This window comes from Tardibacter chloracetimidivorans, from assembly GCF_001890385.1.
GTDB classification, from domain to species: domain Bacteria; phylum Pseudomonadota; class Alphaproteobacteria; order Sphingomonadales; family Sphingomonadaceae; genus Tardibacter; species Tardibacter chloracetimidivorans.
This window is the reverse complement of record NZ_CP018221.1, coordinates 1,385,542-1,440,674: the sequence shown is the minus strand read 5'-3', so window position 1 is coordinate 1,440,674 and position 55,133 is coordinate 1,385,542. Positions and strand designations below refer to the sequence as shown.

Annotated in this window: 58 protein-coding genes and 1 tRNA gene (2 of these 59 only partly in view); 36 read left to right on the top strand and 23 right to left on the bottom strand. The window is 64.5% G+C overall.

The window, feature by feature from the left end; translation table 11 throughout:
* Positions 1-25, bottom strand: partial view of an SDR family NAD(P)-dependent oxidoreductase gene (locus BSL82_RS07510; RefSeq protein WP_072596719.1) — the 5' portion only. The gene continues 782 nt to the left of window position 1, outside the view; the window shows 25 of its 807 coding nt (coding positions 1-25); it begins with the start codon at positions 23-25; its stop codon lies beyond the left edge, outside the window.
* A gap of 131 nt (positions 26-156) precedes the next feature.
* Here BSL82_RS07510 and BSL82_RS07505 point away from each other — a divergent pair, with 131 nt between their 5' ends.
* On the top strand, positions 157-924 hold the full coding sequence (locus tag BSL82_RS07505) for an SDR family NAD(P)-dependent oxidoreductase (RefSeq protein WP_226998664.1): 768 nt from the start codon (positions 157-159) through the stop codon (positions 922-924).
* Between the two features lie 17 nt (positions 925-941).
* Complete coding sequence (locus tag BSL82_RS07500; RefSeq protein WP_072596717.1) at positions 942-1,436, top strand: VOC family protein; 495 nt, start codon at positions 942-944, stop codon at positions 1,434-1,436.
* Positions 1,437-1,470: 34 nt separating this feature from the next.
* Here the strand turns inward: BSL82_RS07500 and BSL82_RS07495 are convergent, their stop codons facing one another.
* Positions 1,471-2,484, bottom strand: a complete 1,014-nt coding sequence (locus tag BSL82_RS07495) for an NADP-dependent oxidoreductase (protein WP_072596716.1) — start codon at positions 2,482-2,484, stop codon at positions 1,471-1,473.
* A 149-nt stretch (positions 2,485-2,633) separates the two neighbouring features.
* Here BSL82_RS07495 and BSL82_RS07490 point away from each other — a divergent pair, with 149 nt between their 5' ends.
* Both BSL82_RS07490 and BSL82_RS07485 read left to right on the top strand, forming a co-directional pair.
* Positions 2,634-4,976, top strand: coding sequence for a TonB-dependent receptor (locus BSL82_RS07490; RefSeq protein ID WP_072596715.1), 2,343 nt, complete (start codon positions 2,634-2,636; stop codon positions 4,974-4,976).
* Positions 4,977-5,050: 74 nt separating this feature from the next.
* Complete coding sequence (locus BSL82_RS07485) at positions 5,051-5,815, top strand: SDR family NAD(P)-dependent oxidoreductase (protein WP_072596714.1); 765 nt, start codon at positions 5,051-5,053, stop codon at positions 5,813-5,815.
* On the opposite strand, the gene BSL82_RS07480 is transcribed toward BSL82_RS07485, so the two are convergent.
* Together BSL82_RS07480 and BSL82_RS07475 are read right to left on the bottom strand one after the other, a co-directional pair.
* Positions 5,805-6,608 carry a ThuA domain-containing protein gene (locus BSL82_RS07480; protein WP_072596713.1) on the bottom strand — a complete coding sequence of 268 codons (804 nt, stop codon included), beginning with the start codon at positions 6,606-6,608 and terminating at the stop codon, positions 5,805-5,807. The two genes, BSL82_RS07485 and BSL82_RS07480, sit on opposite strands and share 11 nt — an antisense overlap.
* Entirely contained in the window at positions 6,608-7,618 is a 1,011-nt protein-coding gene (locus BSL82_RS07475) for an NADP-dependent oxidoreductase (protein ID WP_072596712.1), read from the bottom strand. The genes BSL82_RS07480 and BSL82_RS07475 overlap by 1 nt, the downstream gene beginning before the upstream one ends.
* Before the next feature lie 165 nt (positions 7,619-7,783).
* Here BSL82_RS07475 and BSL82_RS19935 point away from each other — a divergent pair.
* Positions 7,784-8,730, top strand: a protein-coding gene (locus BSL82_RS19935) for an IS630 family transposase (RefSeq protein WP_158010658.1) whose coding sequence is annotated in 2 segments (ribosomal slippage) — positions 7,784-8,132 and positions 8,132-8,730 — 948 coding nt in all. Because the reading frame shifts where the segments join, the coding sequence is not laid out codon by codon here.
* Positions 8,731-8,828: 98 nt separating this feature from the next.
* Positions 8,829-10,355, top strand: a complete 1,527-nt coding sequence (locus BSL82_RS07460) for a TonB-dependent receptor (RefSeq protein ID WP_072596711.1) — start codon at positions 8,829-8,831, stop codon at positions 10,353-10,355.
* Here BSL82_RS07460 and BSL82_RS07455 read toward each other — a convergent pair.
* On the bottom strand, positions 10,336-11,358 hold the full coding sequence (locus BSL82_RS07455) for an IS1595 family transposase (RefSeq protein WP_048575010.1): 1,023 nt from the start codon (positions 11,356-11,358) through the stop codon (positions 10,336-10,338). The two genes, BSL82_RS07460 and BSL82_RS07455, sit on opposite strands and share 20 nt — an antisense overlap.
* Positions 11,359-11,381: 23 nt before the next feature.
* On the opposite strand from BSL82_RS07455, the gene BSL82_RS07450 reads away from it, so the two are divergent.
* The gene (locus tag BSL82_RS07450; RefSeq protein WP_226998663.1) at positions 11,382-12,428 is read left to right on the top strand and encodes a TonB-dependent receptor; all 1,047 of its coding nucleotides are present in this window, start codon (positions 11,382-11,384) and stop codon (positions 12,426-12,428) included.
* 75 nt (positions 12,429-12,503) lie between these two features.
* Here the strand turns inward: BSL82_RS07450 and BSL82_RS07445 are convergent, their stop codons facing one another.
* From BSL82_RS07445 to BSL82_RS07435, 3 genes are all read right to left on the bottom strand, one after another.
* Complete coding sequence (locus BSL82_RS07445) at positions 12,504-12,932, bottom strand: nuclear transport factor 2 family protein (RefSeq protein ID WP_072596710.1); 429 nt, start codon at positions 12,930-12,932, stop codon at positions 12,504-12,506.
* Between the two features lie 85 nt (positions 12,933-13,017).
* Positions 13,018-13,371 carry a Rieske (2Fe-2S) protein gene (locus BSL82_RS07440; protein ID WP_072596709.1) on the bottom strand — a complete coding sequence of 118 codons (354 nt, stop codon included), beginning with the start codon at positions 13,369-13,371 and terminating at the stop codon, positions 13,018-13,020.
* Between the two features lie 7 nt (positions 13,372-13,378).
* A complete protein-coding gene (locus BSL82_RS07435) occupies positions 13,379-13,906 on the bottom strand; it encodes a VOC family protein (RefSeq protein ID WP_072596708.1) in 528 nt (175 codons plus the stop codon).
* A 104-nt stretch (positions 13,907-14,010) separates the two neighbouring features.
* Between BSL82_RS07435 and BSL82_RS07430 the strand changes: the two genes are divergently transcribed.
* Entirely contained in the window at positions 14,011-14,424 is a 414-nt protein-coding gene (locus BSL82_RS07430; RefSeq protein WP_335743904.1) for a nuclear transport factor 2 family protein, read from the top strand.
* A gap of 242 nt (positions 14,425-14,666) precedes the next feature.
* Here the strand turns inward: BSL82_RS07430 and BSL82_RS07425 are convergent.
* The 7 genes from BSL82_RS07425 to BSL82_RS07395 form a co-directional block, all read right to left on the bottom strand.
* A tRNA-Cys gene (locus BSL82_RS07425) sits at positions 14,667-14,740 on the bottom strand.
* A 187-nt stretch (positions 14,741-14,927) separates the two neighbouring features.
* Positions 14,928-15,752: a formate dehydrogenase accessory sulfurtransferase FdhD gene (fdhD, locus tag BSL82_RS07420; protein WP_083579098.1), complete on the bottom strand. Its 825-nt coding sequence runs from the start codon at positions 15,750-15,752 to the stop codon at positions 14,928-14,930.
* Positions 15,749-15,982 (bottom strand): formate dehydrogenase subunit delta, encoded by a 234-nt coding sequence (locus tag BSL82_RS07415; RefSeq protein WP_072596707.1) that lies wholly within the window; start codon positions 15,980-15,982, stop codon positions 15,749-15,751. Before BSL82_RS07415 ends, fdhD begins: the two co-directional genes overlap by 4 nt.
* A 10-nt stretch (positions 15,983-15,992) precedes the next feature.
* Positions 15,993-18,839, bottom strand: a complete 2,847-nt coding sequence (gene fdhF, locus BSL82_RS07410; RefSeq protein ID WP_072596706.1) for a formate dehydrogenase subunit alpha — start codon at positions 18,837-18,839, stop codon at positions 15,993-15,995.
* Positions 18,836-20,422: an NADH-ubiquinone oxidoreductase-F iron-sulfur binding region domain-containing protein gene (locus BSL82_RS07405; protein ID WP_072596705.1), complete on the bottom strand. Its 1,587-nt coding sequence runs from the start codon at positions 20,420-20,422 to the stop codon at positions 18,836-18,838. Before BSL82_RS07405 ends, fdhF begins: the two co-directional genes overlap by 4 nt.
* Positions 20,419-20,871, bottom strand: coding sequence for a formate dehydrogenase subunit gamma (locus BSL82_RS07400; RefSeq protein ID WP_072596704.1), 453 nt, complete (start codon positions 20,869-20,871; stop codon positions 20,419-20,421). Before BSL82_RS07400 ends, BSL82_RS07405 begins: the two co-directional genes overlap by 4 nt.
* Positions 20,872-20,968: 97 nt before the next feature.
* Complete coding sequence (locus tag BSL82_RS07395) at positions 20,969-21,871, bottom strand: LysR family transcriptional regulator (RefSeq protein ID WP_072596703.1); 903 nt, start codon at positions 21,869-21,871, stop codon at positions 20,969-20,971.
* Positions 21,872-22,113: 242 nt separating this feature from the next.
* On the opposite strand from BSL82_RS07395, the gene BSL82_RS07390 reads away from it, so the two are divergent.
* The 14 genes from BSL82_RS07390 (at position 22,114) to BSL82_RS07325 (ending at position 36,384) form a co-directional block, all read left to right on the top strand.
* Positions 22,114-22,731, top strand: coding sequence for a protein-L-isoaspartate O-methyltransferase family protein (locus BSL82_RS07390; protein ID WP_158010740.1), 618 nt, complete (start codon positions 22,114-22,116; stop codon positions 22,729-22,731).
* A gap of 3 nt (positions 22,732-22,734) precedes the next feature.
* Positions 22,735-24,174, top strand: coding sequence for a TolC family outer membrane protein (locus BSL82_RS07385; RefSeq protein WP_226998662.1), 1,440 nt, complete (start codon positions 22,735-22,737; stop codon positions 24,172-24,174).
* Between the two features lie 25 nt (positions 24,175-24,199).
* Positions 24,200-24,748 carry a DUF2497 domain-containing protein gene (locus BSL82_RS07380; RefSeq protein WP_083579096.1) on the top strand — a complete coding sequence of 183 codons (549 nt, stop codon included), beginning with the start codon at positions 24,200-24,202 and terminating at the stop codon, positions 24,746-24,748.
* Between the two features lie 51 nt (positions 24,749-24,799).
* Positions 24,800-25,009 (top strand): hypothetical protein, encoded by a 210-nt coding sequence (locus BSL82_RS07375; protein ID WP_158010739.1) that lies wholly within the window; start codon positions 24,800-24,802, stop codon positions 25,007-25,009.
* Entirely contained in the window at positions 25,009-25,617 is a 609-nt protein-coding gene (locus BSL82_RS07370) for an ATPase (RefSeq protein WP_158010738.1), read from the top strand. The genes BSL82_RS07375 and BSL82_RS07370 overlap by 1 nt, the downstream gene beginning before the upstream one ends.
* A gap of 44 nt (positions 25,618-25,661) precedes the next feature.
* Complete coding sequence (locus tag BSL82_RS07365) at positions 25,662-28,361, top strand: valine--tRNA ligase (protein WP_072596699.1); 2,700 nt, start codon at positions 25,662-25,664, stop codon at positions 28,359-28,361.
* Positions 28,362-28,509: 148 nt separating this feature from the next.
* A complete protein-coding gene (locus BSL82_RS07360) occupies positions 28,510-30,519 on the top strand; it encodes an elongation factor G (protein ID WP_237267737.1) in 2,010 nt (669 codons plus the stop codon).
* Positions 30,520-30,802: 283 nt separating this feature from the next.
* Complete coding sequence (locus BSL82_RS07355) at positions 30,803-31,675, top strand: cytochrome c oxidase subunit II (protein WP_072596697.1); 873 nt, start codon at positions 30,803-30,805, stop codon at positions 31,673-31,675.
* Positions 31,675-33,420: a cytochrome c oxidase subunit I gene (locus BSL82_RS07350; protein WP_072596696.1), complete on the top strand. Its 1,746-nt coding sequence runs from the start codon at positions 31,675-31,677 to the stop codon at positions 33,418-33,420. Before BSL82_RS07355 ends, BSL82_RS07350 begins: the two co-directional genes overlap by 1 nt.
* Positions 33,417-34,058, top strand: a complete 642-nt coding sequence (locus BSL82_RS07345) for a cytochrome c oxidase subunit 3 (protein ID WP_072596695.1) — start codon at positions 33,417-33,419, stop codon at positions 34,056-34,058. Before BSL82_RS07350 ends, BSL82_RS07345 begins: the two co-directional genes overlap by 4 nt.
* A gap of 42 nt (positions 34,059-34,100) precedes the next feature.
* Positions 34,101-34,793 (top strand): heme-copper oxidase subunit III family protein, encoded by a 693-nt coding sequence (locus BSL82_RS07340; RefSeq protein ID WP_083579095.1) that lies wholly within the window; start codon positions 34,101-34,103, stop codon positions 34,791-34,793.
* Between the two features lie 11 nt (positions 34,794-34,804).
* Entirely contained in the window at positions 34,805-35,164 is a 360-nt protein-coding gene (locus tag BSL82_RS07335; RefSeq protein ID WP_072596694.1) for a cytochrome C oxidase subunit IV family protein, read from the top strand.
* A gap of 16 nt (positions 35,165-35,180) precedes the next feature.
* Positions 35,181-35,876 (top strand): c-type cytochrome, encoded by a 696-nt coding sequence (locus BSL82_RS07330; protein ID WP_072596693.1) that lies wholly within the window; start codon positions 35,181-35,183, stop codon positions 35,874-35,876.
* 55 nt (positions 35,877-35,931) lie between these two features.
* Entirely contained in the window at positions 35,932-36,384 is a 453-nt protein-coding gene (locus BSL82_RS07325; protein WP_072596692.1) for a COG3650 family protein, read from the top strand.
* A 6-nt stretch (positions 36,385-36,390) separates the two neighbouring features.
* Here the strand turns inward: BSL82_RS07325 and BSL82_RS07320 are convergent, their stop codons facing one another.
* Both BSL82_RS07320 and BSL82_RS07315 read right to left on the bottom strand, forming a co-directional pair.
* Entirely contained in the window at positions 36,391-40,584 is a 4,194-nt protein-coding gene (locus BSL82_RS07320) for a translocation/assembly module TamB domain-containing protein (RefSeq protein ID WP_083579094.1), read from the bottom strand.
* Positions 40,584-42,566 (bottom strand): autotransporter assembly complex protein TamA, encoded by a 1,983-nt coding sequence (locus BSL82_RS07315; protein ID WP_083579093.1) that lies wholly within the window; start codon positions 42,564-42,566, stop codon positions 40,584-40,586. The genes BSL82_RS07320 and BSL82_RS07315 overlap by 1 nt, the downstream gene beginning before the upstream one ends.
* Before the next feature lie 69 nt (positions 42,567-42,635).
* Between BSL82_RS07315 and BSL82_RS07310 the strand changes: the two genes are divergently transcribed.
* Entirely contained in the window at positions 42,636-42,860 is a 225-nt protein-coding gene (locus BSL82_RS07310) for a hypothetical protein (RefSeq protein ID WP_072596691.1), read from the top strand.
* Between the two features lie 9 nt (positions 42,861-42,869).
* On the opposite strand, the gene BSL82_RS07305 is transcribed toward BSL82_RS07310, so the two are convergent.
* On the bottom strand, positions 42,870-43,526 hold the full coding sequence (locus BSL82_RS07305; protein WP_083579092.1) for a S24 family peptidase: 657 nt from the start codon (positions 43,524-43,526) through the stop codon (positions 42,870-42,872).
* Positions 43,527-43,624: 98 nt separating this feature from the next.
* Here BSL82_RS07305 and BSL82_RS07300 point away from each other — a divergent pair, with 98 nt between their 5' ends.
* The 4 genes from BSL82_RS07300 (at position 43,625) to BSL82_RS07285 (ending at position 46,395) form a co-directional block, all read left to right on the top strand.
* Positions 43,625-43,822, top strand: coding sequence for a hypothetical protein (locus tag BSL82_RS07300; protein WP_072596689.1), 198 nt, complete (start codon positions 43,625-43,627; stop codon positions 43,820-43,822).
* Entirely contained in the window at positions 43,810-44,154 is a 345-nt protein-coding gene (locus BSL82_RS07295; RefSeq protein ID WP_072596688.1) for a hypothetical protein, read from the top strand. Before BSL82_RS07300 ends, BSL82_RS07295 begins: the two co-directional genes overlap by 13 nt.
* 69 nt (positions 44,155-44,223) lie before the next feature.
* Complete coding sequence (locus BSL82_RS07290) at positions 44,224-45,225, top strand: DNA topoisomerase IB (RefSeq protein WP_072598660.1); 1,002 nt, start codon at positions 44,224-44,226, stop codon at positions 45,223-45,225.
* An 18-nt stretch (positions 45,226-45,243) separates the two neighbouring features.
* Complete coding sequence (locus BSL82_RS07285) at positions 45,244-46,395, top strand: mechanosensitive ion channel family protein (protein ID WP_072596687.1); 1,152 nt, start codon at positions 45,244-45,246, stop codon at positions 46,393-46,395.
* Here the strand turns inward: BSL82_RS07285 and dgcA are convergent.
* Positions 46,392-47,390, bottom strand: coding sequence for an N-acetyl-D-Glu racemase DgcA (gene dgcA, locus BSL82_RS07280; RefSeq protein ID WP_072596686.1), 999 nt, complete (start codon positions 47,388-47,390; stop codon positions 46,392-46,394). The two genes, BSL82_RS07285 and dgcA, sit on opposite strands and share 4 nt — an antisense overlap.
* Positions 47,391-47,433: 43 nt before the next feature.
* Here dgcA and BSL82_RS07275 point away from each other — a divergent pair, with 43 nt between their 5' ends.
* Genes BSL82_RS07275 through BSL82_RS07265 form a run of 3 tightly spaced genes read left to right on the top strand, consistent with a single transcriptional unit; the run spans position 47,434 to position 49,774 of the window.
* Positions 47,434-47,808, top strand: a complete 375-nt coding sequence (locus BSL82_RS07275) for a YkvA family protein (RefSeq protein WP_072596685.1) — start codon at positions 47,434-47,436, stop codon at positions 47,806-47,808.
* Positions 47,809-47,831: 23 nt separating this feature from the next.
* Complete coding sequence (gene bioB / locus BSL82_RS07270; protein WP_072596684.1) at positions 47,832-48,818, top strand: biotin synthase BioB; 987 nt, start codon at positions 47,832-47,834, stop codon at positions 48,816-48,818.
* Positions 48,819-48,844: 26 nt separating this feature from the next.
* Positions 48,845-49,774: a cation diffusion facilitator family transporter gene (locus tag BSL82_RS07265; RefSeq protein ID WP_072596683.1), complete on the top strand. Its 930-nt coding sequence runs from the start codon at positions 48,845-48,847 to the stop codon at positions 49,772-49,774.
* A gap of 83 nt (positions 49,775-49,857) precedes the next feature.
* Here BSL82_RS07265 and BSL82_RS07260 read toward each other — a convergent pair whose 3' ends face one another.
* On the bottom strand, positions 49,858-50,364 hold the full coding sequence (locus BSL82_RS07260; RefSeq protein ID WP_072596682.1) for a hypothetical protein: 507 nt from the start codon (positions 50,362-50,364) through the stop codon (positions 49,858-49,860).
* Positions 50,365-50,649: 285 nt separating this feature from the next.
* Here BSL82_RS07260 and dksA point away from each other — a divergent pair, with 285 nt between their 5' ends.
* The gene (gene dksA / locus BSL82_RS07255; protein ID WP_072596681.1) at positions 50,650-51,123 is read left to right on the top strand and encodes an RNA polymerase-binding protein DksA; all 474 of its coding nucleotides are present in this window, start codon (positions 50,650-50,652) and stop codon (positions 51,121-51,123) included.
* Between the two features lie 56 nt (positions 51,124-51,179).
* Here dksA and BSL82_RS07250 read toward each other — a convergent pair whose 3' ends face one another.
* The gene (locus tag BSL82_RS07250) at positions 51,180-51,335 is read right to left on the bottom strand and encodes a YdcH family protein (RefSeq protein ID WP_072596680.1); all 156 of its coding nucleotides are present in this window, start codon (positions 51,333-51,335) and stop codon (positions 51,180-51,182) included.
* A 167-nt stretch (positions 51,336-51,502) separates the two neighbouring features.
* Between BSL82_RS07250 and BSL82_RS07245 the strand changes: the two genes are divergently transcribed.
* A complete protein-coding gene (locus tag BSL82_RS07245) occupies positions 51,503-51,700 on the top strand; it encodes a YdcH family protein (RefSeq protein ID WP_072596679.1) in 198 nt (65 codons plus the stop codon).
* A 69-nt stretch (positions 51,701-51,769) separates the two neighbouring features.
* Here the strand turns inward: BSL82_RS07245 and BSL82_RS07240 are convergent, their stop codons facing one another.
* The gene (locus BSL82_RS07240; protein WP_072596678.1) at positions 51,770-52,243 is read right to left on the bottom strand and encodes an Hsp20 family protein; all 474 of its coding nucleotides are present in this window, start codon (positions 52,241-52,243) and stop codon (positions 51,770-51,772) included.
* Between the two features lie 244 nt (positions 52,244-52,487).
* Here BSL82_RS07240 and BSL82_RS07235 point away from each other — a divergent pair, with 244 nt between their 5' ends.
* Positions 52,488-52,910 (top strand): DUF1465 family protein, encoded by a 423-nt coding sequence (locus tag BSL82_RS07235; protein ID WP_237267736.1) that lies wholly within the window; start codon positions 52,488-52,490, stop codon positions 52,908-52,910.
* Between the two features lie 14 nt (positions 52,911-52,924).
* On the opposite strand, the gene BSL82_RS07230 is transcribed toward BSL82_RS07235, so the two are convergent.
* A complete protein-coding gene (locus BSL82_RS07230; RefSeq protein ID WP_072596676.1) occupies positions 52,925-53,488 on the bottom strand; it encodes a helix-turn-helix domain-containing protein in 564 nt (187 codons plus the stop codon).
* Between the two features lie 87 nt (positions 53,489-53,575).
* Between BSL82_RS07230 and BSL82_RS07225 the strand changes: the two genes are divergently transcribed.
* From BSL82_RS07225 to BSL82_RS07215, 3 genes are all read left to right on the top strand, one after another.
* Entirely contained in the window at positions 53,576-54,067 is a 492-nt protein-coding gene (locus BSL82_RS07225) for a DUF6456 domain-containing protein (RefSeq protein ID WP_226998661.1), read from the top strand.
* A gap of 89 nt (positions 54,068-54,156) precedes the next feature.
* On the top strand, positions 54,157-54,666 hold the full coding sequence (locus tag BSL82_RS07220; protein ID WP_072596675.1) for a hypothetical protein: 510 nt from the start codon (positions 54,157-54,159) through the stop codon (positions 54,664-54,666).
* Positions 54,663-55,133, top strand: partial view of a DNA-packaging protein gene (locus BSL82_RS07215; protein ID WP_226998660.1) — the 5' portion only. The gene runs 837 nt beyond the window's last position; the window shows 471 of its 1,308 coding nt (coding positions 1-471); it begins with the start codon at positions 54,663-54,665; its stop codon lies off the right edge, out of view. The genes BSL82_RS07220 and BSL82_RS07215 overlap by 4 nt, the downstream gene beginning before the upstream one ends.

Sequence of the window (55,133 nt, the reverse complement as noted above, 5' to 3'; positions counted from 1 at the left end):
CGGACTTTCCTTGCAAGCGGCCCATGATGTATTCTCCCTTGTGCAGGCCATCAGGGCTATCATGTCCGACACCGCTCCTGTTCCTGACCAAAAGAGGAGTGGCTGCATCCGTCCCGCGCCTTCAGACAGGAGCGTGAGAAGCCATACCCGGAGAGCATGACCATGGATTTGGGACTGAAAGGCAAGAAAGTCATTCTGACGGGCGGGAGCCGCGGCATCGGCCGGGCGACCGCGGAACTGTTCGCGGCCGAAGGCGCCGACATCGCCTTCTGCTCGCGCAACGCCGATCAGGTGGCCGAGGCGGCGGATGCCATGTCGGTGCATGGCGGCAAGGTGATCGGCGAGCCCTTCGACATGGAGGCGGGCCACGATGCCTATCGCGCCTGGCTAAGCGCGGCGGCGGAGAAGCTCGGCGGCTGCGACATCTTCGTGCCGATGATCTCGACCTCGGGCGCGGGCGCGACCGGTGACTGGCATAAGACGCTGGACTTCGACATCATGGGCGCGGTGATCGGCGTCGAGGTGCTGGAGCCGTATCTGGAGAAGTCCGATGCTGCCTCGGTCGTCATCATCGCGTCGACCGCGGGGCTTGAAACCTTCCTCGTGCCGCAGGGCTATAATGCACTGAAGGGCGCGCTCATCGTCTATGCCGGACAGCTGAGCCAGGCGCTCGGCCCGAAGGGCGTCCGCGTGAACAGCGTGTCGCCCGGCCCGATCAAGTTCCCCGGCGGCAACTGGGAAGCGATCAAGGGCGCCATGCCCGAGCTTTACAACGCAACGGAAGCACAGTTCGCGCTGGGCCGCTGGGGCGGGCCGGAGGAGGTCGCCAAGACGATCGTGTTTCTCGCCAGCCCGGCATCGTCCTACACCACCGGCACCAACGTCGTGGTCGACGGCGGCTATACCAAGCGGGTCCAGTTCTGACGATCCAGGAGGACGCGATGGGCTTGGGCGTTCAAGGCATTCACCACATCGGCATTTCCGTGCCCGATCTCGCGCGGGCGCGGGTCTTCTTCATCGACCTGCTCGGCGGAGTGGAGGAGGTTCCGCCGCTCAGCTGGCGCGACGATGCCTTCATCGATGCCGTCGTCGGCCTGCCGGGCAGCGCGGCGGATCAATTCATGTGCCGCCTTGGCAACACGCATATCGAGGTGTTCGAATATCATCAGCCGCGGTCGGAGCCGCAGGACCCGGACAGGGGCGTCAACCGCTTTGGTTACACCCATTTCGCGCTTCAGGTGGACGACATCGCCGCCTGTCACGAACGGCTGGTGGGGGCGGGTGTCCGCGTTCATACGCCGCCCGACCTTTCGACGATCACGGTGAACGCCGACGGCAGCAAGTCCGGCTATTGCGCCACCTATTGCCGCGACTGGTTCGGCAATGTCTTCGAGATCATGGAAATCCACGACTCGCCTGAAATAAAGCGGGTCTGACAGCCGACCACCGGCTCCAGCCTGGCGTCGCGCATTACACGATCTTCAGCACCAGCTTGCCCGTATTCGCGCCGCTGAACAGCCGCATGAACGCATCATAGGCGTTTTCCAGGCCGACTTGGACGTCCTCGTCGACGCGCAGCCGCCCCTCGGCCATCCAGCGCGCGATCTCGGCGCCGCCTTCGGCAAATCGCGGCACATAATCTGCGATCAGCATGCCGGTCATGGTGGCGCGCTTCACCAGTACTTGCCAGAGGTTGCGGGCGCCGTGCTTTTCCGGCGCGTTATATTCGCTGATGAGGCCGCACAGCACGATGCGCGCCCGCATCGCCAGGTTCATCAGCTCGGCGTCCAGCACGTCTCCGCCGACATTCTCGAACACGATGTCGGCGCCCTGCGGCGCTTCCTGGGCGATTGACGCCGCCAACTCGGTCACGCTCCTGCCATGATAATCGATAGCTGCGTCGAAACCATAGTGCTCGATCAGCCGCCGGCATTTGTCGGCGCCGCCGGCGATGCCGACGACGCGGCAGCCCTTGATCTTGCCGATCTGGCCGACCATCGATCCCACCGCCCCGGCAGCACCCGAGACGAGCAGAGTCTCGCCCGGCTGCGGCTTGCCGACCTCGAGCAGCCCGAAATAGGCCGTCAGCCCAACCGCGCCCATCGCCGACAGAAAACGCGACGGAGAGTCGACATGGGCCACATCTATGACGCTGGTGAAACCGCCCGGCATTGCCACCGAGTAGTCCTCCAGCGCGTTGAGCCCGAGCACCCACTGACCGGGCGCGAAGTCGGGATTGTCCGAATTGTGCACCACGCCAACGGTCGTCGCGCGCACCGGGTCGCCCAAAGGGATCGGCGGCATGTAGCTGGGAACGTCGTCCATCCACCCACGTTGCGCCGGATCGAGCGAGGCAAAATGGTTGCGGATCACGAAACCGCCGGCGGGCGCCGCCGGAACGGGCTCCTCGACCAGCCGGAAGTCGTCGGGAACGGGCGCGCCCTGTGGCCGGCGACATAATAGAAAGCGACGGTTAACAGTCAATTTCGTGTCCTCGCTGCAACAGTTGCACAGTGAACTGACGATTATGATGCCGCACCTGTAACTAAGTGCAGTTTGGCAGTGATCATCCGTCTCTCATACTGATCTCACAAAAAGAAGTCGGGCCGACGGCCTGTGTGGGAGAGAAGGACATGGCACTTGCTCGTGCGAAATTGATCGCTGTTTGTCTTGCATCGACCGCGCTCGGCGGCGTCGCGATGCCGGCCCTGGCACAGGATGAAACGGCGGGCGCCGACGCAGCACCGTTGAATGACGGCGACATTATCGTGACGGCCCGCCGCCGGTCGGAAACGCTGCAGACGACACCCGTCGCGATCACGGCGGTCAACACCGCGATGCTCGAAGCCAAGGCCGCCGTCAACATCGGCGATTTGCAGGGTGCCGCGCCCGGCCTTCTCATCACGCAGCAGAATTCCGGGGCGCAGGCCGCCAATATATCGATCCGCGGCCTGACCTACGCCGATATTGAAAAGTCGCAGACCCCGACCGTCGGCGTCGTCGTGGACGGCGTCACCATCGGCACCAACACCGGGCAGCTGCAGGATGTGTTCGATATCGAGCAGATCGAGGTGCTGCGCGGGCCGCAGGGCACGCTGTTCGGCGCCAACACGATCGGCGGCGTCATCAGCATCACGCGCACCAAACCCACCATGGAGCCGGGGGCAAAGGCCGAGTTCAGCTATGGCCGCTGGAACACCTGGAGCGGAAAGGCGGTCGTCAACTATGGCGACGGCGACACATGGGGCGTGAAGCTCTTCTATTTCCACAACGAGACCGACGGCTTCTACGACAACGTCATCCGCAACGTCAACGCCGGCTGGAGCAAGGGCGACACCTATGGCGGAAGCGTGCTGTTCAAGCCAGCGGGATCGAATTTCGACGCTCAGTTCACGATTGAAAATGTCGTGCAGAGTTTCGACCCGGTGGTCAGCAACCTCGCCAACAGCAGCGAGGTGTTCTGCGCATTCGAGCCGGCGAACGAGTGCAACCGCAATAACACGACTGATCTCTATACGACGTTCGGCGATGACGCGGAAAGCCACTATCGTGCACCCGATGCCACCTTGCAGATGAATTACGATGCCGGCCTTGTGAATTTCACCTCCATTACAGGATGGCGCCACAGCCGCGAGAAGCAGACCCAGGACTTTGACGGATCATCTACCGACCTTTACTATGTCGATAGGCGCCAGAACTACACCCAGTGGAGCCAGGAGCTACGCGCATCGGGGAATCTCTTCCAAGGGTTCGACTATGTGGTCGGCGCCTATTATTTTCATTCCAAGTATGACCTTACTCAATGGTCGCGTGTGTTCGGTTTCGATCCCACCACGCCGCCCACGCTGTTCGACACCAACGCGCAGCATGTCGAGGGCCGCACGGAAAGCTATGCGTTCTTCGGCGACTTCAACTGGGAGTTTGCCGACAAATTCCGGCTGTCCTTCGGCGGTCGCTGGAGCCACGACAACAAGAAATTGAGCAACGGCTTCGCGGGCGGGCGGCTGATCGATCCCAGCAACGTCAGCGCCGATCAGTTCGTGCCGGTGGGATCGGGTGACGCCAGCTTCAGCAAGTTCACGCCGAAGGTGGGCATCGACTACCGGCCCAACAGCGATATGATGTTCTACGCGAGCTGGTCGCGCGGTTATCGCTCCGGCGGGTTCAGCCCGCGCGCGGCCACGGCCGAGACGGCGAGCACGCCGTTCCAGCCGGAAACGGTGGACGCTTATGAGATCGGCGCGAAGCTGGCGCTGTTCGACCGCAGGCTGGACATCAACCTCGCAGGGTATGTGTCCGACTACAAGAACATGCAGCAGAATCTGACTGTCCCCGGCGGTCCGACGGGCAACCAGACGATCACCGGCAATGTTGCGGGCGGCGCGCTCATCAAGGGTATCGAGATGGATGCCTCGCTCAGGGTCACGCCGGAGCTCAGGATCACCGCCTCGGCCGCCTATATGGACTCGCATTTCCGCGACTTTGTGACCTGCGGCGCCTATGCGGGCGGTCCGGTTGCCTCCAACAGCTGCGGCGTGGGTCTGGTGCCGTTCGACTATTCGGCCAATAATCTCATCTATGCGCCGGAATTCACAAGTTCGCTCAACGCCGACTACTCATTGCCGACGAGCTTCGGCAGGGTCAGCTTGAATGTCGGCTGGAGGCATATCAGCCCCTATGACGAGCAGCTCTCCGCAGCGTCACTCACCCCAGTGACGGACGGTTCGGGCAACGCCACGGCGGTCATCGTCAACGGCAACGATTCGCGCGTGCGCACCACCACGCAGGATCTCGTCGACGTCAGCCTGACGGTAGACTTCACGCTCGACAACGTCGACGCCTATGTCCGCGTGTTCGGCCGCAACCTTACCGATGAGCGCACGACCACCCACGCCTTCACCGTGGCCGGGCTATGGTCTTTCGGCATGGCGCTGGAACCGCGCACCTACGGCGGGACGATCGGCTTCCGTTTCTGAGTTCTCCTGCTGGGAGCGCATTGAGGGCGTCCCGCAATCGGGACGCCCTCACCAATCTGGACAAGGAGTATCGCATGGGAAGGCTGTCGGGGAAGATTGCATTGGTGACGGGAGGCGCGTCGGTGCCCGGCCTTGGCAGCGCGACGGCTATACGCTTCGCGGAAGAAGGTGCGACCGTCCTCATCACCGACATTGACGGCGAAGGCGTCGAACGGATCGCGGCGGACATCCGGGCGAAGGGCGGGAACGCGAGCGCAATGCGCCACGACGTCACCAGCACCGCCGACTGGGATGCGGTGTTCGCATGGATCGCGGGTGATCACGGCCGGCTCGACGTCATCGTCAACAATGCAGGCATCGCCATCCTGCGGGCGATCGCGGACTTCACCGATGCGGAATGGATCAGGCAGAACGACGTCAATCTGAACAGCGTCTATTACGGCACGCAGCGCGCGGTGAAGCTGATGCGCGAGGTGGGGCAGGGCGGTTCCATCATCAACATCTCATCGGTCGCGGGGCTGATCGGCGTGCAGGGCTGCGCGGCCTATGCGGCGGCAAAGGGCGGCGTGCGCTCCTTCTCGAAAGCGGTCGCGCTGGAATGCGCCCGTGACAGGATCCGGGTCAACAGCGTCCATCCGGGCATGATCATGACCAACATCCAGAAGGTCGCGATGGACGACAATCCGGAAATCTTCGAGCAGATTTCGGCGAGCATACCGATGGGCTATTTCGGTGAGCCGATCGACGTCGCGAACATGAACCTGTTCCTCGCGTCGGACGAGAGCCGCTATTGTACGGGAACCGAATTCGTCGTCGACGGCGGCCTCATCACGCAGTAGCCCGCGCAACCCAGCGGATCGCGTTTTCCACCAGCCGGCGGTAGTGCGGATTGTCGTAAGCCGCTGGACCGTCGCCCGGCTGGAGATAGACAAGGCGGCTGTTGATCGCCTGCCGCGTCCAGCCGACAAGGCTCGACCCCATCGGATGGTCCCAGCCGCTGCGGTCGTGCATGCGGCCCGCCACGGCAAGCTCCGCCGACCAGAAATGGTCGCGCGTGAACGTCGCCGACGATCGCAGCAGGGGCGCCACCTCCGCCTCGAACACGGGGCAGAGATACAGCTCGTCGGTGAGTGTGAAGCGCGGCGGCAGCCCGGCGGTCACCGGATGATCGACCAGCACCTCCACATCGTGTGTCACATCATGCGCATAGCCGCTGTCGGGCCAGTCGCGCTCCCGTACCTGCCCGGGATGATAGAGGAAACGACCGCCCAGCCATTCGCCATATTCGGGCCAACTCGGCCAGCCGGCGATCGAATGGTGAAGCGCGACAATGCCCGTGCCCTGCTCCAGCAGCTGGCGAAAGCCCGTGCGCAGCGCATCGGGCGGGTCGACATAGGCCGGCGCATCGTCGGCCGCCTCGAAATCGAGGCCGGGCATGTCGTACAGCACCAGCGCGTCGAAGCCGCGCATCCCTTCAGGGTTCATCAGCCGCGCGGCGGCTGGCTGGTCAACCATCGTCGCGGCGATCCCGTCCATCGCCTGGAAGACCGCGTCGAAGGCGGTGCGGTCGAACGGATGACCGCGCACCGCCACCAGGCAGTTGATCGGCGCATGATGGCGGATGATCGGCATCAGGGGGCCAGCCTGACGATCACCTTGCCGATGTTGCCGCCGCTCAGCATCCGCCCATAGGCGTCAAGGACATTCTCCAGACCCACAGTCTCGTCGAACCGCATCGCCAGGCGGCCCGCGTCCAGCCAGGCGCGGAGCTGCTCGCTCAGTTCAGGGCCGCGATGCAGGAAATCGGGAATGAAGAAGCCCTCGACGCGCAGCCGCCGCATCAGGATCTGGTCGAAGCGGGCAGGGCCGGGCAGCGGCTTGTCTGCAGCATAGCCCGCGACCAGGCCGCAGATCGCGACACGGCCGTAATGCGCCATGTTGGGCAGCATTGCGTCGAGCAGCGGGCCGCCGACATTGTCGAAATAGGCGTTCACGCCTCCGTCGATCCCGGCGAGGACCGCCGCGACATCCTCGTTGCGATAATCGATCGCGACGTCGCAGCCGAGTTCGTCCAGCAGCCACTGCCGTTTTTCAGGGCCACCGGCGATGCCGATCACGCGTGCGCCGAGGTTGTGACCGATCTGGCAGGCAAGGCTGCCGGTCGCACCCGCCGCCGCCGACACGGCGAGCCATTCGCCCGGCTTCACCGCCGCGACCTCGCGCACGCCCACCAGCGCGGTCCAGCCGTTCATGCCGAGCGCGCCGATATGTTCGCGCGGGTCGGCGACGCTTTCGTCCAGCGCTACCATTCCCGCCGTATCCGGCAGCATGGTCGAGTAGGTCGCCCATTGGCCGAAGCCGCGCACCAGCGTCCCATCTTCGAAACGCGGATCGCGGCTCTCGACCACGCGACCGAGCGCGAGGCCGACCATCTTGGACCCAAGCGGCAGGGGCGGCTGATAACCGTCGGTGCGCGGGCTCATCCACATGCGGGTGCCTGAATCCATCGACAGCCAGTCGGCGCGAATGCGCACCTCGCCCGGCCGCAGCGGGGCCAGCGTTTCGGTGCGCAGGCTCAGCGCGTCGACAAAGGCATGGCCGACCGGATGCCTGTCGAGTTGCCAGAAGTAATTAATCGTCATGATCTCTCCTGAGGGGCGCTCGCAGCGTGCGGTCCCGGATGCAGTCGCCGCACCTATTATTTTGGAGAGGGCTAGAGCGGTTTCCGAGCTGATTGAATCGCGAGGGATTCCCAAGCGGCATATTTTCTGATTCATCCGATTTGCCGGTGAGGAGGTCGGCATGGGATGGGTCGAGCCTTGTCTGTGGATTTGCGCGAGCGTGTTTTGGCGGCGGTCGAAGACGGCTTGTCGTGCCGTGCTGCGGCGGCGCGGTTCGGGATCAGCGTGTCGAGCGCAATCCGGTGGCGGCAAAGGCTGCTTGCCAAGGGCTCGGTAGCACCGCGCCCGCAGGGCGGCGACCGCCGTTCGGCGCGGATCGAGGCGCACGGCGATCTCATCCGGGCCGCCATTGCCGAGACGCCCGACATGACGCTCGAAGAGTTGATGGCGATGCTGCGCGGGCACGGTGTGTCGGTGGGGATCGGTACCTTGTGGCGGTTCTTCGACCGGCACGGGATCACGCGTAAAAAAAGACCGCGCACGCCACCGAACAGGACCGGCCCGACATCCTCGCCCGCCGCTGGGACTGGTTCGAGAGCCAGGTCGATCTCGACCCCGACCGACTGATCTTCATCGACGAGACCTGGGCCAGCACGAACATGGCGCGCCGCCACGGTCGCTGCCGCAAGGGCGAGCGGCTGCGCGCGGGCGTTCCGCACGGACACTGGAAGACGACGACGTTCGTGGCAGGCCTCAGGAACACGGGCATGGTCGCGCCGATGGTGCTCGACGGGCCAATTAACCGCGACGCCTTCACCGCTTATATCACCCAGGTGCTCGTCCCCGAGATCGTCCCCGGCGACATCGTCGTCATGGACAATCTGTCGAGCCATAAGGGCGCCGAGGTGCGCGAGGCCATCGAGGCGGCGGGCGCAACGCTCCTGTTCCTCCCGCCCTACAGCCCCGACTTCAATCCGATCGAAAAAGCATTCTCGAAGCTCAAAGCGCACCTGCGCAAAGCCGCCGAACGCACTATCCACGGCCTCTGGACCGCTATCGGCCGCATCCTCGACCTCTACACCCCGCAAGAATGCGCCAACTATTTCACCGCCTGCGGATACGATGCAGCATGATCGGAAACCGCTCTAGACCTTTGGTGAGGGCGGCAGGGCAGTTGTTCCGCGCTATCAAGGGCATCTAACAAAACGACAATTTCAGGAGAGGATGGAATATGCTTCGATCAAAAGCGTTTCTGCTGGCTACCAGTGCGGTAGGCCTGTCGCTGCTGTGCGACCCTGCGTTCGCTCAGGCGCCTGAACCCGTCGGCGGGCTTGAGGACATCCTCGTCACCGCTCGTAAGCGCGAGGAAAGCCTTCAGGACGTGCCCGTCGCCGTGACGGCGCTATCCGAAGCGGTGATCCAGCAGCGCGACATCACCAGCATCGAGAAGATCGCCGCCGCGACTCCCAACCTCAATGTCGGTCGCGCCTCCAACGGCTCGGCCGCGCAGATCACGCTGCGCGGCGTCGGCTCGTCCTCCACGTCGATCGGCATCGAGCAATCGGTCGCGGTGATTGTCGATGGCGCCTATTACGGGCAGGGCCGCGTCATCCAGGAAGGCTTCTTCGACCTCGAGCGCGTCGAAGTGCTGAAGGGCCCGCAGGCGCTGTTCTTCGGAAAGAACGCGACGGCCGGCGTGATCTCGCTCAGCACCAACGATCCGACGCCCGAATGGGAAGGCCGCGCGACTGCCGGATACGAGTTCAAGGCCGAGCAATATCAGATCGAGGGCATCGTCTCCGGTCCGCTGTCCGACCAGCTGGGCCTGCGTCTCGCCGTCCGTTACTCGAAGATGGATGGCGGCTATTACGACAACGTCTCGGTGAATCGCGGCTACACCACGATCGACGTGGCAACGGGCGGCGATCCGGAAACTCTCGTGTCGACGCCGGTCGCAAGCCCGATGCCGCAGGAGGAGGAGATCCTCGCGCGGATGACGCTGCAGTGGAAGCCGCAGGATCGGCTGACCGCCACGATCAAGACGACCTATGACTGGAACGACACGCTCAACAACAGCTGGAACTATGTCGCCTTCGCGTGCGGGCGCGCGGACGGGATCAGCCAGCTCACCGGATTTCCTTGTGCCAAGGACTTCGTCACGCACCAGAACAACTTCCCGGTGGAACTGGCGCAGGCGTCGCTGTTCGCCCGCCCGAACGGCGAGCCCTACAATCGCTACAAGTCCTGGGCGGTCAATGGCGAAGTCGAATATGATCTGGATACGCTCGTCCTGTCGAGCGTCACCAACTACCAGTGGAACCGCAACCAGTGGGCCTGCGTGTGCGATTTCCAGACGAGCGATGCAACGCCGACCTGGGCGACGGAAAACGCGAGTTGGGAAGCCTATTCGCAGGAGCTTCGCCTGCGATCGGCGTTTGATGGCCCGTTCAACTTCATGATCGGTGGCCTTTACCAGCACACCAGGCGCGACTTTGAGCAATATGGTTATTATGGTGGTGTTCGCAACTCGGCCGCACCCGCCGGTCTGATCTATGCCGCATCATCCAAGATCAGCGACACCACTGGCGAAACCTTGGCTATATTCGGTCAGCTGAACTATGAGATCATCCCTGGCCTCGAGCTTTCCGCCGGTGGTCGGTACACGCATGAGACGAAGGACAGCAGCTTCTCGCAGCCCTATGTGAATCCCGCGCTTACCTTCATCCGTGCCTATCCGCTTAAGGCATACACCCACTAGATATGGTATGGTGGGTCCATTGGCCTGAGTAGAGTTCGGCAAAGGTCGGCGCCTCGATATCACTGGCGATCCCGAGGAGGGATCGGAAGGCGTTGAACGGGTAGAAGCGGCGATTGAAGCGGAAAGTGAACTCGTTGAGGTAGGCTTGCAGATGCTTGGTGCTGACGCCGTGGTGGATGCCGTTGAGCCACGCTTTGAGGTTTGAGAACACCAGATGGACGATGGGCAGGAACTCTTCGGACACCTCCGGGTCGCCACACTGGGCGATGGCGTGATGGTCGTAACCGCCGCCCTGCAACCCGCTATAGCCGCTCCAATCATCGGTGATGACCAGCGTTCCCGGCTCGACCGCGCTCTGTACAAAGCCACCAAGGGCACCGGCACTGCGGTCTGCACCGATGGCCAATCGAACCCTTCCGGCATAGCGTCCGTTCCGGCGGCGGTCCTGGCCAGTGCCAGGCTCCCGGTGACGAACTTCGACGGCGGCGACCACCAGCGTTTTGTGGTGGGTTCCCCGGCCTTCGCCGCGCGTTCGCCCGCCGATCCAGGTCTCATCGACCTCGACATGCTGACCGCTCTGCCCGCCGATCCGATCCTGATCGGGGCGCACCATCGCGGCGCGCAGTTTATGGAGCAGGCCAAAGGCCGTCTCGTACCGGGTCAGGCCAAGCTGGCGCTGCAACTGGACGGCAGATATGCCGGTCGTCTGACTCGCAACCAGGTAAGCGGCCCAGAACCACACGCTGAGCGGGATGTGGCTTCGTTCCATGGCCGTGCCGACCATCAGGCCGGTCTGACGGCGACACGAGCGGCACATCAGGATGACAGGCCGAGTGGTGAAACGAAACGGATCGCCGACGACGCCACAGCGTGGGCACGCAAATCCATCAGGCCAGCGAGCTTTTTCAAGCCAGGACGCGCAAGCGCCATCATCCGGGAAAAGCCGCTGGAACTCGGGGAGGGATTTCGGGAACGGCAGCTTGTCGCGGTCAAGAACGTCCACAATCCCCACCCTTTACAACCGCTTTGGGTGGCACCAAGCCGCAGGAAAAGTCAGGCGCGCGCCACAAGGCAGCCACTAGATGTAGTGGGTGTATGCGTCAAGCGGATAGGCACGCCTTCATCTTCCGTCCGGCCAATGCCGCCGACGGGCTGGGCGTCATCACCGCCGACCAGACGTTCAAGGATTTCTCGCCCGAAGCGACGCTGACGTGGAAGCCGGCCGACGACCTGATGCTGTTCGGGTCGTACAAGACGGCGTACAAGTCGGGCGGTTTCTCGAACGGCGGCATCAACTCCGCCTTTTCAAGCGACCCCTTCAACGACCTGACCTTCAATCCCGAGACCGCCGAGGGGTTCGAGGCCGGTGTCAAGGCGACACTGCTCGAAAACCAGTTGCGTGCCAACCTTGTCCTCTTCACCTATGACTATAAGGACTTCCAGGTCGACTTCTTCAACGCGCCGATCTTTGCCTTCCAGACGTTGACGGCGGACGCCAACACCAAGGGTGTGGAGCTTGAGTTCGAATTCGCGCCACGCGGCGTGCCCGGGCTGAACATCACCGGATCCCTCAACTACACCGACGCGAAGTATGATAGCTTCCCGCAGGGACCGTGCTACGCGGGCCAGACCCCGGCGCAGGGTTGCAACATCACCCTCTCGGCCATCGACTCGCGGCAGGATCTTTCGGGCGCGCCCTTGTCGGTGGCGCCGGAATGGACAGGCGCGATCGGTGTGTTCTACGAAACGCCGGTCAGCGACCGCTTCAAGATCGGCCTCAACGCCAATGTCCGCTACAGCGACTCGTATCTGGCCTCGGGTTTCGGTAATCCGCTGTCCCGGCAGGACAGCTACACGACGCTCGATGCCGGCATCCGCTTCGGTGCCGAGGACGACAATTGGCAGATCGCCCTGATCGGCAAGAACCTGACCAATGAGTTCTATGTGACGGGCGTCGTCGATGGGCCCGGCACGGGCTCCGGAACCGGCACGCCGGCCGGCGTCCGGGCGGATCAGCTGGGCTTCGGCACGCTGCCGCGTACCGTGAAGGTCGAGTTCACCAAGCGCTTCTGACCTTCGGGCCAGATGCGAAAAAGGCGGGGAGCGATCCCCGCCTTTTTTAATGCCCGCTTCTGTCGAAGCAGCGGTTCAGACGCCGCTGGGGCCTTGCTGGCGATGGATGTTGCGGAAGGTCCGGCGCTTGAAGAGCCAGCGCCCGTCCACCTTCACGCATTCATCGTCATAGACGCCCCGGTCGCGCTTGGTGACGCCGTCCTGATCGTACACTTCCGACGAATAGCTGCGCACGGTCGCGCGCTCGCCCTCGATCTCGATCGAACCCGGCCAGGCCTCGAACATGATGCCGGGATATTGCTTCATCGCCTCGACCCACATGGCGATGATCGCCTCGCGACCCCTGGTGGTGCCGATCTCCGGATAGTCGGGCAGCGACCACTCGGCATCCTCCGCCCAGGTCGCGCCCCAGTTGTTCACGTCGCAGCGCGTCACCGCGTCGGCATAGGCGTCGAGCAGGTCGCGAATGGCGAGGCGATCCTCGGCGGGTCCGGTAAAGGGCATGGCATCATCTCCTCAGTGTTTGGTCGTGGAAGCCGAGACTAGCCGCATCGTCCGGCCGGCCAACTATGGCTTGGGAGAGGGGCCTTCAGAGCGTGACCGGAAGCTCGTCCATTCCGGGCGGGGCATCGGGCACCGCGACCTCGATCATGCCGTCGCCGTTCACGCGCACGGGAAAGGTGCGAAGGTCGGGATAGGCCGCGCCGATGCAGCGGCCGGTCGCGACCTCGAACCGCGCGCCGTGCAACGGGCACATGATCGCGCCGCGCCGGATACGCCCGCCCGACAGCAGCGCCGCCTGATGCGTGCAGCGGTCGTTGACGGCGTGGAAGCCGTCGTCGGTTCGCGCCGCCAGAACGAACCAGCCGCCGACCCGCGTCGCCAGCTTGCCGTCTTCAGGAAATTCCGCCTCGGGAACCAGCGGGTGCCATGTCTCGCTCACGATCGTCCTATGTCATCGTTATGGTGGTGAGTACATCACCGCCCTGATAGCGGTCCGCCGCCTGCCTGACCATTGCGTAGAAGCCGGTCAGTGCCGGGACCGGGGCATAGAGTTCCAGCATATGGCCATAGGCGGCGGCGGTGTCGACGAAGGCGAAGACGAAGCCGTCGGTCATCTCCGCCCGCTGCGCCAGGGGGAAGCCCTCGCCGGCGAGACGCGCCGCTTCGGCGTCGACGTCCTCGACCCAGATGGCGGTGTGGTGCAGCCCCCAGCGCCCCGATCCTTCGGGATACATGTCGCGAAAGGCAGAGGGTCCGGCGTTGTTCTGCTGCACGAACTCAATCATCACGTCGCCCCACTGGCCATAGGCCGAGCTGTGATCGAACGGGCGTTCCTGCCCGCGATGCACCGATCGGGCGAGGGGGATGTTGTCGGCGACGAAATAGGGGCCGGAGCCGAAGCGGCGGTGATGGGCGACCGCGGCGTCGCGCACATCGGCGCAGAAATAGGCGATCTGACGAACCACTGACCTCATCGTGCCTGCATAGCGCAGTCGCGATCGCAGGGTCGCTAGCCATTGCACTAGGTCCACAACGCGCGTGTTTGCGCGAGAACGGGCCAAGCAAAGGGAGGATCATGATGGGCATGACTGCAAGCGAGATCGAAGCGTTTGTCGACGACCTCTACGCCGCGACGGGCGCGGGGGACTGGGATCGCATCGAAACCATGCTGACCGACGACTTCGTGGTGAGCGAGGCGGACTCGCTGCCGATGGCGGGCGTCTATCGCGGCAAGGGTGCGCTGAAGGAGCTTTACACCAAGGTCTTCACGATAATGGACGCGGCGGGTCTGGACCGTGTGCAGACGACGGTGGGTGGCGACTATGCGGTCACGATCCTGTCGATCCGTTTTGCCGATCCGTCGCTTGCGCCGGCCGAAATCTGCGAGATGTTCCGTTTCCGCGATGGCAAGCTTTGCGAGATCAAGCCATTCTATTACGATCCCGCGCCGGTCGTGGCGGCGTGCGCGGCAAAGCAGACGACCGCCGGCTGAACGACGCACCCAGCAGTCAATCCAGCCGATCGATCGTGACGCCGCCGTCGGCGTCCGGAACCAGACCCTCGAAGCCAGAGCCGTGGATGAAGAGCGGCGGAGCTGCCCGCCATGTGCGGGTTGACCCAGCGACTGTCCCTATGAACTGGTCTCGCTAACTGATGAGGGATGCAGTGAGGGAACGGTGGCTTGGGTGTGGTACAAATATAATAGATTGAACAATAATTTAAGTTGAAGTTAGGTGGAGGCCCGAGCCGGAATCGAACCGGCGTGCAAGGATTTGCAGTCCTCTGCGTAACCACTCCGCCATCGGGCCATCCCGTTGAAACCATGTGGTCTTTCAGTTTCAACCTGCCGAGTTTGCACTCGAAATCCTCTGAGTTTGCGCATTGGCGTTCAAAGGACGATGCCGCTTAGCCGCCGGAGGGTGTTTCATCAAGCCCATTAAACACCTCTGCCGCCGATGGGCGAGGCGGAGGGGCATTCGGACGCGGCTCACAGCCTCAAGTCTCGACGGACGTGTCTTCTTCCCAGCCCTGGCTCAGCAGCGCGTCTGGGCGGGCGAGGACGACGAGCGGCAACGCCACGGCCTTGGCGCGCTCGGCGGCCAACCGCGTCGGCGCTGATATGGTGACGAGCAGCGGGCAGTTCGACAGCGCCGCCTTTTCCACCAGTTCATAGGAGCAGCGCGAAGACAACAGCGCAAAGCCGCCGCTCCAGTCCGCGCCCGCCCGCCGCATCGCGCCGATCAGCTTGTCGAACGCATTGTGCCGGCCGACATCCTCGCGCACCAGCCGGATCGCGCCGTCGGCCCCCGCCCAGCCGGCGGCATGGGCTGCACCGGTCGCGGCGTTGAGCGGCTGGTAATCGCCCAGCATGGCCAGCGCACGGAAGACGGCCGTGCGGTCCGCGCGCGATCGTGCAGTGACAGGCGGCAGCGGCCGGCTCGCCTGTTCCAGATTCTCGATGCCGCACAGGCCGCAGGAGGAGTCGGTCGCCCGGTGGCGCACCCGCTCCAGAAGCGCGCCCGTCCGCTCGGGGGGCAGATTCGCCCGTGCGACCATTCCTTGCGGGGTGCGATGGATGTCGACGTCGAAGGGCGTATCCTCCGGCCCTGACAGCCGCTCCGACAAGGCAAAGCCCAGCACCAGATCGTCGAGGTTCTGCGGGGTCGCCATCAGCACGGCATAGCCGATGCCGTTGAACTCGATCGCGACCGGCACCTCCTCGGCCAGTTCACGGTCGATCGGCCGGCTCGCGCCGTCAGGGGTCAGCCGGGTGAAGGGCAGTGGCGCAAGCGCCGCTTCCTGCCTGGCTGAATCGTTCAAGGGGTGATCCGGCGGACCGCGGCGGCGGCGATGGGCGAAAACGCAGCCGGCTTTTCAACGATCAGGCCGGCGATCCGCGCGCGCATGCGGGGATCCCAGAAGCTGGCGATATGCCGCGCGGTCGCGGCCACCGCCTCGGCCTCGCCCTCAGCCGCCAGATTACGCGCAATCTGGTTCGCCATGTAGATCAACCGGTCGCCGGTCGACATGACTTCATTCTCGTCGCTCATGGCAGCGATCCTATTCGGCTGCTTCCAGAGGCGCAATGCGGCGGCTCCGGCGCGCCTGCTCGGCATAATCCTGCTGCCAGTCGCTGGGGCCGTTGGAGAGGCTTACCTGCACCGCGGTCACCTTGTACTCGGGGCAGTTGGTGGCCCAGTCCGAATAGTCGGTCGTGATGACGTTCGCCTGCGTCTCGGGATGGTGGAATGTGGTGTAGACCACACCCGGCGCGACCCGCTCGGTGATGAGCGCGCGCAGCGTCGTCTCGCCCGCGCGACTGCGCAGGCATATCCAGTCGTTGTCCTTGATTCCCCGGTTTTCAGCATCGGCGGGGTGGATCTCCAGCCGGTCCTCCGGGTGCCATGCGGTGTTGGCGGTGCGGCGGGTCTGCGCGCCGACATTATAGTGGCTGAGGATGCGTCCCGTGGTGAGCAGCAGCGGGAAGCGCGGTCCGGTCTTTTCGTCGGTCGGCACATAATCGGTGACGACGAACTTGCCCTTACCGCGCACGAAGCCGTCGACATGCATTGTCGGCGTGCCGTCCGGAGCCGCCTCGTTCGCCGGCCACTGGAGCGAGCCTTCCTCCTCCAGCCGGTCGTAATGGACACCGGCAAAGGTCGGCGTCAGCGCCGCGATCTCGTCCATGATCTGCGACGGATGCGTGTAGCTCCAGTCGAGGCCCAGCGCATTGGCCACCAGTTGCACCACCTCCCAGTCTGCATAGCCGTTCAGCGGCGACATCACCTTGCGCACGCGCTGTATGCGCCGCTCGGCATTGGTGAAGGTGCCGTCCTTTTCCAGGAAGGTGGAGCCGGGAAGGAAGACATGCGCGTAATTGGCGGTTTCGTTCAGGAACAGGTCCTGCACCACCACGCATTCCATCGCCTCCAGCCCCGCGGCGACGTGATGGGTGTTGGGATCGGACTGGAGGATATCCTCGCCCTGAATGAAGATGCCCTTGAACGTGCCTTCGGTCGCGGCGTCCAGCATGTTGGGGATACGAAGGCCCGGTTCATGGTCGAGCTTCACGCCCCAGGCGCTTTCGAACATCGCCCGCGCGCCATCGTCGGAGACGTGGCGATAGCCTGAAAGCTCGTGGGGGAAACTTCCCATGTCGCAAGCGCCCTGGACATTGTTCTGGCCGCGCAACGGGTTCACGCCCACACCTTCGCGACCGATATTGCCCGTCGCCATCGCAAGGTTGGCGATGGCCATGACGGTGGATGAGCCCTGGCTGTGCTCGGTGACTCCAAGTCCATAATAGATGGCCCCATTGCCGCCGGTCGCATAGAGCTGCGCAGCGGCGCGCACGTCCTCAGGGGCGAGGCCGGTCAGCGGTTCGACCGCTTCGGGCGAACGCGCCGGTTCGGAGACGAAATCCGCCCAATCCTGAAACTCGTCCCAGTCGCAGCGCTCGCGGATGAAGGCTTCATCATACAGCCGCTCGGTGACGATCACATGCGCCATTGCGGTCAGCACCGCGACGTTGGTGCCCGGCCGAAGCGGCAAATGATGTTCCGCCCCGACATGCGGCGATTTCACCAGGTCGATGCGTCGCGGATCGATGACGATCAGCTTCGCGCCCTCGCGCAGACGCCTTTTCATCCTGCTTGCGAAGACCGGATGGCCATCGGTGGGGTTTGCGCCGATGACAAGGATAACGTCCGCCTGGCTGACGCTGTCGAAATCCTGCGTGCCGGCCGACGTTCCGAAGGTGGTCTTCAGCCCATAGCCGGTGGGCGAGTGGCAGACGCGCGCGCAGGTATCGACATTATTGTTGCCGAAGCCCTGGCGTATCAGCTTCTGAACCAGAAAAGTCTCTTCATTCGTGCAGCGGCTGGAGGTGATGCCGCCGACCGCGCGCGTGCCGTATTTCGCCTGGATGCGGCGGAACTCGCTGGCGGTGTGGGCGATCGCTTCCTCCCATGACACCTCGCGCCAGGGTTCCGTCACGCTCGCCCGGATCATCGGGTTCAGGATGCGATCCTGATGCTGGGCATAGCCCCAGGCGAAGCGGCCCTTGACGCAGCTATGCCCGCGATTGGCCTTGCCTTCCTTCCACGGCACCATGCGCACCAGTTCCTCGCCCCGCATCTCCGCGCGGAAGGTGCAGCCGACGCCGCAATAGGCGCAGGTGGTGACGACGGCGCGGTCGGGCGTGCCGGTCTCCACCACCTTCTTCTCGATCAGGCTGGCGGTGGGGCAGGCCTGAACACAGGCCCCACAGGACACGCATTCGGACGAGAGGAAGTCCTGCCCCTGCGAGGCGGACACCTTGGACTCGAAGCCCTTGTTCTCGATCGTGAGGGCGAACGTTCCCTGCACTTCCTCGCACGCGCGCACGCAGCGCGAACAGACGATGCACTTGGACGGATCGAAGTCGAAATAGGGGTTCGACTGGTCCTTCGCCTGCCCCATGTTGGTCGCGCCGTCATAGCCGTAGCGCACGTCGCGCAGGCCCACCGCCCCCGCCTGATCCTGCAATTCGCAATCGCCATTGGCCGCGCAGGTCAGGCAGTCGAGTGGATGGTCGGAAATATAAAGTTCCATCACGCCGCGCCGCAACTTCTTGAGCCGCTCCGTCTGTGTGCGGACGACCATGCCTTCGGCGACCGGCGTGGTGCAGGATGCGGGGTAGCCGTTGCGCCCTTCCACCTCGACCAGGCAGAGACGGCAGGAACCGAAGCTCTCGACGCTGTCGGTGGCGCACAGCTTGGGGATCGAACCGCCCAGCAGCGAGGCGGCGCGCATGATGCTGGTCCCCTCCGGCAGGGTGACGTTCTGGCCGTCGATCGTCAGGCTCACGGTCTTGCCGCCGGCAATGACGGGAGGGGTGCCGTGATCGGTTTCGCGCGTGAAGGTCATGCGTCCTGCTCCGCCGCTTGTCTGACCGGCGCCGGCGCACCGAAATCCTCGGGAAAATGGTCGAGCGCGCTCAGCACCGGATAGGGCGTGAAGCCGCCCAAAGCGCACAGCGAGCCGTGTTTCATCGTATCGCAAAGGTCGCGCAACAGCGCCGTCTGCCCCTCGATCGAGATATCGATGCGCGATGGCGCGCGGGAATAGAGCGCCTCGCCCAGATATCCGGAGCCGGCCTGCTCCATCCCGACGGGCGTGACGTGGCGCGCTGCCACGATCCGGTCCATGATCTCCACGCCGCGTGTCGATCCGATACGGCATGGCGTGCATTTGCCGCAGCTTTCGACCGCGCAGAACTCCATGGCGAAGCGCGCCATCTGCGCCATGTCGACGCTGTCGTCGAACACGGTGATCCCGGCATGGCCGATCAGCCCGCCCGCCTGCGCGAAGGCCTCATAATCGAACGGCAGATGGAACATGGAGGGCGGGAAATATGCGCCCAGCGGCCCGCCGACCTGGACCGCGCGCACCGGGCGGCCGCTCGCCGCACCGCCGCCGATGTCGTTCACCAGTGCGCCAAGCGTAATGCCGAAGCCGATCTCATAAAGGCCGCCGTGCTTTACATTGCCCGCAAGCTGCACCGGCATGGTGCCGCGGGAACGCCCGAAGCCGACGGCGGCATAGGCATCCGCCCCCTCGGCAAGGATGAAGGGCACGGCCGCGAGGCTCAGCACATTGTTGATGACGGTCGGCTTGCCGAACAGTCCCTGCAATGCGGGAAGCGGCGGCTTGGCGCGCACCTGTCCGCGTTTGCCCTCGATGCTGTCGAGCAGCGCGGTTTCCTCTCCGCAGACATAAGCGCCCGCGCCGACGCGCACCTCCAGCGTGAAGGGCACGATGCGCTCGGCCGACAGCCCGATGGCTTCTCGCATCGTATCTATCGCAAAGGGATATTCGCTGCGGATGTAGATATAGCCATGCGTCGCGCCGACGGCATGGGCCGCGATCGCCATCCCCTCGATCAGGCAGAAAGGATCGCCCTCCATCAGCATGCGATCCGCAAAGGTGCCGCTGTCGCCCTCATCGGCATTGCAGACGATATATTTGGGGCTGCCCGGCGCATCGAGCACGGTCTGCCACTTGATCCCGGTCGGAAAGCCTGCGCCGCCGCGCCCGCGCAGCCCGCTCGCCTTGACCGCGTCGACGACCTGCTGCGGCGATTGCGCGCGCGCCGCCTCCAGTCCCTTCCAGCCGTCATGCGCGGCATAGTCCGCCATGCTCAGCGGATCGACGATTCCGCAACGCGCGAAGGTGAACCGTTGCTGCCCGGCAAAGAAGGGCAGTGCCTCGACCCGCCCCAGCCGGTTCGGGTGCGTGCCGTCCAGCACCGCGGCCACGTCTTCCGGCTGAACCGGACCATAGCCGATGCGGCCGTCCTCGGACTCCACCTCAACGAGCGGTTCTACGGAAAACAAGCCGCGCGACCCGGTGCGCACAACCTCGCATCCCATGTCGGACAAGGCCCGCGCAAGCGCATCGGCTCCAAGTGCGACCGAGGCCATGTCGCGGCTGACAAACACGCGCGTCATGCCGCCACCTGCGATGCGATGCGCTCCAGCGCCGCGTCGTCAATCCGCGCGACAGGGCGGCCGTCGACAAGCGCATTGGGACCGATCGCGCAGAGGCCCAGGCAATAGACGGGCTCAAGGCTGATCTGTCCGTCACCGCGCGTCTCGCCCATTCGAACCCCCAGCCGTTCAGCCGCCGCTTCCTCCATCGCAGCGCCGCCGCGCGCCTGACAGCTTTCCGCGCGGCACAGCTTCACGACATGGCGGCCTGCCGGTTGGCGGCGGAAATCATGATAGAAGGTGATGACCCCGTGCACATCCGCACGCGATAGATTGAGGCTTTCGGCGATTGCCGGAACAAGGGTGTCATCGACATGGCCGACTTCCTCCTGCAGCGCATGAAGAAGGGGCAGCAGTTTGTCGCGCGTGGCGCCATGGCGCGCAACCCAGGTGCTGATAAACTCGTGCATTCAACCCGCCATCGTCGGCCAATGTCAGCGAAACATGGTGCAGGCGTGTGCTCTTGCGGTCAAATCGAAGCTGGCAATGCTTGATAGAGAAAATCTATCAGGCAGCGCAAAAGCCGGGCGGCAGGCGCAGTTCGCGCGCGACGCCAAGCACCGCCTGCGCCAGCGGACCCATGGGTGTGCTGTCGGACACGATGATGCCCACGCGGCTTCCTTCTCCCATTTCGGGCAGGGATCGGGTCGCTGCCCAGCTGAGGCCGTTCAGCAGGGTCGCATGGCTGTCGGGTATGATCGAGCAGAGACGCCCCTGCTGCACCAGCCCGAGCAGGGCGAGATAGCTGTCGGCCGTGACGCGCGGCCGGAGCGCCAGCCCGCGCTCGGCCAGCCGTGCATCGAGGATACGGCGGTTCTGCATCCCCTGATGCAGCAGGCAAAGCGGCAACCGGGCAAGATCGGCCCAGTCGAGCAGCTCCGGTATGGGGACGCCGTCCACCGCGCTTATCAGCATGGAGCGCTCTACATATAAGGGAACGGACAAGGCGTGGGCGGGCGGCTCGAAGTCCAGATAGGTGAGGCCGGCGTCCAGCTCGAATGCCGCGAGTTCGCGTTCGATCTGGCGAGAGGTCAGCGCGCGCACCGAGACGTTCAGTCCCGCATGGCGCGCCAGCATCGCTTCGGCAAGACGGCCGATCACGGGCATGGCGGCGGGGATCGCTCCCAGCCGCAGTTCGCCCTTCAACGGCCCGCGCGCGGTTTCGGCGGCCTGCCCCAGCGCCTCGGCCGCAGCGATCAGCTGCCGCGCCCAGGGCAGTATCGCCACGCCCTCGTCCGTCAGCCCGGCATATTTGGGGTCGCGCCGGATCAGCCGCTTGCCAAGCTGCGCCTCCAGCGTGGCGATGCCTGCCGAAAGCGTGGGTTGCGACACGTTGCAGCGCGCCGCGGCCCGCGCGAAATGACCTTCGCGTTCTAGGGACAGGAAATATTCGACGAGGCGTGTCTGCATCACAACATCTTATGGCAAGAGCTTGTGGTGTAAATGACGCATCATCCGACCTGGGCGATGAGGAGTTCGGTGGCGAGCCCGTGCGGCCTTGCAAGTCTCTGGTCAACCGCAAGTTTGGACGATAAAGCCGGTGCGGACGTGGCGGGCGGCTGTTCAGCGCCGCACGGCGCGTTCCTCGTCAGTGGTCGCGGCCAGAAAGTGTTGTTGTGGACAATCCGAGCTTTGAAGCGATGCGGGCGGCTATGATCGTGAGCCAGCTTCGCACGTCGGGAGTGAACGCGCCCGAGGTCCTTTCCGCCATCGATTCAGTCGCGCGGGAGGATTTCGTCGATCCCGGTTGCCGGCCCGTCGCCTATGCCGACCGGACGACGTCGGCGGGCAAGGGCAGGGCGCTGCTGCCGCCGGACGTGCTTGGCAAGCTGCTGGAAAAGGCCGGGCTTTCCGGAGGCGGGAAGGCGCTAGTGATCGGCGGGACAACCGGCTATTCGGCAGCGGTTCTCGCGGCCATGGGGCTGGATGTGACGATGCTGGAATCAGATGCCGATCTCGCTTCGCGTGCGCGCGCGCTGCTGGGGAAGAGCGCGCAGGTTGTAGAGGGTGAGCTTGAGGGCGGCGTCAAGAAACATGCGCCGTTCGACTTCATCCTCATCGACGGAGCGGTCGAGGAAATCCCGCAAGCGATCGTCAGGCAGCTGCGCGAGGGCGGAAAGCTGGCGACGGTCCATATCGACGCGATGGGTGTCGGACGCGCCGCCGTTGGCGTGCGTTCGGGCGACGCCTTCGGCTTGACGGAGTTCGCGGATGCGCCGGCGGCCGAACGGTTGCCCGGCTTTGCCCGCGCCCGGGCCTTCCAGTTCTGAGCCATGCAGCGCATGCGAACGAAACTGAAAATGCTCGCCGGTGCGGCCCTGCTGGCAGCTGCATTCACCCCGGCCGCGTCAGCCGACACCCTCAGGGAGGCGCTGGACCAGGCCTATCGCAGCAATCCGTCGCTTACCGGCGCGCGCGCGGGGCTGAGGGCGCTGGACGAGGGCGTCCCGCAGGCCAAGGCGCTGGGCCGGCCCACCTTTTCGGTGACGACGGGCCTGACGCAAAGCTTCCGGGGACTGGGGCGGCTCGATTCCGGCGGCCGGTCGCTGACGGTGAACGGCGACATCGACATTCCGCTTTTTCAGGGCGGTCGCGTGGGATCGGCAATCCGTTCCGCTGAAAGCCGCGTCGAGGCCGGGCGGGCGGACCTGCGCGCGATCGAGGCGGAAACCTTCGTCGACGTCGTCTCGGCCTATCTGGAAGTCATAAGGGCGGAACAGGTCGTCGAGCTGAACGAAAATCAGGTGAAGGTGCTCGGCACCAACCTTCAGGCGACGCGGGACCGGTTCGAGGTGGGCGATCTCACCCGCACCGATGTGGCCCAGTCCGAAGCGCGGCTAGCGGGCGCGCAAAGCTCGCTAACCGCGGCGCAGGGCGATTTGATCGTCGCGCGCGAGAATTATCTGCGCGTCGTCGGGACGCTTCCGCAGGAGCTGGAGCCACCGCCGCCGCTGCCGGCCCTGCCGCCCACGGCCACCCAGGCCGTCGATGTCGCGCTTGAAAACAACCCGGACATTCTTGCGGCGAAGGCGACCGAACGCGCGGCCTTCTATACGGTGCACACGTCCAAGGCCGATCGGCTGCCCACGGTGTCCGGCACAGTGGGCGCCAGCTATGACAATTATCTCAACACGTTGGACGATGCGGTGGGCCTGCCCGGCGCGCCCGTCGACAATGTGCAGAAGAGCAGCCGGGCCGGGCTGACGGCGCGCATTCCGCTTTACCAGGGCGGGGCCGTGGCGTCGCGCGTCCGCCAGGCCCAGGCGCAACAGTCGCAGGCGCTGGAAAATATGGTGCTGACCGAGCGGTTCGTGGTCAATCAGGCCCGCGCCTCCTTCGCCAATCTGCAGACCGCGCGCGCGGTGAAGGAATCGTCCGAGGCCGCCGTTTCGGCGAACACGCTGGCGCTGGAAGGCGTGCGGGCGGAAAATTCCGTGGGCACGCGGGACGTTCTGGACGTGCTCAACGCCGAGCAGGAACTGCTCAACAGCCAGGTTGCCTTGGTGACCGCAAAGCGCGATGAATATGTGGCGGGTTTTGCCTTGCTCGCGGCGATCGGAAAGGCGGAGGCGCGGGACCTGGGGTTGGAAGGCGGGGCGCTTTATGATCCCGACGCCAACTACCGTCGGGTGAGAAACAGCATTTCCGATTGGCGGACGGGCGAGCCCCCGAAGCCGCAGGCGACGAGGACGGTTGGCCCGACCGCTGAATAGGATCTGGGCCGGAAGAGGGAGCGTTATGGCGGATTCGCGCGGTGAACCGACGATGGAGGAGATACTCGCATCGATCCGCCGGATCATTGCGGACGATCCCGCTCCGGCTGGACGTCTGACGCCGCGCAAGACAGGCGGCCGTAACAGCGAAGCGCCGGACTCAGGGTCCGAATCTCCCACGCCCGATGGTGCCGACGCTGCCGGGACCGCCAGCTTCGAGGCGCATTTCGAAGCCGCGCGGCAGGAAATCGACATTCCTCCCGTCCCTGAGGAAACGGCGGAGCCGGGCGCGCCCGAGGAAGAGGTGCTGGAGCTTACCGACGTGGCCGGAGGCGAAGCCCCGGCGGAGGACCCGGCAATAGTATCCGATGCGACGGCCTCGGCCACGGCCGAGCGGCTCAAGGCGCTGTCCAGCGCGATGGCCGGTCCGGAATCGGGTTCGGTAACGCTGGAGGGGCTGGTCCGCGAGATGCTTCGGCCGATGCTGAAGGACTGGCTGGACAGGAACCTGCCCGATATCGTCGACGAGGTCGTCTCGCGAGAGATCGCCCGGCTGACCGGCAAGGGGCGCTAGGCCTTCCCTAACCGGCGCATGTCCATTATCTTGGCGTCAGAGGTGAATTGGATGGCCAAGTTACGAATTGCGAAGATCAGGGACAGTGGCTCGTCGGAAGTGACGACGCGCACGGTTCGCGATTCGTCGGGCAAGGCGCACCGCGTCCGCGTGATCGACGTCAACAGCAAGACGTTCAGCAGCGACCTTCTTTCGGTTTTCAAATCCAATGTGTCGCGTGAGCGGCGCAAGGAAAAGCAACTCGCCATCGCTGCGGAATAGTGTCGAACCATTTTGACCGGCCCACGCTCTGGATTTTCGCGGGGCCGAACGGCAGCGGCAAGAGCACCGTTTATTCCGACGCATTTCTCCAGGATTTTGATGGGTCGATCTGGATCATAAATCCCGATCTTCTCACCACCGAAATCAAGGAGATGGAGGGGCTTGAACAGCAGGCCGCCAATTTGGCCGCAGTCCAGCGAATAGAAGCATGGCTTCATGCCTCGCTCGGCGTGCGGCGAAGCGTGGGCGTGGAGACGGTGTTGTCGACGCCGAAATACCGTAAGCTGGTGGAGAAGGCGCGCAACCTCGGCTTTTCGGTGCGGCTGGTCTATGTGGTTCTGAAAAGCGCCGAACTCCAGATGGAACGTATCCGCATAAGGGTTGCAAAAGGCGGCCATGACGTGCCCGAAGACAAGGTGTTTGGACGGCGGAAGCGATCGTTCGAGCAGTTGCAATGGTTTCTGGACCAAGCCGACCGCGTGGACATGTTCGACAACAGTGGCGCCGCGCCCCGGCGTATTGGCGAAAAGCAGGACGACGGCACCATTATCGTCGATCCTTCCGCCCCGGGCGACCTGATCGAGGCGCTGCAAGCCGGCACCGACTGAACGGCTTTCCCCGACGGACAGGTGCGGCTAAGAGCGGCGGCATCATGACCGACACCACTGGCCAGCTCGACAAGACCTTCAACCCCGCCGCCATCGAGGCGCGCTGGTATCCGCATTGGGAAAGCTCCGGCGCGTTCCGGCCCGAACGGCCCGATGCGGAGCCTTTCACCATCGTAATTCCGCCGCCCAATGTGACGGGCTCGCTCCACATCGGCCATGCGCTCGACAATACGTTGCAGGACATTTTGATCCGCCACGCGCGGCTGAAGGGCAAGGATGCGCTCTGGGTCGTCGGCACAGACCATGCGGGTATCGCGACGCAGATGGTGGTGGAGCGGCTGCTGGAAAGCCAGGGGCAGAAGCGCGCGGAGATGGGCCGCGAGGCCTTTCTCGAGCATGTCTGGGAATGGAAGGCTCAATCGGGCGGCCAGATCACCCGGCAGCTCCGCCGCCTGGGCGCGTCGTGCGACTGGGCGAACGAGCGCTTCACGATGGACGAGGGCTTTTCCGCCGCCGTCATCAAGGTGTTCGTCGAGCTTTACAACCAGGGCCTGCTCTATCGCGACAAGCGCCTCGTCAACTGGGACCCGAAGTTCCGCACCGCGATTTCGGACCTGGAGGTGGAGACGAAGGAAGTGCAGGGGCATTTCTGGCATGTCCGCTATCCGTTGGAGGAAGGCTCCGGCCATATCGTCGTCGCGACCACCCGGCCCGAGACGATGCTGGCGGACATGGCGGTGGCCGTTCATCCGGACGACCCGCGCTACAAGGCGTGGATCGGCAAGAATGTGAAGCTGCCGATCACCGGCCGGCTGGTGCCGATCGTCGGCGATGAACATGCCGATCCGGAGCTTGGCTCGGGTGCGGTGAAGATCACCCCGGGGCATGACTTCAACGATTTCGAGGTGGGCAAGCGTGCCGGTTTCAGGCCCGCCGAAATGCTCAACATGCTGGATGCCGAGGCGCGGGTGATACAGTGCGGCGGCATTCCCGATGACCTGCTCGGCCTGGACCGCTTCGAGGCACGCAGGCTTGTGGTCGAAAGGCTGGAGGCGCTGGGCCTGCTGGAACAGGTCGAGGATCGCGTCATCCAGACGCCCTATGGCGATCGCTCCGGCGTGGTGATCGAGCCCTGGCTGACCGACCAATGGTATGTCGATGCGGCGACGCTGGCGAAACCGGCGATCGAGGCGGTGCGCAGCGGCGAAACCCGCTTTGTGCCGGAAACCTGGGCCAAGACCTATTTCAACTGGATGGAGAATATCCAGCCCTGGTGCGTCAGCCGTCAGCTTTGGTGGGGGCACCAGATTCCGGCGTGGTACGACGGCGACGGCAATGTCTTCGTCGCCGAGAATGAGGAGCAGGCGCGGGCGCAGGCTGGCCCCGATGCGACGCTGACGCGCGACACCGACGTGCTCGATACGTGGTTCTCATCGGCGCTCTGGCCGTTCGGCACGCTTGGCTGGCCGGATGAAGCGGAAAAGGAGCCGTTCGTGTCGAGCGCAGTCGAGACACGTCCCTCGACTTCGCTCGGGATGAACGGGTCTCCTCTGGAAAGATATTACCCCAATTCGGTGCTGGTCACCGGCTTTGACATCATCTTCTTCTGGGTCGCCCGGATGATGATGCAGGGCATTCACTTCATGGGCGAAGCGCCGTTCAAGACGGTCTACTGCCACGGCCTGGTGCGCGACGCCAAGGGCCAGAAGATGTCCAAATCCAAGGGCAATACCGTCGATCCGCTGGAGCTGATCGAGAAATATGGCGCGGACGCGGTGCGCTTCACGCTGGCGGCGATGGAAAGCCAGGGCCGCGACATCAAGCTCAACGAAAAGCGGGTGGAGGGCTATCGCAACTTCGCCACCAAGCTGTGGAACGCGGCGCGATTCTGCCAGTCCAACGGCATCGGCGGCAGCGCCCATATGGAGCCGCCCGCCGCGACGCTGCCGGTCAACCGCTGGATCATCGGCGAGACGGTGAAGACGGTGCAGGCGCTGGACCTCGCCATGGCGGAGTTCCGCTTCGACGAAAGCGCCAACACCATCTACCATTTCGTCTGGGCGACCTTCTGCGACTGGTATCTGGAACTGATCAAGGGCCAGATCGATGAGGAAACCCGCACCGTTGCGGGCTGGGTGCTGGACCAGATTCTTGTGATGCTGCACCCGTTCATGCCGTTCATCACCGAGGAACTTTGGCACGCGATGAGTCCGCGTGCGAACGATCTCATCCTCGCCCATTGGCCGATGGCCGACGCGCGGGCACTTGATCCGGAGGCCGGACCCGAGATTGACTGGCTGGTCCGGCTGGTGTCTGAAATCCGTGCGGCGCGGTCGGAGTTGAACGTCCCGCCGGGCGCGCGCCTCGCGCTTCACGTCCGCGATGCAGGCGACGTTACCGCCGTGCGCTTGTCCCGCCACGATGCGGCGCTGAAGCGGCTCGCCCGTATCGAGAGCGTCGGCCACGATGCCGCCCCGTCCGGTGGCGCGGCACAGGTCATCGTCGATGAGGCGACCTTTGTGCTTCCACTGGAAGGCGTGATCGATCTCGCCGCCGAAAAGGCCCGGCTCCAGAAGGCGGTCGCCACGGCGGAGAAGGAGCGGGATTCGCTGGCTGGCCGCCTCAGCAACCCGGCGTTCGTCGAAAAGGCGAAGCCGGAGGCCGTCGCGCAGGCGCGCGAGGACCATGCCGCGCGCTCGGCTGAGGCGGAGCGGCTGAGGGCGGCGCTGAACCGCCTCGGCTGACACTCCGGACAGGCTCACCTGTAACACCCCCCTTGCGCTCTGCCTCATAAAGGCAGACCCTTGGCCCGATGGCGTAGCGCCTTCCGTATGAGTGTGGCGACCGCCGTGCCGAGGAGGAGATGCAGTCATGGAAGGAAAATGCAGCGCAATGAGGGTCATTGCGCTCGTCGGGCCTGGTGGCGCGGGCAAGACGAGCCTTTCCGAGTCGCTGCTTTACGCAAGTGGCGAGATCAGCCGGCAAGGCAGCGTGGAAGCCGGCACCACAGTTGGAGATTCCAGCCCGGAAGCGCGGGCACGGCAATCCTCCACCGAACCCAATCTCCTTAGATTTCAATATATGGGCGACGATTACGGGCTGATCGACACGCCCGGATCGCCCGGATTTTCGGCAAGCGGCGCTGCGGCGCTTGGCGCGGCCGACCTTGCGATCGTCGTCGTCGACCCCGATCCGGTGCGCGCCCCGCTCGCCGAACCCGCGTTGCGGCAGCTCGAGTCGCTGGGCGTGCCGCATGTGATCTTCGTCAATCGCATCGATCAGGCGCGCGGATCGATCCGCGAGCTGCTGTCGGCGCTGCAGCCGATGAGCGCGGCGGCGCTGGTCGCGCGGCAGATTCCGATACGTGAGGGCGAGCGGATCACCGGCTTTATCGATCTGGCGCTGGAACGCGCCTATCATTATCGGCCGGGCGCGCCGTCGGAGCGGATCGACATTCCGTCCGACCTTGCAATGCGGGAAGCGGCCGACCGGTTTCACATGCTGGAACAGCTTGCCGACCATGACGATGTGCTGCTGGAGCAGCTTCTGGAAGACAAGGCCCCGAGCCAGGAGACGGTGCTAGCGGACCTTGCGAGCGAAACGGCGTCCAACCTGGTGGTGCCGGTGCTGTTCGGGTCGGCGACGACGGGCTTCGGCATTCGCCGCCTGTTGAAGATGCTGCGGCATGATACGCCCCATCCCGACCGCGCGGCGGATCGGCTGGGGGCGAACGGCCCTTCCGCCTATGTGTTTCGCGTGTCGAATGGCAATGCGATGGGGCGGATCGCCTATGCGCGCGTGTTTGGCGGGGGCGTGAACGAAGGCGCGGAATTCGCGGGCGCGGACGGCGAGATGATCCGCGCGGGGGCGCTGTTCACGGTGCAGGGCGCGACACCGGCGAAGACGGCGCGCGCACGGGACGGCGAGATCGTCGGCATCGGCAAGGCGGAGGGGGTGCAGGCGGGCTATCTGCTGAGCATCGGGGGGCGATCCCGCGCGCGGCGGATCGTGACCGAAATGCCCGAGACGAATGCGGCGCTTGCGATCGTGACCCGCGACCGCAAGGACGATGTCCGCCTGTCGATGGCGCTCAACAAGCTGACGGAGGAAGACCCGGCGCTGCGCTGGGGGCAGGACGAGCTGCTTCATGAGACGCTGTTGAAGGGCGTGAATGACGAGCATCTGGCCGTCACCCTCGACCGGCTGAAGCAGCGCTATGGCGTTGCGGTGGATAGCCGCAAGCCCGGCGTCGCCTATCGCGAGTCGGCTCGAAAGACCGTGACCCAGCGAGGGCGGCACAAGAAGCAGTCGGGCGGGCATGGGCAGTTCGGCGATGTGGTGATCGAGCTGAAGCCGCTCGCGCGCGGCGAAGGCTTTCGCTTTGACGAGAAGATCTCTGGCGGCGCAGTGCCCAAGCAGTGGATTCCGGCCGTCGAGCAAGGTGTTCGCGACGCGATGACGAAGGGACCGCTCGGTTTTCCGGTCGTGGATGTGGCGGTGACGCTGCTCGACGGCTCCTATCACAGCGTCGACAGTTCGGAGCTGTCTTTCCGCACGGCAGGGCGCATCGCAATGGCGGAGGCGCTGGCGGCCGCCTCTCCCCATCTGCTGGAGCCGGTCTGCCGGTTGACGATCAGGACGCCGGGCAGCGCGACGTCGCGCGTCAGTTCGGCGGTCGCGAGCAGGCGCGGACAGATGCTGGGCATGGCGCCCCTGGACGGCTGGTCGCGCTGGGACGAGCTTCAGGTGCTGCTGCCCGAAGCCGAGTTGCAGGGACTGGACGCCGAGCTGCGCTCGCTGAGCCAGGGCCTTGCGACATTCCGCGCCGAACACGACCATTTGCGCGAACTTGGCGGCAAACTCGCCAGCGAAGTTCTGCAACAGGCGCGGGTCGCAGCATGAGGGAAGGGATCATCGCTTCCCATTGAAGTCGCGGCGTTCTATAGTGAACGCATAGGTTGGTAGCGTACCCGCTTGCCGGGTCGGATAAGAAAAGCGCCGACTCGGCATGCCAGAGTTCCCCCGTTGCTGTTGGAGAGGCAGTAATGACGAGGCGGACGGCACGCGAAATGGATCAGACGTCGCATGGCAATGTGCGCGGCGCTGAGGCCCTGTCGCCATCGATGATCGCAAACGGCGCTTTCATGCGCCGTTTTTTGTGGGCGCATGGGATCGGAGCCGCGTCATGGCGGTAGCGGTCGTCCTGATCCTGCTGGTTGTGGCGTCGGTCCTGTTCCACGTCTTCAGTCCCTGGTGGCAGACGCCGATCGCCTCCAACTGGGGCTCGATCGACAGCGCTCTCGACGTAACGCTTTGGATCTGCGCGATCGTGTTCATCGCGATCAACCTGTTCATCGCGCTGGCGATCATCCGCTACCGCCACCGCAAAGGCCACCGCGCCGACTATGAGCCGGAAAACGCAGCGCTTGAAAAGCGGCTGACCCTGTGGACCGGTATCGGCATCGCGGGAATGCTGGCGCCCGGCCTTGTCGCCTGGAATGAATATGTCACCGTGCCCAAGGAAGCCGCAGTGATCGAGGCGACGGGCCAGCAATGGAGCTGGAGCTTCCGCCTGCCGGGCAATGACGGCGTGCTGGGGACGGCCGACATCCACCACATCGGCGTCGACAATCCCTTCGGCATCAACCCGAACGACCCCTATGGGCAGGACGATGTGCTGGTGGAGGCGAGCGAGATCTATCTGCCCGTCGGCAGGCCGGTGAAGGTGCTGCTGAGGTCCAAGGACGTGCTGCACGATTTCTATGTCCCGCACTTCCGCGCGAAGATGGACCTGGTGCCGGGCATACTCACCTATTTCTGGGTGACGCCGACGCGGACCGGCACGTTCGACATATTGTGCGCCGAGCTGTGCGGCGTCGGCCATCACGCCATGCGCGGCACCGTGGTGGTGGCCGACCGGAAATCATACGACAACTGGCTGGGCGAGCAATTGACCTTCGCCCAGATCAACGCCGAGCTTGCTGCCGCGAGGGCGGGGGACGAGGTGCGGCTTGCGCGGGCGGACACGCCGCGCGTGCCGGGTTCCGGGGGGGAATGATGGCGACGGTTACCATCGATCATGAAGACGAAGAACTGCACCATCCGAAGACGTTCATCGGAAAGTACATCTGGTCGCAGGATCACAAGGTCATCGCCATCCAGTATTCGCTGACGGCCATCGCCATCGGGCTGGTGGCGCTGGTGCTCTCTGCCCTGATGCGCCTGCAACTCGGCTTTCCGGACACATTCTCGTTCATTACGCCCGAGAACTATCTCCAGGCCGTGAGCATGCACGGCATGATCATGGTGGTGTATCTGCTGACGGCACTGTTTCTCGGCGGGTTCGGCAATTATCTGATCCCGCTTATGGTGGGCGCGCGGGACATGGTGTTTCCCTTCGTCAACATGCTGAGCTTCTGGTTCTACCTGCTCGCGGTCATCATCCTGACGGCCAGCTTCTTCGTGCCCGGTGGGCCGACGGGGGCGGGGTGGACGCTCTATCCGCCCCAGGCGATCCTGGAGGGAACGCCCGGCAACGATCTGGGCATCATATTGATGCTCGTGTCGCTGGCGGTGTTCATCATCGCCTTCACCATGGGCGGCCTCAACTATGTGACCACGGTTCTGCAGGCGCGCACCAGGGGCATGACGCTGATGCGAATGCCCTGTTCGGTGTGGGGCATCTTCGTCGCATCCATCATGGGTCTGCTTGCCTTCCCCGCATTGTTCGTGGCGGCGATCATGATGCTGCTGGACCGGATCGTCGGCACCAGCTTCTTCATCCCGGCGGTCATTTCAATGGGGCAGCAGCTTGAACATGGCGGCGGCAGCCCGATCCTGTTCCAGCACCTGTTCTGGTTCTTCGGCCATCCCGAAGTCTATATCGTGGCGCTGCCCGCCTTCGGTATCGTGTCGGACCTGATCAGCGTCCATGCCCGCAAGAACATCTTTGGCTACAGGATGATGGTGTGGGCCATCGTCATCATAGGGGCGCTGAGCTTCTTCGTCTGGGCGCATCACATGTACGTCAGCGGAATGAACCCCTATTTCGGGTTCTTCTTCGCCACGTCGACGCTGATCATCGCCATTCCGACGGCGATCAAGGTCTACAACTGGGTGCTGACGCTCTGGCGCGGGGACATCCATCTGCGCGTGCCGATGCTGTTCGCCATCGGCTTTCTCTTCACCTTCATCCATGGCGGCCTGACGGGCCTGTTCCTTGGCAATGTCAGCGTGGACGTGCCGCTGTCCGACACGTTTTTCGTGGTCGGCCATTTCCACATGGTGATGGGCGTGTCGCCGATCCTCGTCATCTTCGGCGCAATCTATCACTGGTATCCCAAGATCACCGGCCGCATGTGGAACGATACGCTGGGCAAGTGGCATTTCTGGATCACCTTCATCGGTGTCTATGCCATTTTCCTGCCCATGCATTATCTGGGGTTCCTTGGCGTGCCGAGGCGCTATTTCGCGCTGGGCGAGACCTCGTTCATCCCGGAATCGGCGCATCTGGCGAACGAATGGATCAGCATTGCGGCGCTGGCGGTGTTCGCCGCCCAGATACTGTTCTTCTACAACATGATCTGGAGCCTGTTCAAAGGGCCTAAGGCCGACCCCAACCCCTGGGGCGCGGCCTCTCTGGAATGGCAGACGCCCGATACGCCGCCCGCCCATGGCAACTGGGGGCCGCAGCGTCCGGTCGTCTATCGCTGGGCCTATGACTATAGCGTTCCGGGTGCGAAAACCGACTTCATCCCGCAGACCGAACCGCCGGGCGCGGGCATCCAGCATCATCCGACATGAACCTGTTCCGCCAGCTCGCCGAAAAGCCCTGGACGACGCCGGGGCACCACGCATGGGCCGCCGCCGATGGCGCGGGCGGCGATCTGCGGCGGACGGCCGTCACGGGCCTGAAGCTGTATTTCGCCGCCGCGACCGTGATGTTCGGCCTGATCCTGGCGGGCTATCTGATGAGCGGCAGCCATGGCGGCGAACACAATATGCCGCAGGATTGGCGGCCGCTGCCGAAGAATTGGCTGCTCTGGTACAACAGCGGAATCCTGGTGCTGAACAGCCTTGCCTGGCATTGGGCGCTGACGGCGGCGCGGGAGGGCAATGCGCGCGTGCTGCAAAGGGCGCTTGCGATGGCGGGCGCGCTCGGCTTCGTCTTTCTGCTTGGCCAGCTTGCGGTCTGGCGACTGCTGGAAGACGGCGGATACTTCATGACCCGCAACATGGCCGTCGCCTTTTTCTATGTGCTGGTCGTGCTGCATGGGCTTCATCTCGTCGGCGGGCTGATCGTGTGGAGCCGCGCCTTTGCGCGACTGCTGGGCAGCGCGCCGCCTGAAAAGCTGTTGCTCACCGTCGATCTCTGCGCCCGCTACTGGCACTTCCTGCTGGTCGTGTGGCTGGCGATGTTCGGATTGCTGATGTTGAGCTGAGTTCGCGTTGGGTTCCATCGTCCGGAAACGGGTGGATTGAATATGTCGCAAAGCATGGCCACCAAGGGCAAGATCGCAGCGGACCCGCATAGCGCGGAAGCGTTCGCCACGGATTGGGCTTCCGACAGGGAGGTGTTCAAGGGCGTCCCCTGGGGGAAGGCCATGATGTGGATCTTCCTGCTGTCGGACACCTTCATCTTTTCCAGCTTCCTCGTGTCCTACATGACCGTGCGGTCATCGACGACGGTGCCGTGGCCGAACGCGAGCGAGGTGTTCGCGCTGACGATCGCCGGCCAGTCGATCCCGCTGATCCTGATCGCGATCATGACCTTCGTCCTCATCAGCAGCAGCGGCACAATGGCGATGGCGGTCAACTTCGGATACCGCCGCGACCGGAAGAAGACCGCCGCGCTGATGTTCGCCACCGCCCTTCTCGGCGCGTCCTTCGTGGGCATGCAGGCCTTTGAATGGTCGAAGCTGATCCATGAAGGCGTACGGCCATGGGGCAACCCCTGGGGCGCCGAGCAGTTCGGCGCGTCCTTCTTCATGATCACGGGATTTCACGGCCTTCATGTGTCGGCGGGCGTGATTTATCTGACGACCATCGCGATCAAGGTGCTGCGCGGACGCTACGAACGGCGCGGCAATTACGAGGTTGTCGAGATCGCGGGCCTTTACTGGCATTTCGTCGATCTCGTCTGGGTGTTCATCTTCGCGTTCTTTTATTTGTGGTGAGGGGAGGCCTTATGGCGGACGTGCCCGAACATGGACGAATAGCGACAGCGCCAGCCGCTGACGCACATGGCCACAGCCATCACCCGATCAGCGTCTATCTGAAAGTGTGGGGCTATCTCTTCGTGCTGAGCGCGATGTCCTACATGGTCGATTATTTTCACGTGCAGGGTGTGCTCCGATGGTCGCTGATCCTCATATTCATGATGCTGAAGGCGGGGCTGATCGTCGCCGTTTTCATGCACATGGTGTGGGAGCGGCTGGCGCTGATCTATGCGGTGCTCGTCCCGCCGCTGTGCCTGATCGCACTGGTCGCGATCATGCTGATCGAATCGAACTACACATTCTGGACGCGCATCCTGTTCTTCGGCTGAGCGGGGGAGGGCAAGCATGGACCGATGGGAATGGACGCGGGTGGGAAGCGCGATCGCCGGTTCGGCGCTGGCGATCTATGCGATCGGCTGGTTCACCGATCTGGTCTATACGGTCGACCATCCCGCGCGCCTGGCCTATCAGATTCCCGATTATGATGCGCCCGCCGTCGATCTGGCGGCGCTGCAACGGGACTGGCCCGACGGGGCGGGGGAACCGGGAGGCTATTTGAAGTTGAAGGCCTATATGGCCGACATACACAAGGCGGTGGTCCCTGTCCCTGCAACGGCGGGCGGCGCTGTCGCGACTGTCGCGCCCCCGCCTGATCTCGGAACGCTGCTGGCAAGCGCCGATCCGGCGAAGGGTGAACGGCTGGGCAAGGTGTGCGCTACCTGCCACAGCTTCGATCAGGGCGGTCCCAACCTGCTTGGCCCCAATCTCTGGGCGGTGGTCGGGCGGCCGGTCGGGTCCCACGGCGGGTTCAACTATTCCGCAGCGCTGAAGGCCCATGGCGGCACCTGGAGCTATGAAGCGCTCGATGCCTATATCGCCAGCCCTGCGCGGGCGATCCCGGGCAACAGGATGGGCTATGCGGGCATGCGGCGGGCGCAGGACCGCGCCCATCTGCTGGCCTGGCTTGCCAGCCATGGTTCCGGCAATGTTGCCTTGCCCGCACCCAAACCGCCGGCGGAGGACAAGCTGGCCGGACTATGATCCGGCCTCGGGCTGGTGCATGGTGACCGCCCGACGACGGATCGAAAGACGGTATATGCGCGCACTCACGGCCGGCCCCACACTGATCATGCTGGCCATGGCGCTGGCGGGATGTGCAAGTCGTGAGGCAGAGCCTCCCGCTGCGGCGGCGGACGAGGCAGTGCAGCCACCGAAGGAGGAGGCTCCGCCGATGGTGCGGCCGTCCAGCGCCGATGTGGACTGGCTGGCGGCAGGGAACGAACCGGGGTGGCGGGTCGAGATCGATGAAGGGACGCTGCTGGACTATACGGGCGATTATGGCGCGCTCAGGATCATGACGCCCGCGCCTGCGACCGAGCTTCTGCCCGGCGGCGCGCGGCGCTGGAGCGTCGCCACCGAAGGGCACAGGCTGACGCTGGAGCTGTCTCCTGTCGCATGCACCGACGACATGTCGGGCGCGGCCTATCCGATGACGGCGCGCCTCACCGTGGACGGCAAGGAATTGCGCGGCTGCGGCAGGCCCGGCTGACCGGGCTCAATAGTCCCTCGACACCTTCACGTTGACGCTGGTTTCGCCAAGCGTCGAAACGCGCGACAGGACCGAGAGCCAGCGGGTCAGCTCCACCTCTATCTGGGTCGCCGAATAACCCTGCGCATCGGACGCGACCTCCACATAGACGCGCTTGCCAATGTATTTGCCTGCGGCGACGGTGGTGCCCTGTCCGGTCTGATCATTGCCGGGAAGTACGCGAATGCGGTCCACCCCGATGGCGCGTCCCAGCTTGTTGAGCGGATTGCCCGCGCTGCGCCCGCCGCTGCGCAGCGAGGCGGCGGCGGCGGCAAGCTGGAGCGCCTCGGGGGCGGACAGATTGGCGACCGAGGTGCCGAAGAGAAGGCGGGACAGCACCTCGTCCTCCGGCAGCGCCGGAATGCTTGCGAAGGTGATTTCGGGCCGCAGGCCGGTGCCCGTGACGCGGATGGTGGCGGACAGACCCTGCACATTGGCTTCGGCCGCGATGTCGAGCGTGGGATCGGGCGGATATTCGCCGGTGAAGCGGATCTGCCCGCGCGTCAGCTCGAACCGCTTGCCGGCAAACTCATAGGCGCCGCGCACCAGATTGGCGGTGCCGGAAATCGCCATCTGGTTGGTGTCGCCGCCGATCTGTAGGTCTGCCCGCCATTCCGAATCCAGCCCAAGGCCGGTGACCATCAGTTGATTGCGGCCCGATGCCTCGATATCGAGCTTCCACGGCCTGGCGGGTTCTTCGTCTTCCTCCCCTGACGCGATGCGATTGACCTCCCGCACTTCCATCCGGGGCACGGCGGCTGCAGCCGCGCGACCCAGGCGGAAGCGGGCGCGGTCCACCCGCACCTTGCCGCTGATGAGGCCGCCGCTGGAGTCGGACTTCAGCCGGATCGGCCCGGTGACATCGGCGCGCAGATCGTCGCGGTCGATGACGCGCGCATTTTCGGCATTGACGAGGACATCGAGCCCGAAGCCGGTCTCGGCCGACAGTTCGATCACGGCATTGCCGCTGACCGAGCCCTTGTTCGGAGTGACGCCGGTGAAGCGCGGGATGACGAGGCGCGACCCGTTGAACCTTCCTTCCGCCTTGATCTGATTGGCGACGGCTCCGATCACCCGGCTTTCGACGCGCGCGGCGGAGGTGCGGAAGACGCCGCGAATCTCCGGCTCGCCAAATCTGCCGCCGATGTCGGCCGCGATCGCCGCAGGGCCGGAGACGTCCAGCGTTTCGATGCCTGTCAGCCGCCAGAGCGCCTCAGCCGGACCATTGTAGCGAAGCTGGGCGAACAGTGGCGCGGCGAACAGCCGCTCCAGCAGCGGGTCTTCGGCATCGCCTGGAATTGGAGTGATGCGCCCCTGCGCCCTGCCGACGATCTGGCCCTTTGAGCGGATGACGCCGCGAAGCGCGCCCACCCGGCCATCAAGCAGCGCCGCGACGCCAAGGTCGAACGGGGTGGAGGTGAGCGCCAGTCCGGCCCGGCTGAGGTTGCGGACCGTAAGCGCGACGCGGCCCTTGGGGAGCTGACCCCTGGCCGCCTGGCTGTAGGATATCGTTCCCGACGCGCGGCCGGACAGGCCAAGCTCCGGGTTGAACAGGTTGAGCATGGAGAGGCCGATGTCATTGAGTTTTGCGTCGACCATGCGCGCATGGCCCCAGCGGCCCGACAGATCGGCCGTGCCGCCGGCAAACTCGACCCGCACCTGGCGCAGCACCCAGTCATCCTTTTCCCGCGCGAGGACGGCGGGGCTGACGAGCCTGATCGGCTGGTTTTCAAGCGAGCCGCTGCCGCCGATGGTGATGCTCTCGGGCGAAAAGCTGGCCTTGGCGTCGAAGCTGAAGGGGATGTTGGCCGTGCCCGCAAGCTTTGCGTTCACATTGCCCGCGCCATTGGCAATGTCGGCGCTGCCGGTAAGCTCGCTCAGCAGCATCCGGCCGTAGCGTAGCCGCCTGGCGTTGACGGTGGCGTTCACCGTCGGCCCGGACGGGTAGAGCATCGCCATTGCGTTGATGCTGCCACGGCCGATGAAGATGGAGGGCGGACCGGGGAAGCGGGCGCGGCGAATGTCCAGTTCGGCGTCGATGCGTTGTACACCGTTGACCGGGCGAAGCGCGATCTGGCCGCTGACGCCGCCCCCTGACAGGGCGAGCGTTCCGGAAAACCCGCCGGTGGCGGAACGAAGCACGCCGCTGGACGTCGTGCCGCCTACTGACAGCCGGGCGACGTCGATGACGAAAGGCTGGCCGGGCGGCGAGAGCAGCCGTCCGTTGCTGTTGAACGGGCCGAGGATCGACTGGCCGTCCGCCGTATAGCGCCAGCCGTCGTCCTGCGGGAGGAGCTGGATCGATACATTGGCAAGTCCCGCGCCCAGGTGCGGGCGCGCGAGCAGCAAATCTACCCGGGGGCGGGACAATGGCCCGTCGAGGTCGAGTTCCAGAGCGCCATAGCGGTCCTGCCTTCCCCGCGCTTCGAAACGGAAGCTGCCGTCCGTCCTGCGCAGCCCGGCGCCGGAAAGCTGGATTTCAGGCGCGCTGAGGCGGGTGTTCGAAAAGCGGATGACCCGATCCGGTCCGCGGGCAAGGCTGGTCTCGATCACCGGCAGGCCACCGGTGATGCTGCGGAAAAAGGCATTGTCCAGCCGTCGGACCCATGCCTTGGCGGTGCCCGTGAGCATCGAACCACGCGGCGCGCCGGGAACCACCTTGAGCCGGGTCTCGACGTCGACGATGCCGATGCCTGGGATCAGATAGCGGTTGAGCTTTCCGTCCAGCATCACTGCGTAGACGCCGGTCCTGAGATCGAGCGTGAGACCGCCGCGACCGTTTACCTTGTCGGAGCGCACGGCAAGCCGGTCGCTGAACAGGCGGTTGTTCTGGAGGAAAAGCGGCCCGTCGACGCGCAGGTTGCGCAATATGTCTTCCGCCTCAACGCCAGCGCCGGTCACGCGGCGCGCGGTGAAGGTGACAGGGATCGTCTTGCGATCGCCGACGAGGGTCGCCCGCCCGCTCAACCGCGCCTGCTCGAAGCCCGTGTTGTCGAATGCGACAAAGGGGCTGGTGGCGGTGTATTCGAGGGTTGGAGCGGAGAACGGCCCGGCCACGGTCGCGCGCAGGCGGATGTCGCGCCCGCTCATGTTCGGGAACAGCGCCTCGGGCTTCAGCAGGACCGCGTTGACGGAAAAGCCTTCGAAGCTGCTTTCGGCCAGATTCAGCATGCCGGCCGAATCGATCTGAATGGCGGCCGAACGCAGCGATGCAGTGAGATCGAGCCGGCGTGCTTCCAGCTTGGCGGCCGAGGTGATGAACACGCGCGGCGCGGTGAGGCGCTGGAGCTTTCCGGAAAGGAGGGATGTCGGCGCGGCGGTGCCCGACAGATCGAACTGCCCTTTCGACATCACCAGTGTGAGGTCGAGCAGGTGGAGATCGTCGACGCGGGCGTTGGCCTTGCCGGTCCAGTTCTGCCAACTGCCGTCGCCTGTCACGCGCAATTCCATCGCCTGCTTCAAGCCGAGCAGCCGGCCCGTCAACCCGCCGCTGGGCGCGAACATTCCGGCATCGAGATCGAAGCGGTCGCGGTCCGGCTCGGCGTCGAGGATGAAGGCGAACCTGTCGTCCCCGTCGCGCAGTTTTGCCGCAAGCTGGATCAGCGCCCGTCCCGAGCGGATGTCGGCCTCGCCAATGATGATGCCGCTTCGCGGCTCGCCCGCGACCCGGGGGCCAAACCACAGGCGGTTGATCTGGAGCTTCGCCACGCGAATGTCGAAGCTGGGAAGGATCGCGCCGTCCTTGCGCTCGCTCGGCGCGAGCTTCGGGAGGCGGTGGAGGCGGATGAGCGGCGAGGCGAACTCGTTGATCTGGAGCCGGTTCGCAAGCCACGCCGCCGGTCGCCAGTCCACCGTCAATTCGGGACTATCGGCAAACATGCCCTCAGTGTCCGACAGGCGCACATCGCGCAACGTCATCCGGCCGTAGATCGAGCCTTCGATCCGCCCGATCGACATGCGCAGGCCCGATCCCAGCGCCACGCGCTGAATCTGATCGGCGACGAAGCGTCGGCCAGGGCCGGTGTCGAGCACCACGACGAGCGCTGCGGCAAAGAGCGCGAGCGAGGCGAGGCCGAAGCCGAACCACAGCAGAAGCCGCGCGAGCACCGACCGGCCTTCGTCTTCATCCTCAAGGGCGGGAGGGGGGGCGCTTTCTGTCATCAGAACGCCTGCCCCAGCGACACATAGAGCGCGATGCGGCCGTCGCCCGGGCCGGGGTTGAGCGGAGTGCCGACATCGACGCGGATCGGTCCGAAGCTGGAATAATAGCGCACGCCGAGGCCTGCCCCATAGCGCATGCCGGAAAAGCGGGGGAGGCTGCTGGTGTAAAGCTGTCCCGCATCGAGGAAGGGGACGACGCCGAAATTGCCGAAGCGGATACGCGCCTCTATGGCTGCCTCGGTCAGGCTGCGGCCGCCGATCGGATCGTTGTTCAGGTCTTTCGGCCCGATCGCCTGATAGCCATAGCCGCGGACCGAGCCGCCGCCACCCGCGTAGAAGCGGCGCGAAGGCGCGATGTTGAAAAGCGGCGCGCCGCTGATCTGGCCGAAGCGCAGACGTCCGGCGAGGACATAATTGTCCGACCCGAGCGGCATATAGGCGGAGCCGTCGATCTGGCTTTTGACATAGCCGGACTGGCCGGATTGAAGCGACAGCTCCGGCGATACGCGCGCGGACAGGCGAAAGCCGCGATGCGGATCGAGCAGGTCGTCCGAACCGTCATAGGCGAGGCGCGCAGGTGTCGCGGCGATGAAATAGGTGCGCGTATCGGGCAGCCCCAGGCGGGAGAAATTGTCATCCTCGCGCGTGGCGACGATTTCGGCGCCTAATGCCCACACCCACTTCTTCTGCCAGATGATATTGGTCTGCCGTTCTATGCCGCCGCCGATGGAGACGGTTTCCGCGTCATAGGCGTCAAGCCGCTGCCGCTGCACAGCGACGCGCCCGGTCAGCACCTGATCGCGCCGCTTGAAGTTGGAACGGCGAAGCTCGGCCGCGACAAGCTGCTCCTTGGTGCCGGCGATGCCGCGAAAGGTGACGGCTCCCTCCGGCCTGATGAGGTTCCGGTGCTGCCAGCTGATTTCCGCACGGACCCCCTGGCCGGTGTCATAACCCGCCGATCCGGCGATGGTGCGCATCGGCGCCGACTTCATCCGGACGTCCAGATCGGCAAGCACGGACCCGTCGGCCAGGGCGGCTCCGCGCACCGGAGTGATATCCACGTCCGAGACGAGACCGGTGGCGATGATCGCGCGACGCAGATCGGTGATGTCGTCGGCGTCATAGACATCGCCGGGATTGAACCGCCCGATGCGGCCGATGTGCTTCGGGCCGAAAATCCTGTCGCCGCTGACGCGGATCGCGCCCATGCGAGCCAGCGGGCCGGTTTCGACCGGTATCGAATAGCTGCCGGTCTCGCTCTCGAAATCGACCACGATCTCGGACGCGCCCACGTTGGAAAAGACATAGCCGTGGCGCGGCAGATCGGTCTTGAGGCCAAGTTCCGCAGCCTGCGTGCGGGCTGTATCTACCGGATCGCCCGACTGGAGTTTCAGCAGGCCGCGCACCTCATCGTAGCGGATGGGTTCCACCCCGGTCACATCGACCATCGCATAGGTGAAGAGCTTGCCCGGATCGACGGTGAAGGTGACGAGGAGCCGGGTTTTGTCTTCCGGCGCGGCAGTGATGAGCCGTTCCACCCGCGCCTCGTAATAGCCGGCCGCGCGAAGCAGGTCCTGAAGCAGTTCCACATCCTCGCGCGCGCGGCGGTCGATCTGCGCGGCGTTGGCGTCGGCGTCGCCCTCGGCTTCGCGTTTCAACGACGAAAGCTCATCGAATTGCCGACGGATGCCGTCGCCCGCCACCTGATCAAGGCCTTCGACCCGGATCGAATAGCGCCGTTCCGCCTGATCGGGCGGAACCGCCGAATCCGTTTCGCCGGGAATTGAGGCTGCGTCCTCGATTTCGGGCCAGGGAACCTCCAGGTCCGACAACGGTGCGAGCGGCGAGTCAGGCGCAAGTTCGCCGGAAGACAGAGGAGGCGCAGTCGAGTCCGGCATTGTGGATTGCTGCGCCAGAGCGGGCGGGCAGAGGACAAAACCGTAGATCAACGCGGCGACCGCCGCTGCCCGAGGAAGCTGCATCGGCACTGTCTATCGGCTTTCCGCGTCGAGCGGAAGAAATAGGGCTGCCGTGCGGCGGATTGCTCCGAAATGCGGCTGAAGGCTGGCATGGGCCACGCGGCCGTGCCAAAGCAGGGTATGATCGACAGGAAAGAAAAGACCGGAACGGGCGGCGGCATTTTCGTCGCGCTGTTTCTGCTGGGGGGCGCGGGGGCAGGGCTTTATCTGGGTGAACCCAGCCTGGGGCTGCTGGTCGGGCTTGCGGGCGGCGTCGCCTTTGCCACGCTGCACTGGTTGATGCGCCGGGGCCGGTAAGGCCGAAACCTAGCTGATCCGGCGGCCCATCCAGACGACGCGGCCGATGACAGTCACTGCGTTCAGGTCCAGCCCCGTCCATGGCGGATAGGCCGGATTGTCGCTTGTGACGGTGAAATCATGGCCGGCCGGATTGACGGCGAGCCGCTTCACCATGATCGCGCCGTCGACCCGAAGGACATAGATGCCGTCGCGCAGCCGGCCGGCGGCGTCCGACGCATCCACCAGAATCTCGTCGCCGTCGCTGAGGGTGGGAAACATGGAATCGCCCGTCACCCGGATCACCGACAGATCGCGCGGATTGCCGAGCGCCATGCGCCTGAGCCAGTCACCGCGAAAGGCGACACTGTCGGTCGCGCGTTCGCGGTCGGCCAGGGCGCCCGGCCCGGCCGAGGCCCCGACGTCGAAGCGGGGGACAAGCACGAATTCGGATGCGAGGGACTCATCCTCCTGCGCGGCGGGTCCCCCCAGTTCTTCCTCACCGACGCCGAAATAGCGCGCGATTCGCTTTCGGTCCCCTTCAGAGAGACGCCGGGGGATGCCGCGCTTGATGAACTGCTGGATATAGGCGGCATTGCGACCGATCAGCCGCGAGATCGAGGAATAATCCTCTCCTTTGGCGCCAATCAGTGCATCCAGCCGCGATCGTACAGCTTCATTGCTCATTATTAACATATATGTCTAGGAAAAATCCTAGACAAGTAGGAAATTTAGCGGAACATAGCGGGAACAGATTCATTTCGAGCATCGCGGAAAGGAGCGACATGAGCCTGCTATGGCAGATCGAGCGTCACCTGAAGGAAACCGGCACGCCGCCGACCCTCTTTGGCCGCAGGGCCGTGCGCGACCCCCGGCTGGTCCATGACCTGAGACGGGGACGTCAGCCCGGACAAAGAATGGAGCGGCGCGTGCTCGCCTTCATCAACAGCCACAACAAGGAGGCGACAAAATGCGACCGGTGATTTCAGGCGTCCAGGGCGCATTGTTGCGCGCCATCCGCCGGTTCCTGGAAGACGAGCGGCAGCAGAGCTTCCCCGCCATGGTGGTGGAGGCGACGGCGAGCGAAGGCTGGGCCAGCGCCACATTCAGCGGGCATCGCCACCGTCTTGAACTGAGTTTCACCGGAGGCGATGCTGCGCGCGTCGATGCGCTGGTGCGCGAGCTTGCGACCGCAGAACTGGTGATGCCGGGCCATATCGTGGCGGACATTTCGCTGATTGAACATGAAATGCGCGACGGCTGCCCGCATCCCACGCACCGCCTGGTCTTCGAGGCATTGACGGTCGCCGATTAGAAGCTTCCCGCGCGGGCAGGAACCCTGCGGGGGTAATCGGGTTTAGGTCGCGTGGCTCATGAACCCGATTTGCCCCTGGCGGCGCTCGTCTATGTCGATGACACCGGAAAGGGGATCACCCGAAAAAAGCATCGGATCGGCTGGGTCTATTTCGACGCGCGAGGCAGGCGAATCGAGGACGCGGAAGAAATCCGGCGGCTGAACGGCATCGGGCTTCCCCCTGCCTATGTGAACTGCTGGTTCTGCCCTGATGCGAACGGGCATTTGCAGGCCATCGGATATGATGCGCGGGGGCGCAAGCAGTACCGCTACCACACCGCCTATCGCGAGGCCCAGGAAGCAAGGAAATACGACCGCTGCCTTCAGTTCGGCGAAGCGCTGCCGCGATTGCGGCGGCAGGTGGAGCGCGATCTGCGAAACGGGCGGGCGGAAAAGAAGACGGTGGTCGCGGCAGTGGTGCGGCTGCTTGATCTGGGCAAGGTGCGGGTGGGAAACGACGCCTACCGGAAATCCAACCGCAGCTACGGCGCGACCACGCTGCTGGACCGGCACGTGCGGATCACGGGGGGTCGCGTGAGGCTGGAATATCGCGGCAAATCCGGAAAGCAGCATCAGGTGACGGTGGCCGATCGCACGCTGGCGCGGGTGGTGAAGCGCTGCCAGGATCTTCCGGGGCAGACGCTGTTTCAGTTCGTGGATGAAGATGGCGCGCGGCATCCAGTCACGTCCGGCGACGTCAACGCCTATATCCGCGATGCGGCCGGAAGCGACTTCACGGCCAAGCATTTTCGCACCTGGGGCGCGAGCGTCATCGCCTATGCGGCGATCGTCGAGGCGGGCGAACAGGGCATTACGCTGAAGGGACTGCTGGAAAGGGTGTCCGCGGCCCTTGGCAACACGCCTGCGGTTGCGCGCAAATCCTATGTTCACCCGCATCTGATCGACATCGCCAAGCTGGGCGAAGGGCCGGGCACGGTGCGGCTTCCGCGCGCCACCCGCTACCTCTCCCGGCACGAGCGGGGGCTGATAGACTTTCTTCAACGGGCGGATAGGGTTAGCAAGGCGGCCTGACACAATCGCGAGGAACCGATGGAGCAAGTTGACCGGCAGATTTCCGCCTTTCGCCAGACATTGGCGGAAAGCTGGGCCTGGCTGGCGAATAACAGCCTCGACATTCTGGGCGGGCTGATCGCAGCGGCGCTGCTGGTCATTCTGCTGCTTGCGGTCCGATCTTTCGGGGCGTGGCTGGGCAGGGAACAGGGCATTTCGACGCTTCGCCTGGTGGTGAGCCGCGTGATCCGCAAAACCCATCTCTGGTTCATGATCGCGCTGGCGGCGCTGGTCGTGGTGGAGGTCGCCGCCATTCCGCCCGCCGCGAGCAACGCCACCCACTTCCTGTTCACCGTGGCGGCCGCATTGCAGGGCGCGATCTGGCTGAGGGAACTGGTGCTTGGCTGGGTGGAGCACCGGGCGGCTGCGGGCGGTGACGAAGAAGGCTCTCTGGCGTCCGCCCTCGGGATCATCCGGCTGCTCGTCTCGATCGCGGCCTTTGCGCTGGCGGCGATCCTCATTCTCGACAATCTGGGCGTGAACGTGACCGCGCTCGTCGCCGGTCTCGGCATTGGCGGCATCGCGATCGGCCTTGCGGCGCAGGGCATATTTTCAGACCTGTTCGCAGCGCTTTCGATCCTGTTCGACAAGCCTTTCAAGAAAGGCGATCCGATCGGCTGGGATACAAGCGTCGGCACGGTCGAGGCGATCGGGCTGAAGACCACCCGCGTCAGGGCGCTGACCGGCGAGAGGATCATCATTTCCAACGCCAACCTCCTCAACAAGGAGGTGCGCAACATGGACCGGCTGGAGCGGCGGCGGATCAGCTTCACGCTGGGGGTGATCTACCAGACGCCGGTGGAGATGCTGGAAAAGCTGCCGAACCTACTGCGCGAAATCGTCGACCGCCATGACAAGTGCCTGTTCGTGCGGTCGAGCTTTCTGAACTTCAACGCCAGCAGCCTGGACTTTGAACTGCTGTTCGACGTGTTGAGCGAGAACTATGACGAGGTGACGGCGCTGCGGTCGCTCGTGGGCTTCGACATCATCCGCATGTTCGCCAAAAACGGATTCGAGTTCGCCTATCCCACGCAGACCACCTTCACCGCCGCGCCCGATGGAACGATGGTCCTGCCCTATCCGGAAAGCGGGCTGGTGATGCAGTTGGACAAGAACGAAGCTGCGACCTAGCCCCAAAGCCGCCGCGAGGCGGGTTCCGCCATTCCATCCCGGAAGCGGATGGCGTGCGGTCGGTCACGCGCGAGCAGCAACGGTCCGTCGAGGTCGACCCAGCGGCTGGTCTGCGCCGCCAGCAGGGCGGGGGCGATGCCGAGCGAGGTTGAAAGCATGCAGCCGGTCATGATCTGCATTCCCGCCGCGCTCGCCTGTGCCGCCAGCTTCAGCGCCTCGGTCAGGCCGCCGCACTTGTCGAGCTTGATGTTGATCGCCTGATAGCGGCCGGCCAGCCGGGGCAGGTCGCCATGATCTTGGCAGCTCTCATCGGCGCAGATCGGGATGGGCGAGCGAAGCCCGTCAAGCAGATGGTCCTCGCCGGCAGGGACCGGCTGTTCGATCAGTTCGACCCCATGAGGACGCAGCGCGGCCGCCTGTGCTTCGAGATCAAGCCCGGCCCATGCTTCATTGGCATCGACGATGAGGCGGGCAGCGGGCGATCCGCGCCGGACGGCGGCGATCCGGTCCATATCGGCATCGCCGCCGAGCTTGACCTTGAGAAGCGCGTAGCCCGCAGCCGCGGCGTTGCGGGCGGTGGATTCCATGACGGCCGGGTCGGCAAGGGAAATGGTATAGGCGGTGGCGAGCGGGCGAGGCGGACCCAGCCCTGCGAGTTGCCATACGGGCCGTAGTGACAGCCGCGCTTCAAGTGACCACAGGGCGCTGTCGAGCGCGTTGCGTGCAGCACCGCGCGGGAGCAGGGTCTGGAGGGCTTCGCGTGCTTCGTTCACGGAGCGCTTGGCGAGCAACGGTGCTGCTTCCCGGATTTGCGCGCAGACGCCTTCCGCCCTCTCGCCAAGATAATATATGGGTGTTGCTTCGCCCTGTGCGGTCCACCCGTCCTGCCTGATGGTGGCGACGACGACATCGACATGCGTCTTTGCGCCGCGCGCGATGGTGAACGTCCCGGCGACGGGAAATCGTTGCGTCCTTGCCAAGACAGTTCTTGCCATTCGCCTCCACTAGCGGTTTGGAGGAAGCCAAGCGAGGAGCGATATGCCGAGCAGCGACCGAATCCATGTGCTGAGAAGGGACGCGCACGCCGTGTGGCTTGCGATCCGCGATCCGCGCACGCCGTGGTATGCAAAGCTGTGGGGCTGGCTGATCGCGGCCTATGCGCTGTCGCCGATCGACCTCATTCCCGATTTCGTGCCGCTGCTGGGGCTGATCGACGATTTGATCATTCTTCCCGCTGGTATATGGGTGTTCGTGAAGCTGGTGCCCGGCGAACAGTTTGCCGAGCATCTGAGGACGGCGGAAATCGCATCGCAGCGGCCGATCAGCCGGGGCGGTGCAGTGTTGATCGTGGCCATCTGGGCGGCCGTGCTTGGACTGGTGGGCTTTTATGTATGGAGCTGGCGCTATTGGTAGCAGCGCCTGTCAGGGGTGATTGGATGAACGAGTCTGTGGTGCGTCATGACTGGGACAAGGCCGAAGTGCTGGCGATGTTCGCCCGGCCCTTCGCCGATCTGATGTTCGACGCGCAAACGGTGCACCGGCAGCACTTTGACGCCAATGCAGTGCAGAAGGCGCAGCTGCTTTCGATCAAGACCGGCGGATGCGCCGAGAATTGCGGCTATTGCAGCCAGAGCGCGAGCTTCAAGACGGGGCTGAAAGCCGAAAAGCTGATGGCCGTCGATGCGGTTATCGAAGCCGCGCGCGAAGCCAGGGCCGGCGGAGCGGAACGCTTCTGCATGGGTGCTGCATGGCGTGAGCCCAAGGACCGCGACATGGACGCGATCTGCGCCATGGTGCGCGAGGTGCGCGCGCTGGGCATGGAAACCTGCATGACGCTGGGCATGTTGACGGACGATCAGGCCGGGAAGCTCGCCGAGGCTGGGCTGGACTATTATAACCACAACCTCGACACCTCTCCCGAATATTACGAAAATGTGGTGTCGACCCGGACCTATGACGACCGGCTCCAGACGCTGGAGCGGGTGCGCAAGGCGGGGATCAACACCTGCTGCGGCGGCATCATCGGCATGGGCGAGACGCGGGACGACCGGGCAGGCTTCCTGATGGCGCTGGCCAATCTGCCGGAGCATCCCGGATCGGTTCCGATCAACGGGCTTGTGCCCGTGTCCGGCACCCCGCTGGGCGACCGGTTGCTTTCAGGCGATTCCGTGCAGATCGATGCGATAGAATTTGTGCGGACGATTGCGGTGGCTCGCCTGATGATGCCGCAATCGGTCGTCCGGCTGTCGGCCGGCAGGGAATCCATGTCGGAAGAATTGCAGGCTTTGTGCTTCCTTGCCGGCGCGAACTCGATCTTTCTCGGTGAGAAGCTGCTGACCACGCCCAACGCAGGCGACGCCAGGGACGAGGCGCTGTTCGAGAAGCTGGGCGTCTATGGGATGAGTCAGATTGCCGCCGAATAAGCGCCCATCCGGCAAGGGCTGACGAGATGACGGGTCATGCCGGGCACGATCATGCGCATGACCATGGCCACACGCACGCCCCCGCAAACTTTGGCCGCGCCTTTGCGCTGGGCATCGGCCTGAACCTTGTCTTTGTCGCCATAGAGGCGGGCTATGGCTTCATCGCCAATTCCATGGCGCTGCTCGCCGATGCCGGGCACAATCTGTCCGACGTGCTTGGGCTGGTGATCGCATGGATCGCCTATGGGCTGTCACGGCTGAGGCCGACCCCGCGTTTTACCTATGGGCTGCGGGGATCGTCGATCCTCGCCGCGCTGTTCAACGCCATTTTCCTGCTGCTTGCAGCCGGCGCGATCGCGCTCGCTGCGATCGAGCGGCTGGGCGACCCGCAACCACTCGACGGCGGGACGATGATTGCGGTGGCAGGGATTGGGATCGTTGTGAACGGGTTCACCGCCTGGCTGTTCATGCGCGGCAGCAAGCACGACCTCAATCTGCGCGGTGCCTATCTTCATATGGCGGCGGATGCTGCGGTATCGGTCGGTGTGGTGGTGGCGGGCGTGGCGATCGGCCTCGCGGGCCTGTTGTGGATCGACCCGGCCATCAGCCTTGTGATCGTGGCGGTGATCGTCTGGGGAACCTGGGGGCTGCTGAGGGAATCGGTTACGCTGTCGCTGGCGGCAGTGCCTTCCGGAATAGATCCCGGTGCGGTGGAGCGGCTGCTGGCCTCGCTTCCGGGTGTCGCCCGCGTGCACGACCTCCACATATGGGCGATGAGCACGACCGAGACTGCGCTGACCGCCCACCTCGTTCTGCCGGACGGGCATCCGGGCGACCCGTTCCTGCATGACGCGGCGGGGCAGCTGGAACATCAATTCCATATCAGCCACGTCACCTTGCAGATCGAAACCGGAGATGACGACGCCTGTGCGCTGTCACCCGCCGACAAGGTGTAGAATTCAAAAAAATGAGACCCCGGGCCAAGGGCGCGGGGCCTCAATTGCTTGAGCCGTGGAATTCACGGCCAGGCGGGGATCGATCAGTTGGACGGGCTCGCGGTCGCCGAACCGGCGGCCTCGGCGCTTGCATCGGTTTCCGCGCCGGTTGCAGCGCCGGTTTCAGGCGTCTGCGTCGCGGCTGGAGCCTGGCTAGGCCCGGCCGCTGCCGCAGCCGCATCGATCTGGGCGGCGGTCATGGCGATGAGCGCGTTCTTTTCCGTGCGGGCAAGGCTGCTCGCCGGGATCAGGACCTCGCTCTTCGTGGTCTTGAGCACGACGTTGGTCGGCTGGCCCGCAGCGTCGGTTTCAACCTTGGTCAGCGTGCCGACCGCCGCGCCCTGGGTGTCCACGACCGGCGTGCCTTCCGCGAGAACGACTTTCCCATCGGCACCCAGCTGAGCAGCGGGCGCCGCTGCGGTCGCGGCCGCGCTTGCGCCGGCCGGGGTGTTGGTTGTCGTGGTCGGCGCAGGTTGTGCCTCCTGGGCGATGGCGGCCGCAGGCAGGGTGAGCATCGCGGCTCCGGCAAGTATATGAGCAAGTTTGGGCATGGTCTCTCCAAGACACTGTGTGTGGTGGGGAGAAGTTTGTAAGACCGACCGGTGATCGCAAGTCCCCGCCTGTCCCTGTGGGGGCGGGACCTGCCAAAAGAGCGACAAGCCGAGCCGTCATCGCACTGGCGGGCCGTTCAATCCCCACCCGGCGGCGGACGCATTATCTGCAAGGCCCGGCTTGTGAAGTCATGTGCCGATGAGTATAGGCCCGCCGAGAGAATCCGTCGTTCAGAGCGGATATCGCACGGATGGGCGGCAGTGCACCTGAGGCGGGAGTTTGGAATGGCCGATATTGACGCTGCATCGGATGTGGCTTCGAAAGACGAAAAGGGGCCTTTCGACGACGTAGTGCTTCCACCGGATTACCGGCCATCTGCTGAGGAGCCTTTCATGAACGAAAGGCAGCTCGCCTATTTTCGGAAGAAGCTGATCGAGTGGAAGGACAGCCTTCTCAAGGAATCCAAGGAAACGCTCGCCACCCTGCAGAACGAATCACTGCGCGAGCCGGATGTGACCGACCGCGCATCGAACGAGACCGATTGGTCGATCGAGCTTCGTACCCGTGACCGCCAGCGCAAGCTGATCTCCAAGATCGACGCAGCGCTGCGCCGCATCGACGAAGGTGAATATGGCTATTGCGAAGTGACGGGAGAGCCGATCTCTCTCGCCAGGCTGGAGGCCCGCCCCATCGCGACCATGACCCTGGAAGCGCAGGAGCGCCACGAGCGGCAGGAAAAGGTCTCGCGGGACGAATAGCAGGTCAGGCCACGGCTTGCGGCGACCGGACAGCGCCCGGCGCCGCGCCCGAGCATCTAAATGCCTACAATTTCCTGTTTTATTCGGAGTTTCTCACGCTTCAATCGTTGAAGCAGAGCTTCGTTGGGGAGTGGACGGCGCGATTCGGAGAAGATGCGTTCGTCCAGTTCGGCATGTTTGGCTGATAGCGCAACGATATGCGCACTTTCCATGGCTTAGTCTCCTGTTGTTGAACGACAGGACCACCGACTAGATCACAAAATTTCGAGCTTGTCTCGGCCTTGTGCGACAAAGCGACTTTGTCTTTTGACAACATGCAGATGGCACGACAGGCAGGGCATGATATGCCACGAAATGAACGAATCGGAGTGGCCCATCGGTGGATGAAGCCGAAATCAGACGCAGAATCGAACTTCTTCAGCAGGAGCATCGCGACCTGGACGCCGCCATCGACGCATTGGGGCTGACGGCCGCGCCCGACCAGCTGCAACTCGCGCGGCTGAAGAAGCGCAAGCTGCTGCTGAAGGACGAGATCAGCCAGCTCGCGGACCAGCTTATCCCCGACATCATCGCCTGAAGCGGTAAATCAGCGCAATGGCGCAGGCAGGAAACGGGGCCGGTGAAGGCCCCGTCTCCTTGTTAGCGCCTAGGCGGCCTCGCGCGAGCTGCCTTCGATAACCGGCGCGGGCGAACTGTCGCTGCCGCCGATCTCGATCTTGCGCGGCTTCTTGTGCTCGGGCACTTCGCGGACGAGATCGATGTTCAAAAGGCCATGCTCATAGCCGGCCCCCGTCACCTTGATCGTGTCGGCAAGCTGGAAGCGCCGTTCAAAGGCGCGCTTGGCGATTCCGCGGTGCAGGAACTGCCGCTCGGCCGTTTCCGGCCCTTCCTGGGCGCGGCCGGTCACGATCAGCACATTTTCCTGCACGGTCAGGTCAAGCTCGTCCTGACCAAAGCCCGCGACCGCCATCGAAATGCGATAGGCGCCTTCGCCCAGCTTTTCGATGTTGTACGGGGGGTAAGCGTCGCCTTCGCCGCGAGTGGCGAAATCGACGAGCCGGTTCAGGTTCTCGAACCCGACCGAGGAGCGCAGCAGAGGCGCAAAGTCAAATGCACGCATGTCCAAATCCTTTCATTCAAGCGACACAGACGAAATTCCCGCAAAACGCCGGGAAAACGCCACGGCCCCTAAAGCGGCGGCCGTGGATGCCGTTGATTTGGGAAGGACCAGACATGTTTCAAGAAGTGCGCCCCCGGGCGTTCGTCAGATTTTTTAACCATGTGCGGTGGGATATTGTATAAGACGCAAGTGCTAGGGGACTGCGGTGCGTACGGAAGCGACTCATAACGGTATTGCCGGAAGATTGATCGACGGCCTTTACGTCGAGGCGATGGTCCTTGCCGATGAGGCCCGTTCCTATTTCGACCGGGGCGGGCTGGAGGATCGGGAGGCGATGTCTCCCGCCGACCGGGTGGCCTTTTCCTGCGAATCGCTGAAGGTGACGACACGGCTGATGCATGTGGTGTCGTGGCTGTTGCTGCGGCGCGCGGCCGATGCGGGGGAACTGCGTCCGGCGGAACTGCAGCAGCCCGCCCGGCGGCTGGGCGATGCGAGCGACACCGATTCGGAAGCGCTGGCCGCCATGCCCGAACGGGCGCGACTGATCATAGAGGCAAGCTGCGATCTGTATCAGCGGATCAAGCGGCTGGATGACGAGATGATGCGCAATGCCCCGGTGACGAGCCCGGCGCGCTCCTTGCTGGACCGGCTGGAACGATCGCTTTAGCGGGCCGATTCCGTCTAAAGTTCCCGGATCAAAGTGGTCGCGACGCCCATCCACGGAGGGGCGGCCACCACCGTCTGGCGGGCGCCGCTGGTGAGCGGGAGCAGATGCAGCTTTCCCTCCTCCCGCCCGATCAGCCGGGCGAACAGGAAGCGCCCGGCAGGGCGCGGCACCAGCACATCGCGATTGATCGCGTCGCCGAAGCGATCGGGCGCCAGCCGCTCCAGCCATAGCAGGTCACCCGCGCGATAATCGCCGATGCTGGCGGTGACGGGCATCGCGAGCGCGCCCGAGGAGGGACGCGGCGGCACAGCGGTTTCAGCCTTTCGCGGTGCATTGACTCCCGACGCGCCGAGAATGGCGACAACCGGCAGATCCTGCCGGTCGGGATGGGTGACGAGTTGCGAGGGGTCCACGCCCAATGCGCCCGCGATGCGGTTCAGCCAGGCCACCGAGACCGTCCGCGTGCCCGTTTCCAATCGTCCGACCGTTTGCGGTGTGGTGGGCGGGTCGCACCGTTCGGCCACGTCCTGAAGGGTGAGCCCCTTGGCTTTGCGGACCTCGCGAATGCAGGTGATCATGGCCGATCCTAACCAGAAAGGTTCCTCTGTCCTACATCCCGCCGTCTGTGGCAACCCCGGTGGACGAAATGCAGACGGGAGAAGGCGGTGAGCGACACGAGGCTTTGCGACGGCGGCGGCAATGGCAGGCGGATTCTGGCGGACCGGGCGCTGGACGACAGGGGCACGCATGTCCGCAACGTGAAAGTGAATCTGGGCGAATCGCCACTCGGATGGTTGGCGGCGCGCGGGAGAATCACGAACCGGCAGCTTGATGCGGGCGAGCAGCTTCGCCGCGACTGGACGGTCGCCAATCTGGGGCCGAGGACGACGATGCGCTGGGACGCATCGCCGGCGAGCGGCAGGCGTGGGCCGGGCGGGGCGATGGACTCGACGCTGGCGCAGATCGAGGCGAAGCGGCGGTTCGACGCAGCCATCGCGGCCGTGGGCCGGGGAATGGAAGATGTGCTGTGGCGCGTCGCCTGCGCCGGAGAGGGGCTGGAAGCGACCGAAAAGGCGCTCGGTTGGCCGACCCGCGCCGGCAAGGTGGTGCTGTGCATCGCGCTGGACCGGCTGGGCGATCATTACGGGATGAAATAACCAATTTGGTTATTGATGCTTGACAAGCGTCACGCTGTTTGGTACAAGACAGGCACGCTGAAGAATTGCGAACAGGCGGCGGCGACATCATGAAAACACGGAAAACGGCAGCCTTCGCGGCTGCTTCGGGCCGTTCGGCATCTTCGCCGGCGGCGCGGCGCAAGCATTTTGTCGAAGTGCTGGCGCAGACGGCAAATGTAACCGAATCGGCAAAACAGGCTGGGCTTGACCGGTCGGCCGTCTATCGCCTGCGGGCCAGGTCGGAAAGCTTTCGCGCCGCCTGGGACGAGGCGATGAACCAGGCGCTCGATGATCTGGAGGCGGTGCTTCTGGAACGAGCGGCGCATGGTGTCGAAAAGCCGGTGTTCTATGGCGGCAAGCCATGCGGGAAGGTGCGGCAATATTCGGACACGCTCGCCATGTTCATCCTGCGCGCCAAGCGGCCGAACACCTACGGCAGGGCGGCGACAGGCGACCCGCAATCGCCGGTGGAGGAGGATGCGGGGAATGCGCGGGAGAAGGTTCAGGGCGCGCTTTTTCGAATTGCCGATCAGTTGGAAGGGGAGGGCGGGCCGGCACCCGATGGTGAGGCCGCGTGACGGCGCTGCAGCTGGCGCGGAAGCTTTGCGGACTGAGGGCGGAGGAGAGGGCGGCGGTCGTCGATGCCGAGATCAGGGATTATGCGCTGTTGCAGCGGAACTGGGCCTTTTGGGCGCGTCCGGAGCAGCTTGCCCCTGATGGAAACTGGCGGACGTGGCTGATTGTTGCAGGGCGGGGATTCGGCAAGACCCGGACGGGGGCCGAATGGGTGCGCGCGGCGGCCGAAGCCAGCGGCGATCTGAGGATCGCGCTGGTGGGTGCAACGGCGATCGACGCGCGCGGGGTGATGGTGGAAGGTGAAAGCGGGCTGCTGGCGACAGCGCCGGCTTCTTCGCGGCCGCTGTGGGAGCCGTCGCGCCGGCGGCTGAGCTGGAAGAACGGGGCGCAGGCCTTCGTCTATTCCGCCGAGGAGCCGGGGCAGTTGCGCGGGCCGGAACATCATCTGGCATGGTGCGACGAGCTGGCG

What these genes read in the sequence shown, in the direction of transcription:
- BSL82_RS07505 (WP_226998664.1), top strand. Translation starts at nt 157, where the DNA reads ATGACCATGGATTTGGGACTGAAAGGCAAGAAAGTCATTCTGACGGGC.
- BSL82_RS07500 (WP_072596717.1), top strand. Translation starts at nt 942, where the DNA reads ATGGGCTTGGGCGTTCAAGGCATTCACCACATCGGCATTTCCGTGCCC.
- BSL82_RS07490 (WP_072596715.1), top strand. Translation starts at nt 2,634, where the DNA reads ATGGCACTTGCTCGTGCGAAATTGATCGCTGTTTGTCTTGCATCGACC.
- BSL82_RS07485 (WP_072596714.1), top strand. Translation starts at nt 5,051, where the DNA reads ATGGGAAGGCTGTCGGGGAAGATTGCATTGGTGACGGGAGGCGCGTCG.
- BSL82_RS07480 (WP_072596713.1), bottom strand. Translation starts at nt 6,608, where the DNA reads ATGCCGATCATCCGCCATCATGCGCCGATCAACTGCCTGGTGGCGGTG.
- BSL82_RS07475 (WP_072596712.1), bottom strand. Translation starts at nt 7,618, where the DNA reads ATGACGATTAATTACTTCTGGCAACTCGACAGGCATCCGGTCGGCCAT.
- BSL82_RS07460 (WP_072596711.1), top strand. Translation starts at nt 8,829, where the DNA reads ATGCTTCGATCAAAAGCGTTTCTGCTGGCTACCAGTGCGGTAGGCCTG.
- BSL82_RS07445 (WP_072596710.1), bottom strand. Translation starts at nt 12,932, where the DNA reads ATGCCCTTTACCGGACCCGCCGAGGATCGCCTCGCCATTCGCGACCTG.
- BSL82_RS07435 (WP_072596708.1), bottom strand. Translation starts at nt 13,906, where the DNA reads ATGAGGTCAGTGGTTCGTCAGATCGCCTATTTCTGCGCCGATGTGCGC.
- BSL82_RS07430 (WP_335743904.1), top strand. Translation starts at nt 14,011, where the DNA reads ATGGGCATGACTGCAAGCGAGATCGAAGCGTTTGTCGACGACCTCTAC.
- BSL82_RS07415 (WP_072596707.1), bottom strand. Translation starts at nt 15,982, where the DNA reads ATGAGCGACGAGAATGAAGTCATGTCGACCGGCGACCGGTTGATCTAC.
- fdhF (WP_072596706.1), bottom strand. Translation starts at nt 18,839, where the DNA reads ATGACCTTCACGCGCGAAACCGATCACGGCACCCCTCCCGTCATTGCC.
- BSL82_RS07405 (WP_072596705.1), bottom strand. Translation starts at nt 20,422, where the DNA reads ATGACGCGCGTGTTTGTCAGCCGCGACATGGCCTCGGTCGCACTTGGA.
- BSL82_RS07400 (WP_072596704.1), bottom strand. Translation starts at nt 20,871, where the DNA reads ATGCACGAGTTTATCAGCACCTGGGTTGCGCGCCATGGCGCCACGCGC.
- BSL82_RS07395 (WP_072596703.1), bottom strand. Translation starts at nt 21,871, where the DNA reads ATGCAGACACGCCTCGTCGAATATTTCCTGTCCCTAGAACGCGAAGGT.
- BSL82_RS07390 (WP_158010740.1), top strand. Translation starts at nt 22,114, where the DNA reads ATGATCGTGAGCCAGCTTCGCACGTCGGGAGTGAACGCGCCCGAGGTC.
- BSL82_RS07385 (WP_226998662.1), top strand. Translation starts at nt 22,735, where the DNA reads ATGCAGCGCATGCGAACGAAACTGAAAATGCTCGCCGGTGCGGCCCTG.
- BSL82_RS07380 (WP_083579096.1), top strand. Translation starts at nt 24,200, where the DNA reads ATGGCGGATTCGCGCGGTGAACCGACGATGGAGGAGATACTCGCATCG.
- BSL82_RS07375 (WP_158010739.1), top strand. Translation starts at nt 24,800, where the DNA reads ATGGCCAAGTTACGAATTGCGAAGATCAGGGACAGTGGCTCGTCGGAA.
- BSL82_RS07365 (WP_072596699.1), top strand. Translation starts at nt 25,662, where the DNA reads ATGACCGACACCACTGGCCAGCTCGACAAGACCTTCAACCCCGCCGCC.
- BSL82_RS07360 (WP_237267737.1), top strand. Translation starts at nt 28,510, where the DNA reads ATGAGGGTCATTGCGCTCGTCGGGCCTGGTGGCGCGGGCAAGACGAGC.
- BSL82_RS07355 (WP_072596697.1), top strand. Translation starts at nt 30,803, where the DNA reads ATGGCGGTAGCGGTCGTCCTGATCCTGCTGGTTGTGGCGTCGGTCCTG.
- BSL82_RS07350 (WP_072596696.1), top strand. Translation starts at nt 31,675, where the DNA reads ATGGCGACGGTTACCATCGATCATGAAGACGAAGAACTGCACCATCCG.
- BSL82_RS07345 (WP_072596695.1), top strand. Translation starts at nt 33,417, where the DNA reads ATGAACCTGTTCCGCCAGCTCGCCGAAAAGCCCTGGACGACGCCGGGG.
- BSL82_RS07340 (WP_083579095.1), top strand. Translation starts at nt 34,101, where the DNA reads ATGTCGCAAAGCATGGCCACCAAGGGCAAGATCGCAGCGGACCCGCAT.
- BSL82_RS07335 (WP_072596694.1), top strand. Translation starts at nt 34,805, where the DNA reads ATGGCGGACGTGCCCGAACATGGACGAATAGCGACAGCGCCAGCCGCT.
- BSL82_RS07330 (WP_072596693.1), top strand. Translation starts at nt 35,181, where the DNA reads ATGGACCGATGGGAATGGACGCGGGTGGGAAGCGCGATCGCCGGTTCG.
- BSL82_RS07325 (WP_072596692.1), top strand. Translation starts at nt 35,932, where the DNA reads ATGCGCGCACTCACGGCCGGCCCCACACTGATCATGCTGGCCATGGCG.
- BSL82_RS07320 (WP_083579094.1), bottom strand. Translation starts at nt 40,584, where the DNA reads ATGACAGAAAGCGCCCCCCCTCCCGCCCTTGAGGATGAAGACGAAGGC.
- BSL82_RS07315 (WP_083579093.1), bottom strand. Translation starts at nt 42,566, where the DNA reads ATGCAGCTTCCTCGGGCAGCGGCGGTCGCCGCGTTGATCTACGGTTTT.
- BSL82_RS07310 (WP_072596691.1), top strand. Translation starts at nt 42,636, where the DNA reads ATGCGGCTGAAGGCTGGCATGGGCCACGCGGCCGTGCCAAAGCAGGGT.
- BSL82_RS07305 (WP_083579092.1), bottom strand. Translation starts at nt 43,526, where the DNA reads ATGAGCAATGAAGCTGTACGATCGCGGCTGGATGCACTGATTGGCGCC.
- BSL82_RS07300 (WP_072596689.1), top strand. Translation starts at nt 43,625, where the DNA reads ATGAGCCTGCTATGGCAGATCGAGCGTCACCTGAAGGAAACCGGCACG.
- BSL82_RS07295 (WP_072596688.1), top strand. Translation starts at nt 43,810, where the DNA reads ATGCGACCGGTGATTTCAGGCGTCCAGGGCGCATTGTTGCGCGCCATC.
- BSL82_RS07285 (WP_072596687.1), top strand. Translation starts at nt 45,244, where the DNA reads ATGGAGCAAGTTGACCGGCAGATTTCCGCCTTTCGCCAGACATTGGCG.
- dgcA (WP_072596686.1), bottom strand. Translation starts at nt 47,390, where the DNA reads ATGGCAAGAACTGTCTTGGCAAGGACGCAACGATTTCCCGTCGCCGGG.
- BSL82_RS07275 (WP_072596685.1), top strand. Translation starts at nt 47,434, where the DNA reads ATGCCGAGCAGCGACCGAATCCATGTGCTGAGAAGGGACGCGCACGCC.
- bioB (WP_072596684.1), top strand. Translation starts at nt 47,832, where the DNA reads ATGAACGAGTCTGTGGTGCGTCATGACTGGGACAAGGCCGAAGTGCTG.
- BSL82_RS07265 (WP_072596683.1), top strand. Translation starts at nt 48,845, where the DNA reads ATGACGGGTCATGCCGGGCACGATCATGCGCATGACCATGGCCACACG.
- BSL82_RS07260 (WP_072596682.1), bottom strand. Translation starts at nt 50,364, where the DNA reads ATGCCCAAACTTGCTCATATACTTGCCGGAGCCGCGATGCTCACCCTG.
- dksA (WP_072596681.1), top strand. Translation starts at nt 50,650, where the DNA reads ATGGCCGATATTGACGCTGCATCGGATGTGGCTTCGAAAGACGAAAAG.
- BSL82_RS07250 (WP_072596680.1), bottom strand. Translation starts at nt 51,335, where the DNA reads ATGGAAAGTGCGCATATCGTTGCGCTATCAGCCAAACATGCCGAACTG.
- BSL82_RS07240 (WP_072596678.1), bottom strand. Translation starts at nt 52,243, where the DNA reads ATGCGTGCATTTGACTTTGCGCCTCTGCTGCGCTCCTCGGTCGGGTTC.
- BSL82_RS07230 (WP_072596676.1), bottom strand. Translation starts at nt 53,488, where the DNA reads ATGATCACCTGCATTCGCGAGGTCCGCAAAGCCAAGGGGCTCACCCTT.
- BSL82_RS07220 (WP_072596675.1), top strand. Translation starts at nt 54,157, where the DNA reads ATGAAAACACGGAAAACGGCAGCCTTCGCGGCTGCTTCGGGCCGTTCG.